The organism is Hungatella hathewayi WAL-18680, from assembly GCF_000235505.1.
GTDB classification, from domain to species: Bacteria; Bacillota; Clostridia; order Lachnospirales; family Lachnospiraceae; genus Hungatella_A; species Hungatella_A hathewayi_A.
The window spans coordinates 426,155-483,825 of the sequence record NZ_JH379029.1 but is presented as its reverse complement, the minus strand read 5'-3'; the positions used below and the strand labels follow the sequence as shown (position 1 = coordinate 483,825).

The following is a 57,671-nucleotide window of genomic DNA, read 5'->3' as shown; positions in this document are numbered from 1 at the left end:
TTAGGGAGAATGAGAGGCTGATTTATGATGGGGAGAATGCGCTGAAGAAGGATAGGGATGAGGCGATTCGACTGCAGGAAGAGTTGATTGTGAAGGAGAGGGAGCTGGAAGAGGAGTGGGCGGCTGAGTTGGAGGATGGAAGTCCGGGGGCTGGCAGGCCGGATGTGAGACTGGCGGGCCGGGTGGCTGCGGGGGAGATGGCAGGTGCTGGGAATGATGAGATGCTGACGGAGGATAAACGGGCAGGCGCCGGAAGCACGGGGGCTGTGGGAATGCTGGCGGTTGCGGCTGCGGCGGAAGAATCGCTGCGGGCGGAGCTTGAGAAGCGGAGCAACCCCAGATATGACCTTATGGGAAATGAGTATGGGGCGAAGCTGCAGAAGGCGATTGAGAAGAAGGATGAGGAGAAGCAGAAGCTGACGGATTTGCGTGGGGAGTATCTGCGGGTTTATCTGAATCGGAGTTTCTCACTCTCATCGGATGACAACAGTGAATATGAGAAGCTGTTGGAGAAGCTGAGTTGTGACAGACTGGAGGAGTATAGGAAGAGTGCGGCGGAGCAGGCCAGGTCGGCCGTGGAGCATTTTAAAGATGATTTCATGTACAAAATCCGCAGTGCCATCCGGGAAGCGCTGATCCGCAAGGATGAATTGAACCGGGTAATAAGCGGGCTGGATTTTGGTAAGGATAAGTATCAGTTCTATATCGGCAAGAACAAGGGGCCGGATGGACAGTATTACGATATGTTTATGGCGGATTCGCTGGAGATTAACCCGGCGCAGCTGGACGTGTCCATGGATAACCAGCTGGATTTCTTCACCATGGAGCATGAGAATCATTATGGGCAGATGGTGAATGATTTGATTAATGTCTTCATCCCGCCGGACAACGCGACGCCGGAGGAACTGGAGGAAGCGAAGCGGAATATGGATAAGTACGCAGACTACCGGACGTATCTGTCCTTTGATATGCAGCAGCTTGTCCAGAATGAGGATGAGACAATCAAGATTCGGCTGAGCAAGATGATAAAGAAGAATTCCGGCGGCGAGGGGCAGAACCCATTATATGTAGCGCTGCTGGCTAGCTTTGCGCAGGCGTACAGGATTAATTTAAAGCCGAAGGTGCAGCGGAACCCGACGATACGGCTGGTGGTGCTGGACGAGGCATTTTCGAAGATGGACGCGGAGAAGGTGGCCAGCTGTATCCAGCTGATACGAGGCCTCGGCTTCCAGGCGCTGATTTCAGCGACCAATGATAAGATTCAGAATTATGTGGAGACGGTAGATAAAATATTCGTGTTCGCCAACCCGAATAAGAAGTGCATCTCGATTCAGGAGTTTGAGCGGGAGGAGTTTGGGGAGTTAAAGGCGGATTTGGTGGATGGCGAGGGATGAGAAGACGGCAAAGTTTATCGGATAGAAAGGGAGTTAATAAATGAGAGAGATGGTGTTATATTACAATACGGTTCAGAATCCGAATGTAGCTAAATTGAAAGGGGTTCTGGTCCGCATGGGCGTCCGAATCAAAAACATCACCCCGGAGCAGGTGACACAGACGGTTGGGTATTTGGCTGGAATCGAAGGATATCCAGAGTCAGAAATACCGGAAGTACTGCCGGTGATTGAGGAGGAGATGCTGGTTATGAGAGGTTTTACCAGCAGGAGGATGGATGAACTGCTGATGAATCTGAGAAAAGCCGGGGTGCCGAAGATTGCGCTGAAGGCTGTGGTGACGGAGAGTAATTGCGGGTGGTCGTTTTATCATTTGTATGAAGAGATTAGGGAAGAGCATAAGAAGATGAGTTTATGATATGGGGATAAAAGTGGAGAATTGCTTTAACAGATACTCTTCATGGGAAATATTTAAATATAAATTTACCAGGCAGAAAAGTCTGGTAAAAGCTGAAAGACTGCATAAATGCTAGTTTCTGAAGGGAATTAGAAGAGATATAATAAAGTGCGGGGACAGCTTGGTAAAAAATTGAGTATATGTTGATATTACTGGGGGATATGGTATTATAAAGGGAAAAAATGCTTTAGATATGTTGGGTGAAGAAGAACAGTAGCTGTATTTAAATTTAAGAAATCGACAGTAACATTAAAATAGTCGGCTAGGTGAAGAAGAACAGAAGCTGTATTTAAATGGAGGTTGTATACCGCAATACAGGTGAGCGCCTTCCGGTGAAGAAGAACAGTAGCTGTATTTAAATGATATTGATTGATGATTACAAAGCGAAACAACTTGCAGTTGAAGAAGAACAGTAGCAGTATTTAAATGAAATGCTAAAAGCACCACCAGAACAATCAATCCGTTGAAGAAGAACAGTAGCTGTATTTAAATGCTGGTAAGGTGCAGATTGAGTATCACTCTGATGGGTTGAAGAAGAACAGTAGCTGTATTTAAATTCTGCTGTGGAGATGCCTGGGAAATAGGTTGTATGGTTGAAGAAGAATAGTAGCTGTATTTAAATACAACATGGACCCGGACAGTCCCATGGGCGTCGCGGTTGAAGAAGAACAGTAGCTGTATTTAAATTTCATGGCCCGTAGATGCCCGTTGACAGTGGATGTACGTTGAAGAAGAACAGAAGCTGTATTTAAATTATAGGCCCTGGAGGAGACAGGGCGGCCATCCGGAGGGTGAAGAAGAACAGAAGCTGTATTTAAATTAAATTTTTGCAAGATATACAAGGGCATGGACATTAGTGAAGAAGAACAGTAGCTGTATTTAAATCCTTTGGAATTGGTTATTGTTTCGGTGACCATTCTAGTTGAAAAAGAATAATATTGAATTGAAATAAATCACAGGTCTAGAGTATAATATAAATAGTGGACGAGGTGGTTTTGCCTTATTTAGGGAGGTTGGCTATGATTGAGAAATTGATTGCAGAAGCAACTGAGTGTGATTTCAAGGTTGCTCTTGAAACTAGAAGGCCTAAAAGCTGGTTGAAAAGTGTCAGCGCTTTTGCTAATGGTATTGGTGGAACCTTATTTTTTGGTATTGATAATGAGGGTAAAATTACAGGGATTGAGGATATTCAGTCTGACGCAGAAGCGATTAGTCGTTTTATTAAGGAACGTATAACGCCATTGCCTCAATTTGTTCTTACTCCTGTCAGGGAGGGTGATAAAGATATATTGTTGCTGTCAATTGCTGCCGGCCGAACAACGCCATATTATTATAAGGCGGATGGCATAATGGAAGCATATATTCGTGTTGGAAATGAAAGTGTGGTGGCACCGGATTATGTTGTTAATGAATTAATTTTAAAGGGGTCTAATCGCTCCTTTGATACATTACTTACAGATGCACGCAAGGAGGATTACAGCTTTACGCTTTTGGAAGCTACTTATCGAGAGCGCACAGGGGTTCGATTGGAAACATCCGATTACTTTTCTTTTGGCCTGACCAATAGGGAGGGCGTATTGACAAATGCCGGAAAGCTGCTTGCTGACCAATATATTGTGTACAATTCCAGAGTATTTTGTACTCGTTGGAATGGTCTTGAAAAAGGTTCTATTTTTGATGATGCATTGGATGATAAAGAATATGAAGGAAATTTGATTTATCTTTTGCAAAGTAGTTGTGATTTTGTTCGTAATAATTCTAAAGTACGTTTTGTAAAAGAAGCTCGTTATCGTATAGATAAACCTGATTATGCGGATAGAGCGGTGATGGAAGCACTTGTTAATGCCCTTATACATCGTGATTATATTGTGGCGGGTAGTGAGATTCATGTTGATATGTATGATGACCGACTGGAAATACAATCCCCTGGTGGTATGTTTGAAGGAAGACCTATTCAGGAATGTGATATCGATTCTATTGGCTCCGTGCGTCGGAATCCGGTTATTGCAGACTTGTTTCACCGGATGAAATATATGGAACGTCGTGGCAGTGGTTTGAAAAAGATTTTAAGTGAAACAAGAAAATTGCCAGGGTATACGGAACAGTTAAAACCAGAGTTTTTCTCTACACCGTCTGATTTTAGAGTGGTGTTGAAGAACATCAATTACAATATGGAAGAAGACACCATCCAAGACACCATCCAAGACACCATCCAAGACACCATCCAAGATAAAAGCAAACGGATGAAGGAGATTATTGCTTATTGTAAAGAAGCACGGACAAGGGAAGAAATTCAAAGTTACATTGGTATTGTAAATCGTGCTCATTTCAGAAGAGCATACCTAAAACCACTTTTAAAAACCGGAATGCTTGAAATGACGCTTCCGGAAAAACCTAGTAGTAGGAATCAAAAATATATTTCATCTCATAAATAAACTTGCAATAAAAATAGTATTTCTGTTTAATCCTTTGGAGATAAGGGGTATGTCAGATGATTTTATTTGTGTAAAAAAAGTAGATGTGGTATAATTAATCTTCGATGAATAGGAAAATGAGATTTTTTTAAATAATTACATTATTAATCATTTTAAGTAATGTTGAAGAAGAACAGATTGCTGTAATTGTTTTGTTTTTAAGGATGAATAAAATCAAATTAAATGATAAATCACAAAATATAAAAAACTATTTACAAGTGGAAAATTGTGAGTTAATATAAGTTTAATAGATAACGATTCATTTAGAAGTAATGTGTGTGTGACAATTAATTGAAATATAAGCAAAGGAGGATATATAAAAAATGCACTATGTTTTTGAAATTCGAATAAAGATATTTACATTACAAAGTATCAGTAAAGAAGATTCCTACGCTGCGGTTACCGATTTTATTGATGGAGTATTGATAGAAAATGAAGTATGGGAGCAGATGCATAATGAAAATTGTTATAAACAATATTGCTTTAATGGTTTGTATCCTATAGAAAAAGAAGGAATTTATAAACGGGAGCAGGTATATCAGTTTATTGTGCGGAGCACCAACAAAGATTTGATTGAATACCTATCCTACAACCTTCCAAAGCATGAAAATAATTTAATGAAAGGTTTAACCTGTGAAAATCGAATGATAAGTAAAAAACATATTACCTCCCTATATTCTATCACTCCGGTAATTGTGAAAGGTAAAAATAATGGATATTGGAGAGATGATATGACGTTCGAAGATTTTGAACAGCGATTGAAGGTAAATTTAATTAAGAAATATAATGAACTAGAACATACAAAACTGGATGAGAATTTTGAATTACATACACTTCTGGAATTTAAGAATTATGGGCCAATTCCAGTTCCTTACAAAAACGTAAAACTACTTGCAGATAAGATTGAGTTAAAGATAGCGGATAATGAGACGGCGCAGGCGCTGGCTTACATGGCCCTGGGAACTGGGATTTGTGAAATGAATTCGAGAGGGATGGGATTTGTAAATTGTCATTACGTGTAAGGGGGGATAGCGTTGATACAGGATTGTTTGGAAATATTTAAGTATAAATTGGATAAATATGATGATGAACGGTTAGTATTGGACAACTATGTTCCAAAAGATGGAACCTACATTTTGATAGAAATGTCCGAGCCACAGTGGAACGTAAAAGATACGGTTGCCATTCGATTTAATAAAAAAGATGGGAAGCTGGAGGGGAAGACGAGTTCAAACTATCGTTTAATCAGTACGTTAGATTATTACAGTAAGTTGATAGCTATGAATAAACCTGTGGACCCGCAGAAAGTGATTCACTCCAATAATTATTTGTCTTTTGCAGTGAAAAAAGAAAGTATCGCAACCGGAAAGTTATCTTCAGAAGTTTTGGACCTTTACTATGAGATACTTAAAAATCCTATTCAAAAATATTCGAAACCAAATGTTCGGAAACTTTATGAAGAGACGGAAAAAATGTGCGGGGAAGTTGACAGGATACTTGCTGAGCAGATTCACCAGTGGGTTCGGGAAAACTTGTCGAAGTTGGAAATTGACACAAGCAAAAAAGACTATTTGAAATTGTATTTTATATTTCCAGATGAGGCAAAGACAAAGGAACTATATCGAAAAGAAGGCAGCCGGTATACGATTCCCAATATTTATAATAATAATGACTTTAATTGTTTGATAAATGATGAAATATATGGCCTGCCAAATGATAATATGGGGATGAATTCTAAGAAGGTCTTTTTGGCAAACAAATCCAAAAGGGTTCAAGTCCCTTATCTTTTGAACCGAGAGCAGGTGATGTTACAAGCAAAGTTTTATGACTTTTTATATGGACAGGCATCAAAAGGAAATCTGAATATTTATTTTGATGAGAATAGGAAAGAGATTATTCCACTGAAAAATGGAGAAAGTCCAACGGCAGATATGAGTGGATATTTTATCCGTTTGAAAAAAGGCATGGAGGCTGAGATACATAATGTAGATGCTGTTCCCTGTTATAATCCCCATCTGCAGACCACATTTTTTTATCAACAGTACCTAGAAACAGACCAGAGTGACAACTATGGAATGATAACAGACCGGAAACGCTTAGAGTTATTGATAGATGATGTATTGTTTGGGAAAAGTCTTATTTCTAATTATTTTACGGATGTGGGAGATATAACAATTAAAGATGGAACGTTGGTTCAAAATCTGATTATGTCCAGAGAATTATTATTTTCCTGGTTCTATAAAAATGATGGAGTAAATCCGTGGCCGGTTCTTCAGAAATGCTCAAAAACGATGATTTATAATTCTATTAATAAAGGTTATTGGAAAAAGACACGTCATCAAATTAATTTACTTTGGTCATTAAAAGATTATTTTAAGAAGGAGGAAATTATGTACCCAGTTGTAGAAAGTTTACGAAAACATATTAATGAGAAAGATGATTGGATGTTTGACAACGATGAGGAGTATTATTTTGCGATTGGTCAGATGGTTTCTTATTTTATTAACAAGAGCAAAGCGGCAAAGAAACCATTATCATTTATTAATCCATTCCTTAATGCGAAGGACGATGATATGATTAAGAGTCATTTAGAGGTGTTATTTAAGAAATATGACTATGATATTATGTACATGGATTTGAGAGTGAAGCGCTTATTTAGTAATGTAATGATTCATAAACCAGTTGAGAAAATAGACACCACTATGATTGCCGCTGGTGTCGCAGCTAATAATTTGATTTTTGAAAAAAAGGAGGCAGAAAGAAATGATGAATAAAAGAGTGTATGGAGTATTAGGAATTTCTTCAATTATGGCAAATTGGAATGCAGATTTTTCAGGATATCCCAAAACAACCTCTGATGGTCAGACATATGGAAGCGATAAGGCTTTAAAATACCCGATGAAAAAAATGTGGGAAAATGAAGGAAAGCCGGTCATCTATATTAAGTCGATGTGTTTTGAGGAGGGAAAAAAGGGAGAAGTGAATCTTATCCCACGTACCTTGAAAGAAAGGTATGAACAGGTATTTGGTGTGGAACTGAAAAAGGGCGGGGATGTTAGAGAAGTTCTAAAGAAACTTTTCCAGGCCGTAGATATTAAGAATTTTGGCGCTACATTTGCGGAGGCAGGAAATAATATTTCTATTACGGGAGCTGTCCAGATTGGTCAGGGATTTAATAAATATGATGGCACAGAACCACAGGAGCAGCCAATTTTGTCCCCATTCCGAGACCCAAAGGCGAAGGAAAAAAGTAAAAAGTCTGAGGGAGATGAGGGAGAAGAAGCTAAAAATTCCACATTGGGAACAAAGATTGTAAGTAATGAAGCACATTACTTTTATCCATTTTCCATTAATCCATTGGCATATAAAGGGTATATGGAACTTGGCGTAACGGAAGGGTATCTTGAATCAGATTATGAAATGTTTAAAAAAGCGGCACTTACATCAGCAACATCGTTTGCCACGAATTCAAAAGCTGGCTGTGAAAATGAATTTGCGTTATTTGTGGAAACAAAAGAAGATTTTTATCTGCCAACATTGACGGAGTATATCGAGTTTGAAAAAGGGGATGTCAATACAATCACCATTACTTGCGCGGACCTCTTTGAACAGGTAAAGGATAAGATTCTTTCTGTTGAGATTTACTATAATCCATATACTACGAAAATTGACCCTGAAAAAATTAACGGAGCGAAATACTATAATATCCTCACACAGAAAGAGGTATAAAATGGAGATTTTAAAATTTACCTTGAAGGGGAAGAATGCCTTTTTTAAAATGCCTGAGGTAAATACTTATTATTACTTCACATATGGTAATATCCATAAAGTTGCACTGTTGGGGATTTTTGGGGCGATCTTGGGGTATAATGGATATGCTCAGATGACCGAAGAGGATCAATATCCCGAGTTTTATGAGAGATTGAAGGATATCAGTATTTCCATAGTGCCTCAAAAAGGGAGTAAGGGATATATACCGAAAAAAGTTCAAAGTTTTAATAATTCTGTGGGGTATGCATCTCAGGAACAAGGCGGAAATTTGATTGTGAAGCAGCAATGGCTGGAGAATCCATGCTGGGAAGTTTACGTGAAGATAGATAGCAGCGAAGCAGAGGCGATTAAGAAGGCGATTATGAATCATACTTGTGTTTATGTGCCATATCTGGGGTCTAATGATCATCCTGCTGACATTTGCGATGCGGAAGTTCTGACGGGTGAATTTATAAACGATGAAGAAATTGCATATATTGACAGTCTTTTTCCGGCAGCAAAGGTGGAGTTAGACTATGAAGATGATGACGTTACGCCGTATAAGTATTCAGAATATTTGCCGATTGCACTTGATGAACATTCGCTTATGTATTGCATGGAAAAATTTTATGTGACAAATATACCAGTGCTTTGTCACGAGTGTGATGTATGCCGGGTGGGTGGAAAAAATATTGTTTTTTATTGATGTAGGGGAAAGGAGGTCTGTGTGTTGCAGACTTCCTTTTGTTATTATTTATAGTAATTATAGGAGGAGAATTTCGTGCAGCTTAATGATGTTTTAAATTTTGAAGAACCGATTTATGCTCATATTTGTGAGGGGAAAAATGCGGAGACGTTGCAACAGCATACGAAGTTATGCCAGAAATATTATAAAAAATTAATGGATACAAAAATGTTGAAGTTGATTTTAGGCAGATTTCTTCAAAGGTATATGGAGAATTGTACAAAAGAAGCAGAGCTTTTTTTCTGGGAAATGCTGGAGGGGAGTATCATCTTCCATGATACTGGAAAAATAAATCCGGCATTTCAAAGAGAGCGGATGAAGAAACCATTTAAATATCAAAAAGATTTTCAAATATTAGAAGGTTCAAAGCACTCGCTTTTATCTTCTGTTATTTATTTGGATTATTGCTATTATTTGCTTGCTCAAATGACGATGAGCATAGATGAGAAAAGAAAGCTCAAAAGTCTGATTTATGTAAATGCATATATCATTTCCAGACATCATGATGACCTGGGGGCTATGAGGGAATATGGCGAAAAATTTTTGGAAGGTGGGCAGATTTATGAAATGATAAGCCGCTTGCCAAATGAAAAACAGACATTGTATAAAGGACCGTTTCATTTCAACCAGGAGAATATTGGTACGGTTTGCAAAGCCTTTCCGGGAGGCGGAAAAAAGAGGGAATCCCGGGAAGATGATAGAAAGGGGGGGATGGAACTATATATATACGCACGTTTGCTTTATTCGTTGCTGACTTCTGCTGATTATTATGCAACAACGGAATACATGAATGGATTTGCAATTAATCAGTTCGGTGAAGTGAATCAGGTGGATGAATTAAGAAGGGTTTATGAAGCGTGTGGTGTCTTGAAAAGTATTCGTGAATATGAAAAAACAAATGTGGGAACAAAATTTGTAGCGGAAAATGAGATAAATGCTCTAAGATGCCAATTATTTTTGGAGGCCGAAGCGGAATGGAAGGTTCATAAAGAAGAAAATGTGTTTTTTCTGGAGGCCCCGACTGGAAGCGGCAAAAGCAATACAGCTATGAATCTTAGTTTTCAAATGTTAAAAGCAGGGCAGACGAAGTTATGCTACGTGTATCCATTTAATACGTTGGTGGAGCAAAATTTGGATTCGATTAAGAGGATCTTTGGTGGGAATGAAGATATCATGTCAATGGTTACGGTTGTGAATTCTGTTACGCCCATTAAAATAGACGAAGATAAAAAGAAAGCGATGTCAGAGAATAATTCGGAGTTTTATCAGTCAGCACTTCTGGACAGACAGTTTTTAAACTATCCGTTTATATTGACGACGCATGTAGGGCTTTTTGAAACATTATTCAGCAATAAGAGGGAGGCACTGTTCGGCTTTTTACAGATGGCAGGAAGTGTTATTGTGTTAGATGAGATTCAAAGCTATAAGAATACTCTTTGGTCGGAGATTATTATTTTTCTAAAAGCATTTGCTGAATTTATGAATATGAAAGTTTTAATCATGTCTGCTACTTTGCCGGATTTGGAATATTTGACAGAAGAAAGCGGCCAGGTTGTTCGATTGATGAAAAGACGTGATCAATATTTTTTAAATCCGGTATTCCGGGAGAGGGTTCAGTTGTCTTATGAAATGTTGAAGGAAAAGACAGATTTCGAACAGCTGCATCACCATATTTGTGACCATGTGCAGCAGGAGAAGAAAGTGCTTGTGGAGTTTATAAAGAAAAAAAGTGCTTATGAATTTTATGAGTATGCATGTGAGTATGGAATTCTTGGAATGGAACTTCGACTGCTTACAGGAGATGACAACAGGCTGGATAGAGAAAAGATATTGAATGAAATACGTTGCTCTGATAAAGGAGTTATTTTGATTGCTACACAGGTCGTGGAGGCTGGTGTGGACATTGATATGGATATTGGATATAAGGATATTTCGAAACTTGACAGTGAAGAACAGTTTCTGGGGAGGATTAATCGTTCCTGTAAGAAGGGGGGAGTTACATATTTCTTTGACTTAGATAATGCGGGAGATATTTATAAAGATGATTTTCGGATAAATAGGGAGCTGACATTGGAGAACGAGGAAATGCGGGAGGCATTGAAGAATAAACAGTTTGCAGAATATTATCTTTCCGTGATTAATTTACTAAAAGAGTCGAGAAATAAATCAGCAAGTGAAGAGGGGTTAGAACATTTTTTTAAAGAAGTGAAACATGGTAATTTTAAAGAGATTGCTGCCCATATGCATTTAATTGAGGAGAATTCATGGACAATGTCGGTGTATCTTTCTCGCATGATTGAATTGCCAGATGGGACACAGCTGGATGGAGAGGTATGCTGGGAGGAGTATAAGAAACTACTTTTGAATCAGGAACTTCCCTATGCCAAAAAGCAGGTATTGTTATCAAAAGTTAGAAGTCAGATGAATTATTTTATTTATGAAATAAAAAAGAATTCCAATTTAGTATATTCAGACCGAATTGGTGAACTGTACATGATTCAAAATGGTGACCGGTATTTTGAGAATGGAAAATTGAATAAACAGGCGTTGGAAGAAGCGGGTGGAATGTTTATTGAGTTGTAAAAGGAGGATGAGGATGAGAGTTAATGGGACATTGATGAATTATTATTTCCATTGTAAACGGCAATGTTACCTACATGGACATCGTCTGAATTTGGAAGATAACAGTGAGATTGTACAGATTGGAAAAGCACTTCATGAGGAGAGTGGGCAGTACGAGATATATCATGTCGATGGGAGAACTAAGCAGGAAGGATAATTCTTTGTGTTTTCGAAAGGATGGAAAGAATGTGTATATACCGATTGAGAATACAAAGGAAATTTATTGCTTATCAGAGGTTTCATTTAATACTAAACTTTTGGATTTTCTGGCGAAGAACCATGTTGTAGTGCATTTTTTCAATTATTATGAGGGATACAGTGGAAGTTTTTATCCGCGAGACCAGTATAATAGTGGGAAATTAGTGATAAAGCAGGCAGAAACATTTCGCAATTCCAGAATGCAGGTGGCGAAAGCAATCGTGTTGGGAATTGGGCAGAATATGGATGAGGTTTTGCACCATTACTATAAACATGAGAAGAAGGAAGTTAAGGAAACCATTGACTGGTTGAGGAAAGAGTTTAAAGAACGGGTGCAGAAGGCGGAGCAGGTAAATGAGTTGATGTCCATAGAGGGGGAGGCTTGGATGCGGTTTTATGGTGATTTCAAATATTTTTTGCCAGAAGATTTTGTAATGAACAAGCGTGTGAAAAGGCCGCCGGATAATCCAATTAATGCAATGATTTCGTTTGGAAATACATTGTTATATGTGAAAACTATTTCTTCGATTTATAGAACACATTTAGACCAGAGGATTAGTTTTCTTCATGAGCCGTCAGAGGGGCGCTTTTCCTTAAGTTTGGATATGAGTGAGGTGTTTAAGCCGGTTATTGTTTATCGGACCATATTTGATTTAGTGAATAATAGGAAGATTCAGGTGGAGAAACATTTTGATAAGAAGGTCAATTATTGTTTGCTGAATGAAGAGGGGAGGAAGATATTTATTGAAGCATTTGAGGGAAGGATGGAATCAGTGTTTGTGCATGCGGGATTGAAGCGAAAGGTTAGTTATCGAACAGCGATTAAGCTGGATTGTTATAAGTTGATTAAAATGATTTTGGAAGGGAGAGAGTTTGTTCCATTTTCTCTGAAGGAGGGAAAGTAGATGGGGAAATCAATGAATTATAATTATGCATTTGTGTTTTATGATGTGGGAGAAAAGCGGGTGCAGAAGGTGTTTAAAATTTGTAAAAAATATTTATCGCATTTTCAGTATTCAGTTTTTAGAGGTGAGATGACTCCATCAAAATTGATTTCTTTAAGGAGCGATTTGAAGAAAGTAATAGATACGAAGGAGGATTTTGTTTGCATTATAAAGTTGATGAATGATAATGTTTTTGGTGAAGAAATATTAGGAGAGGCAAATGGGTTGACTGGGGAAGAGCTTATTCTTTAATGGATTTTACCAGATGGGGAGTTGGAAAGAATTGGCGGAAGCAGCATGGATACTGGTTAAAATGAGAAGATTGGGAGATGATTTGGAAGGAGGGGGAGTGGCTGGTAAAAAAGTTGAAAAGTGTTGATTTTATATAAGGATATGGTATTATTGAGGAATGAAGAATGTAGTAAATGCGTGGGTTGAAGAAGAACAGTAGCTGTATTTAAATTGTCCGGCAGCTCCCTGTTTGTCGCCATAATATCGTTGAAGAAGAACAGTAGCTGTATTTAAATTCAATATCATATGCGTATAAAGAATCCGGTTATAGCGTTGAAGAAGAACAGTAGCTGTATTTAAATACTCTTTTAGAGTTAAAGACCAAGATGGACAAACTGTTGAAGAAGAACAGTAGCTGTATTTAAATTAGGTCTGTCCTTCCTGATTGACACCGGTATACAGTTGAAGAAGAACAGTAGCTGTATTTAAATGCTATCGGATTGATTAAGAAGACAGACATGCAGTGTTGAAGAAGAACAGTAGCTGTATTTAAATCACGGAAGCCACCCTTCTAACCGCCATGGAGAATGCGTTGAAGAAGAACAGTAGCTGTATTTAAATACATAGCTGCACTCATACCCGCAGCTGATTTCCCTGTTGAAGAAGAACAGTAGCTGTATTTAAATAATTTCCTGTTTCGGCCAGTTATTTTACCTTGAGACGTTGAAGAAGAACAGTAGCTGTATTTAAATGAATCTCCTTCTCCATCGGCATCCCCTCCCTTCTTCGTAGAAGAAGAACAGTAGCTGTATTTAAATTTAAGGATATGACCGGTATAGGGGTACTGGTACCCGGTTGAAGAAGAACAGTAGCTGTATTTAAATTGCACTATATGGTAAGTTGGTCCGGTGGAAAAGATGTTGAAGAAGAACAGTAGCTGTATTTAAATGGTACCGGATGATGATTTTGTTCTGACCCAGGTCCTGTTGAAGAAGAACAGTAGCTGTATTTAAATACGAACGGTATTGCAACGCTGTCGGTTATCTTTATCGTTGAAGAAGAACAGTAGCTGTATTTAAATTCCATGGTAAAGTGCAGGTAAAGAAGTTTCTTAATTGTTGAAGAAGAACAGTAGCTGTATTTAAATGCAATATTGCGTCTGGAATCAACCAGATTTCAGCATGTTGAAGAAGAACAGTAGCTGTATTTAAATGAAAGAGTGTTTGTTGTTGCAGGAGTAAATGAAAAGTTGAAGAAGAACAGTAGCTGTATTTAAATTCCTTTCTGTTGCGATATCGCAATTTGAGTATAAGTTGAAGAAGAACAGTAGCTGTATTTAAATTGTAATTTTTTCCCATGATATAAGATGGGTCATCAGTTGAAGAAGAACAGTAGCTGTATTTAAATAACTACGCAAGATGGATGTGTGGAAACTTTGGAACGTTGAAGAAGAACAGTAGCTGTATTTAAATTCTTTGATAAGTTTTGTATTCCTTCGTCGAGGATGTGTTGAAGAAGAACAGTAGCTGTATTTAAATCCAGTCTCCTCATCGGCGCCGGTCTCCGTCTGTTCGTTGAAGAAGAACAGTAGCTGTATTTAAATCAACAGTCACTTGAGGAAACAGCGGTTTTCAAAGGTTGAAGAAGAACAGTAGCTGTATTTAAATAACGGTGCAGCCTCTACCGAGCCATTTGACCATGGTTGAAGAAGAACAGTAGCTGTATTTAAATTAATACCCCTCTTTATTTTTGTATTTCATATCCTGTTGAAGAAGAACAGTAGCTGTATTTAAATGTATAATTGCCAACCACCAAGCCGTCCCCATTTTTGTTGAAGAAGAACAGTAGCTGTATTTAAATTTGCATACAGAAAAATGGTTTCCAGGACCTTATGGGTTGAAGAAGAACAGTAGCTGTATTTAAATGGAGGTAGCAAAATGAGAACAAAAAGCGAGATATTGGTTGAAGAAGAACAGTAGCTGTATTTAAATCATTTGAGATGTATGCTGGACTTGGCAGCAATAAGTTGAAGAAGAACAGTAGCTGTATTTAAATGATAAGGTTTTTGGAGGCATTGTGAAAGGAGCAAGTTGAAGAAGAACAGTAGCTGTATTTAAATTAGATGCCGTATGGGTCTGCGTTGTCGACATGGGTTGAAGAAGAACAGTAGCTGTATTAAATAAGTATTTGTGAATGAAGATGACCTTGATAGGTTAAAAAAGTACTAGCATATTTAATTTCTCACAGTATATTATATTTTAGAGAGTTTTAACTGTATTGCTTAAAAGGTATCTCAAATCCTATAATAATTTGAGATACCTTTTATTCTTCTGTTATATCAGGTTCATATACTAGGATTTCTTCGATTCTGCAGTCAAGAATTTCACAAAGTTTGTTTAGGATGATTGTTTTTACGACTTCATTTTTTCTGAGGCGCTGGAGTTGGGCTTTATCGATGCCGTAATCTTTGATGAGTTTATATTGACTGATATTTCTTTTTTTCATGGTTTCCCAAAGGGGGTCATATTTTATCACGATATAAATTCTCCTTTATACTTGTATTTTATAGGTTGAAGCATTATAATAATATGGTGCGTGTACACACCATATTTAAGCGGATTTATATAAGAAAAAGAGAGGTATTTCATGGATAAGGTAAGAGTAGAGTCTAAAAATACAGATAGTTATAGATTTAAAGAACGAGTTTATCGGTTGATGAATGGTACATACGACTTAGATATATACTCAGTTGGGGAAATGAATACAGTAGAAACGGAATTTTCTGATGGTAAATACTGTGAGGAGCTGTATAAAGACATCTTTGAAGCTAATTGTCGTATTTGTGAGAGATTAGGGGAGGAAGAGGATAAAGATGTCGAAATTATTATTCATAATTATAATTTGATGACAGAATATTTGTGCATGAAAATGTTTGACTATGGTGTTCTTTTTTGCAAGAGGGAGATAGCAAAGACAGTTGTTGTGTGAAAAGTATAAATGTTAAATATTTCAAAATAGGAATGAGCATGTCAAGACAGTTACGTTTGACATGCTCAAAAAATGTTATGATATTTGGTTTACGATTTATTTGTACTGTGCATAAATATACTGGTCGGTGTCGTTGGTCCAGATTACGGTGTAGAGGCGATTGCCGAGAACGGTGGGGTCGCTCAGTTTGGCTTCTTGCCAATAATTAAATTTAAGACCATCTTTTTGTGGTGTTCTGGATTTAATTGTTTTAGCGAGAGTTGTTGTGTTGCCTCTGGAATTTTTCGCTACTTCAAATTGCTCAAATACCTCACCGGGGTCGGAGGGGGAGGAGCCGGTCATGAAATAGAGGGTGACTGTATTTCCGGTGTTATCTGATGTTGGTGGCTCTTCGATTTTTGTGTACTGTGCATAAATATACTGATCAGTATCGTTGGTCCAGATAACGGTGTTGATGCGATTGCCGAGAACGGTGGGGTCGCTCAGCTTGCCTTCCTGCCAATAATTGAATTTGTAACCGTCTTTTACCGGTGTTCTGGATTTAATTGTTTTGGCGAGAGTTGTTGTGTTGCCTCTGGAATTCTTTGCTACTTCAAACTGTTCAAATACCTCGCCGGGGTCAGCGGGGGAAGAGCCGGTCATAAAGTACAGAGTAACGGTATTTTTGGCAGCTTCAGTACTTTCGGTGTTTTCCGGGAGAGCCGGGGCATCCGGGGTATCCGGGGTTTCTGGAGCCACCGGGGTTTCGGCGGTACCATTTGGGGTCATTACAAAGTTGGCATCATCATAAACTCTATCAATTTTTTCAATTGTAATGGACTCCGGTGTAAAAGTATAGCCATCGAGATGAGGTGTGATGATTACCTTATTTCCAGCTAAACCATTGCAGAAGTAGTTTCCGCCACAAGCCTGAAGTTCCTTCTTAGTTGTAGTTGCCGGTACCTCAAAATCTACGATTGGGCAAAGATTGGAAGGTAATGCAGCTCCGTTCATGGTAATGGTGCCGCTTACGCCGTACGTGGTGGGGGAACCGTTTGCGACGAGTAATAAGTCCGCGGTGTTCTGTCCTGGATAAATATTCGACGATGGGGAATAATTGTCGTATCCTGGAAGCGACGGCGTCACGATGAGTGCAAGAAAGCCCATTGATGAAACCGTTGTTTCAATGGCATAGTGTCCATTTGCATCAGGATGACCGGTACCTACCACTGGCCCATCAGTCATATAACCGTGTTTGATTGTAATTAATACGTCTTCCATATTTCCGTTACCGCCGGAAAGAGTGACATTTCCTTCTACCACCAGCTTGCCTTCAGCCGCTTTTGCAGTCATAGGCTGCCAGATGCTGAGCAGCATACAGACTGCTGCCATCAGTGATACAATTTTTCTCAAGTTCTTCATTTCCTTTTCCATACCTCCTAAAATTTACAATTTGTTGTTTTATCATTATACAATTTGTAGTGTTACGGATTCGATATGGAAGTGTTACTTATTTATGTGGTCGAAGTATTTCTTTTTTCCAACTTCTTTTCTAATCTCATTAATTTTTCTTCTAATTCCTGGCATGCGTATTCGAGTACGCTTAAAGTTAACAGGCGCTCTTTCCATAATATATGTAAGAATATAGCAAGTAAATTAAGAATTAATAATAATTCAATGGTACACTTCTTCATAATTTTTCTCCACCAGATTTCTTTATAAATATGAGGGTCAATAAATAGACCCCTATTCCTATAAAAGAGTATACCAGGTTAGTCGTAGAATTTCAATGCCTATTGTATCTCTTCATAACAAAAAAGCCTAAACAACTCTCATTGAGTTGCTCAGGCTTTTTCCTCATCCGGACAGAATGTTAAAATATCTTCAACATTACAATTTAAAATACTGCACAAATTATTAATCGTATTTGTATTGATTCCCATATTATGATTCAATCGATTTATCATGGATTTACTTATTCCATAATCGTTGACTAATTTATATTTAGTGATTCCTTTCTTATCCATGGTTTCCCATAGCTTATCATATGTTATCATGATTCCACCTAATATTGTCTTTTCTTTTCATTATAGGTTTATTCTCATAACAGACACATCCTCTATTTATTGACCCCAATAGAACAGAAATCTTTCAAACACTAAACCTTCAAAAATCCTATTGCTGCTATTCCTCCCCCTTAATATGCGCAATCGCTGCCTTCAGCATTGAGACAACCAGCTCATACTGGCTGGGTTCGGCGGTTTCCCAGAGGGTTTCCAGTTCTTCGATATCGCTGATTTCGCTCACATCCAGTTCATCCTGTAAAAGATAGTTTGCGGAGACTTTTAAAGAATTGCAGATGGAAATAAATACGGGCAGGCTGGGTGTTTTTCCGCTGCCTTCGATTTGGCGGAGATAAGTTGCGTTTATGTTGCATAATTCGGACAATTTGTCGGCGGTGATGCCACGGTCCTTTCTTGTCTGATTAATACGTTTTCCGAGAGTCTTTCTTTCATTATCCATGGTCATAATATTCTCTTCTGGCTTAAGTTCTATACGCTGTGAGCTTTGTTGTTTTAATCATACAATAAAATAAGAAGTTGCAGAAGGTACGTAAAGCTTATATAATATTAGCTATAAGACTATAACTCGTAAGTGGGGTACCTATGAAAAAATTGTGGGATAATATACAGAAGGGATACGGGAATTTTTGGAGGGATGACAGGTGTGACTGGAATCAATCCCATCTAAGCCAGGCGGATAAACGCTCCCTCTGGTATGGGGCCGTTCTGCTGTGCGCGCTGACGGTTCTGTTTACGGAGCTTCTGTATTCCTATCATTTTGGTAAAATCGAGAGGCAGAATGAAAAGAATATCGAGATGGCCCTGAACAGGATAACCGCCTACGCGGCTTCCGCCACGGACGATGAGTATGAGGCCATAGCCAGAACGATCCGGCAGGATTTGATATACAGCGATTTCAGCCGTGACAAAGAAAACTATATCCGCTACATCCCAAACACAGCCCAGATATGCCGCCTGTACCCCCAGACATTTCCAAACCAGGTCTATCTGCTGTGCAATAACACCGGAATGCTCTACGGACTGGATATTTTTGAGGACGACGCGGCGGTCTCCGGCGCCACCCAGGCCTCCGGAGACACCCAAGTCTCCGCCGACACCCAGTTCTCCGGCGGTACCAAAGTCTCCGGCGGCTACGATGATATCAGTGAGGCCACCCTGTTAATCACAAAAATGCCGGGAAACAAAACAGGACACGCCCGCCTGGACCGGACTAGAGGCATTTTGAGCATACAGAAAATGAAATCACTTTTCTGCGATGACTGCATCAGAGATATCATGGCTGCGTTAGATGAATATGGCACGATGAATGAATTTGTGATTATGGACGGAAAGGAAAAGAAATTTTATCCCATCAAAGAAGGCGTCCTGGATATCGGAGATTATCATCTGGAGCTGACATACAAAGACAATGGCTATGATATTGCCATCCAATATTCCCCTGTCCAACAATCTCGATAAAATACGAAAAACAAATATCCCACCACCAAAATCCCACCAATATCCAACATTCCCCTGGAGCTGTCCCAAGCGCCAGGGGTTTTTGTTGCAAAACCAGAGTGTTTGTTTTATAATTATCTGGATAAGGTTCCAAGAATGATATTTTAATTATTGTGGTATTTAATCGTTTCGTACGTTTTCTATAAGAAACCGGCCTTGCGTTGAAAGGGGATATGTTATGACTCTGAAAGAAGCCTATGAAAAACTGGGTGGAGATTATGCGGACACAACCTGTCGAATCGGCGAAGATATGCTGCTACGTCTGATTGGAATCCTGCTGAAAGACTCCAACTATACGGATATTTGTACGTCGTTAAAACAGCAGGATTACGAGGCAGCCTTTCGCGCGGCCCACACGCTGAAGGGCGTGACCCTGAATCTGGGCCTGTCTTCATTGGCGGATAAGACTGCAAAACTCGTGGAAACTCTGCGCAGTGTGCAGGATACCAATGACATCCATCTGGCATTTACAGATTTTGATAGCGCCTACCGTGACATGGATACTGTTTTTTCCGAATTGCTGGCTTCCCTGGCCCTGGGAGGTGTGAAGCAGTGATGAAGAAAACCAAAATCCTCATTGCCGACGATTCGGAAATCAACCGCGCCATTCTATCCGATATTCTGGCGCCGGACTACGAGATTCTGGAGGCGTCTGACGGGGAGGAAGCATTAGCCTATTTAAACCGGTACCGCATGGAAATCGCCACGGTTCTGCTGGATATCATCATGCCCAAGCTGGACGGTTTTGAGGTGCTGACTATGATGAATCGTGACGGTCTGTTAAACGATATCCCGGTCATCATCGTCTCATCGGAAACCTCGGCCGCCTACATAGACCATGCCTACAATTTGGGCGCGGCAGAATACATCAACCGTCCCTTCCAAAAAATGATAGTCCGTCACCGGATTGAAAATACCATAAGACTCTATGCCAAGCAGAAGCATTTGGAACATATGGTCACGGAACAGATATTGGAAAAAGAAAAAAACAATGTGGTTATGGTAGACATTCTCAGCCACATCGTGGAGTTTCGCAACGGCGAAAGTGGTCTCCATGTACTCCACATCCGCACCATAACGGAGATATTGTTAAAGTAGCTTCAAAAGACCTGCAAGCAGTATCACTTAACCCCTGCCAGGATTGCCCTTATTACAAACGCGTCCTCCCTCCATGATATTGGAAAAATCTCAATACCCGAGGAAATCCTGAATAAGCCGGGGAAATTGACGCCGGAAGAGTTTGAGCTTATCAAAACCCACAGCCTGATTGGCGCCGAAATGCTGGAAGGACTGACCTATTATCAAAACGAGGAACTGGTACAGGTAGCGAGAGATATCTGCCGCTGGCATCATGAGCGGTATGACGGAAGTGGGTATCCGGACGGTCTGTCCGGCGAGCAAATCCCAATCGCGGCCCAGGTGGTTTCCCTGGCGGATGTCTATGACGCCCTGACCAGTGAACGTGTATACAAGAAGGCATATTCTCATGAGCAGGCCCTGAATATGATTTTTAACGGCGAGTGCGGCGCCTTCAATCCCGTTCTGCTGGACGCCCTGAAAGTCGTGGATTCCCACCTGGAAAATGAGGTCAAGGTCCGCTCGGCGGGAAAAATCACGCGGGATAATATTCACGCACTGGCCTACGATGTGCTTCACAGCCAGGGGGCTTCCGACAAAACGCTGGATTTGCTGGAACAGGAGCGGACAAAATATCAGTTTTACGCATCCCTGACCATGGAAATCCAGTTTGAATACAACTGCGAGTTTGACACGCTGATTCTTTCCGAGTGGGGAGCCGCCCAGGCAGGCATCCGGGAGAGTATTCTGCATCCCCAGAGCGACGAGGAACTGCTCTCCATATTTTCCGAGGAGGATTTCCGGGATTTGTATTCCCGTGTACAATGCGCCACCCCGGAAGAGCCGATTGTCAGCCAGGTATATCAACTGAACCTCAAAGGAGAGCGGCGTTGGTACAAGGTGGTGGCCCGCCCCGTCTGGGGATTGGATGAAAATGCCCGTCCGACCAAGGTTATCGGCAAATTTATTGACAACCAGGAGGAGCGGAATGCATTGGATAAACTGGCTGTGCAGGCCCAGCGTGATGATTTGACGGGGCTGTTTGCCAGAAATCATGCGTGCGAGGAAATTAAACGCCACCTATTAGCATTAGATAAGAAGAAAGCCGCGCTTCTTGTTTTAGATTTGGATACATTTAAAAAGATAAATGACAGCTACGGCCATCTTTACGGAGATAAAATGCTGAAGGCCGTTGCCGCCAGGCTGAAAAGCAGCGTGCGCAATTCCGATATTGTGGCCCGCATCGGCGGGGACGAATTTCTGGTCTATATGGAATATGAGGTGGATATCGAGCGGCTGGTCGAACGCATTTTCCACAAGGTGTCCGGGTCCTATGACGGGTTTGAGGTGTCAGTGAGCATCGGCGTCGCGCTGGCGTCCGGAAGTGATGTTACATATGAGGAGTTGTTTCTCCATGCGGACCAGGCGCTGTATGCAGGGAAACATGCCGGAAGGAATCAGTATCGCTTTTATGATGATTCCATGCAGTCTATTCTGTTGTCACAACCGGAATAGATAGCGGACAAACGAAAGGGGATGCGAAATGAGCCGCGGGTTAAAAAAATGTGTACGGTTGATACTGTATACAACTATGATGTCCTGTATTTTGACAGGCTGCGGGAAGCAGGCGCCAAAAGAAAAAATAGTGGTGGAAATTCTCTATAATAATCATTTTAAACAGGTGGAAAAGCTGGTGGAGTCCACGTATGATGATATCGATTTGAGGATTGAAATATCGCCCTATTCCAGCGAGGAACTGCGCCGATTGGAAAGAGGAGTAGGGCCGGAGCTGGTGATAGCAGCGCAGCCGGATTCTGATATGGTGCAGAAATATCTGCTGGATTTAAGTGATACCAGGGCCAGCTCGGCCTATGACGGTACCATCATGAGTGATTTGAAACAGGATGGGAAAACGTATCTGATTCCTCTTCCTGGCGTATACAGTGGATATGTCGTCAATGAAACGATGTTTGAGCAGGCAGGCATTTCTATGCCCACAAGTAATACGGAGCTGGTAGAGGCGCTGGCCAAATTGAAGGAAAAGGGGCTTGGTGTGGGAGAGGACCATACCAATTTTTCCATGCGCAGTGATTATAATGCGGAAGTTGGTATGTTTTATGTAGGCTGTATGATTCCTGATTTTCTGGGAACCGTGGAAGGGGTCCAATGGCTGGCGGATTTTAAGGAAAAGAAAGCGATGTTTACCGGTGTCTGGGAGGAGAGTTTTGTCCTGCCGGATGAACTGGTGAATGCCGGAATCATGGACCCGGCCGCTATTGCCCGCCAGCGGAACTCGATTCTCTGTGAGCAGAGATTGAGCAATGGCACTCTCGCTGCCGCCTTCGGGGATTCCTCGCTGTACTATGCGTGTGTGGAGCAGAACCAGAAAGAAGTTCTGAAAGGGACGGCCGAGGCCTATTCCTACCGGATGCTTCCGCTGCTTGGCAGTGAGGGAAATCATCCATGGTTTATGTTTGCCCCTTCGGCGCTGATGGGAGTGAATAATGCCATCAGTGAAGAAAAGCAGGAAGCCTGTAAACGGATTGTGGATTTGCTCTCCACCCCGGAAGGGCAGGCGGCCCTTATCCAGGATATGGGGCCTGGAATCTCCTGTCTGCTGGAGTATCAGCAGCAGGAAGACTGGATTCCTGCGGGTGTCGAGGAATATATAGAGTCAGGATATATATACAATGTGCTGTTTCCCAGCAAAACCATTGAATATTTAGGCGGCTGTGTCAGAGATGTGATGGCCGGTAAATGCACGGTGGAGGAGGCGCTTCAGGATATTGACAACTACTATTATGAAGGCACAGGAAAATCGGAGTATGATTTTACCGTCATTGGTGAGATGGCCCATGATTTGTTGATGGAAAATTTCAATACCCGAAGGGAAGAGACGGAAATCGGCAATTTTGTGGCGGACTGCGTCGCGGAGGTGTCGGGCGCTCCTATTGCTGTGGTCAATGGCGGCGGAATCCGGGCCAGCTTTTATCAGGGAGTGGTATACGGCGGTGATACTGCCGCAGTTTGTCCGTTTGACAACCGGATTATCGTGGTGGAGATGGACGGACAGACGGTATGGGATATGCTGGAAAATGGACTGAGCACCTGCACGGAGGAGTTCCCCGGAGGGCAGTTTCTGCAGATATCCGGCCTGCACTACACGTTTGACAGCAGCAAACCGGCCGGAAGCAGGCTGGTAAGTGTCACCTGGCCGGATGGCACTGTTCTGGAGCGGAGTGAGCGCTTCCAGGTGGCGGTCAACGATTATATGGCCGGAATCAACAGCTACGCCGAGGGAAATGGCGACGGATACACCATGTTGAACTGCTATGACGAGGAGACTCCCAAAGGCAGCGTAAGCCTGGTAAACGAGATGGAATATTATTACCGGGATGCCATGGCGCTCTATTTTGAGGAGCACAGAGACGAAGCGGTGGATGTTCAGCTGGAAGGACGAATCCGCGATTTGGCCAAGGAGCAGTAAACAGATTTACAGTATGAGAAGGAGGCAGTCATTGAACATAAAACAGAAAGAACAAAGAGAGTTCATTACCTTGAGGTTTGCTTCTGCGCTTATCTTGATGACCGCTATTCTCGGTGTGTTCGCATTTGTCGTGTATCAAAACGAAGCGGAGAAGACAGTAACAAATATCAGTTCCGTATATTTGGAGGAAATGACAACGCAGATCAGCAGCCATTTTCAGACGAATCTGGACAGCCAGTTTTCCCAGATTCGCACCATTGCAGGCGCGATTACGGAAGCTGATTTGGAACAGGAAGCCAGTCTGCAGGATTTTCTGGAGCAGGCGCAGGAAGATAATGGTTTCGCCCATATCGCCATGATCAGCGCCAAAGGGATTGCCTATTCTCCGGAAGGCACAACACCGGTCATGTCAAAGATATCGGTTCTTGATAAATTGTTAAGCGGCACGGAGGAACTGGTTTCTGTCAATGAAACTATCTGGGAGAGCAATATGATCCTGTTGGGCGTCCCCATTCCTCCGGTGTCATTTCAGGGAGAAAAGCTGACGGCTGTGATTATCGGGATACCCACGGCTGAGATTGGAGCGAAGCTGGGGATGGAGAGTGAGAAGGAAACAAACTCTTACACCAATATTGTGACCCGGGACGGGGATTTTGTAATCAAAAGCACCTTTTCCAATGATGGGTTATATGGCTCCAATCTGTTCTCCATCTATGAAAAGCAGGCGGTTTTTGACAAGGGCTATGATATGGAATCGTTTCATGCGGACATCCAGGCGGGGAAATGCGGAATGACGCTTTTGACAGTCGGCACGCATCACGAGTATCTCTATTACGTGCCGATTTCCGGAACAAACTGGTATATGGTGACCAGTATGGCATATGAGACGGTCAATGATAAAATATTATATTTGAGCCGATTTATGGTTCTGGTGGGGCTGGGGATATTTTCCGTGGTTCTCCTCATCATTATCTTATTCTTTTTGGCATTGCGGCGCATCGAAACGCGAAACCAAGAGCTGCTGCTGGTGGAGAAGGAGCGGGCGGAGGCGGCGAACCGGGCGAAAAGTGATTTCCTGTCACAGATGTCCCATGAGATACGAACGCCGCTCAACGGCATTATCGGCATGACCGAGGTGGGAAGACAGCACATCGGGGAACCGGACCGCATCAGTCACTGTTTTGACAAGATTATACTCTCTTCCCAGCATCTTTTGGCCCTCATCAATGATATTCTGGATATGGCCAAAATCGAGAGCGGAAAAATCGAGCTGCATCTGGAAAAATTCGATTTGGGACAGCTGCTGCAATCGCTGACCACCGTATTTTATGTGCAGGCGAAACATAAAAAAATTGATTATGAGATTTACCTGCGGGGAGAGCTGGAAGAGTTTCTGGTGGGCGACGCCCTCCGTCTTAACCAGATTCTGACCAATCTGCTATCCAATGCCATGAAATTTACGCCGGAAAAAGGGCGCGTGAGTCTGATGATCGAGGAGCTGCGGCGGGATGAAGAGACGATATGGCTCCGCTTTGAGGTCAGCGATACCGGCAGGGGCATTACTCCGGAAAATCTGGAGCGTGTCTTCGAGACATTCACCCAGGAAAACAGCGGAATTGCCCGCCAGTACGGAGGAACCGGGCTCGGTCTTCCCATCACCAAGAATTTTGTGGAAATGATGGGCGGAACCATCACTGTGACGAGCGAGGCCGGCAGCGGCAGCATTTTCCGGGTGGACCTGCCCTTTGGCCGTATTCAGGAGGGGGAAGAGGAAGCCTTCGGATACCATCAGAGTGTCCTTGTTGTCAATAAAGATGTGGAGCTGGAGACGCACCTTGCCAATGTGCTGAAGAGAGCTGGTTTCACCGTCTATACGGTGGAGACGGAAGGCGGAGAGCCGGACATGATACCGGAAAAGGTGAAGGGGAATGCCCCTTATGACCTGTGTTTCCTTGAGTGGGGCTGCTGTGATGATATCAAGCGATTGGCCGGGGTTATCCGACAGGAATCTCAGAATGAGGCGCTGCATATCATCATCACGGGATATGACCAGGACGAGCTGGACGATACGGCCAGTCTGTGCGGCGCGGATGGGACTCTCTGCCAGCCGGCATTTCTTGTGGACATCGTTCAGCTGATGAAACGGCTGGAGGGAGAGACGCAGACACCGGTGGAGACGGAAAACTCTGCCATCCTGCGGGATGCAAAGGTTCTGGTGGTGGAAGACAATGAGATTAACTTATACATAGCGGTTGAATTGCTGCAGCATACGGGAGCGGAGGTTTCAACGGCAAAGAACGGGCAGGAGGCGGTGGAAAAATTCGCCGCGTCGCCAGAAGGGTATTATGATTTAATTTTGATGGATGTACAGATGCCGGTGATGGACGGTTACCGGGCGACGAACACCATCCGTCAGCTTTCGAGAAAGGATGCCGGGAGCGTTATCATTATCGCCATGACGGCCAATTCGTTTTATGAAGATATAAGGAAATGCATGGACAGCGGTATGAATGCCCATATTGCAAAGCCATTCGTGATGGAAGACGTGATCAGTACTTACACAGATGTATTGACTGCTGAGGGGAAAGAAGGATATGATAGTACAAAAAACGAATGACGAGAGGCAAAGATAATCTTGAAGTATGATGGCATGATGTATGAGAGAGTGTTTCAAATTCTGAAGTATAAAATTGAGAGCGGTCTGCTGCCGGCAGGTACAAGTCTTCCGTCCCGGAGCGACTTGTGCCAGGAACTGGGGACCTCGGAGAAAACGGTCCGGCGTGCCCTGACGATGCTGGAGGAGGCGGGACTGATTGAGACCCGGCAGAGAAAGCGGCCTGTGGTGTGCGCAGGAAGGGATGAGGTGCATCTGACCACCAGACTGGCGCTGGAGAAAATTGATGCGGACATCACAAGCGATGTCCTGAAAACAGGCGTGCTGCTGTGTTATCCAATCATTAAGAATGGGATTGCGCTCTGTGAGCCGGAGGATTTGTACATTCCACGGAAAATTGTGGAGCACATGAATATCGAGGATGGCGAGGAGTTCTGGAAATTATCCAAACGGCTATGGAGATTTTTTGTGGCCCGCAATGAGAATGATTTGAGCCTTCAGGTGGTGGAGAGTCTGGGACTTTCCGACTTGAAGCCGCTGCAGGATGACAGGACCGTCAGAGCCAGGTTTTATGAGCAGCTGAAGGAATTTATGAGAGCGCTGGAACATGGGGAGGCGCCGGAGTCCGTTCATTTTGATGATATGTCCGGGATATACGGACTTGCGGAGGGAGAGCGGCCGGCCTTTCGTGCAGCTCCTGATTCGGCGGTGCTTCTTGGAAGAAAGCAGCTGGAAAAACTTTTGGCAGGCGCCGAGGTGAGATATTCGGCGGTGTATATGGATATTCTCGGCCTGATTGCTGCAGAGCGTTACCGGCCGGGAGATAAACTTCCTTCTCACAAGGAGCTTCAAACCATATATGGTGTGAGTGTGGATACCACCATTAAAGCAATACAGATTCTGCAGGACTGGGGCGTGGTAAGGACCGTTCGGGGCAATGGCATTTTCGTGGAGATGGATAGGGAGGAGTTGGAGAAAATCCAGGTTCCGGCCCACTTGATTGCGTACCATGTGCGGCGTTATTTAGACAGCCTGGAACTGCTGGCGTTGACCATTGAGGGGGCGGCCGCCTGTGCGGCGCCGCGGATTACGGAGCAGGCGATTCAGGAGGCGAAAGCGGAAATCATCCGTCAGTGGGAGGAAGAGTACCTGTATGAGCGGACCCCGGCCATCCTTCTGAAACTGATAACGGAGCATGTCGGAATAGACGCGTTGAATGCCATTTACATGCTGCTGCAAAGGAATTTTCGGATTGGACGCAGTATTCCGGGACTGTTAAATACCAGCAAAACGCCGGTGAACTGTGAGATTCATGAGAAATGTGTTGATGTGATAGAGTTACTCTCAGCGGGGAATCAGGAAGCATTTTCCGAAAAAGCGTCCCTGCTGTTTGAAGATATTTACCGTCTGGTCATTGAGGAATGTAAGCGGCTGGGCTTCTATGAGGCGGCGGTGGAAATATATGATGGAAGTGCGCTTTGGAAATAGAACTATAAATTGGGGCTTGGACAGAAAGAGGAGGCAGAATCGATGAGGAACTCGAATAGAAAGCGACGGCGCATGATATGGTGGATGGTAATCTATGTATGTCTGGTTGCTGTCACAATCACCTATGCAGTCTCCTATTTCATGGATAATTCTTCCGAGCGCGGGAAACTTGCGTTTGAGCGTTTTTCGGAGCAGATTACCTACCGTGTGGCGGACCATTTGAGTAAGTACACGGAACAGATGATTTTATTGAAAAGTGAATTGATTGAGCGGCAGATCACGGATTCGGATGAGCTTAGGAACACTTTGCAGCGGTATATGGACAACTCCGCCCTGGATGGAATGGGCTTTGTGCTGGAGGATGGCACGGCCCGCTCTTACATGGGCGGGGACGAGCAGTTTGACGAGCCCATTGACGTGATGGATGTCCATAATTACCCTTATACGGTTACATTGTCTCAAAATGCCATGGCTGGGGAGGGGAAGTTATTGTTTCGCATCCTGTGGGACGGGCAGATTGACGGCGAGAATGTGATTGCGATTTACAGCTATCTGCCCCTCAGCATGATTTCGGATTTGCTGAATAATACGACCTATGGAAATGCGGGAGCTTTTATCTCCATTGTCGACCATGAAGGCAATCATCTCTGGAACAGTTCCGAAACGCTGGAGGATAAGTCAGGACATAATCTTATCAGGGATTTGGAGGCTTACCAGCTGAATGACGGGGCCACGGCGGAGGAGGTTGCCACAAGATTGTCGCTGCAGCTTTCAGGACTGGTAACCTACACGGCGTATGGGGATGAGCGGGTACTGTTCTATGAGCCGCTGGGCTATAACTACTGGACACTTTTGATTATCACGCCCCGCGACTCGGTGATGAATACGGAAAATGAGGTCCAGATGATTCTGGTGCTTGTGGTTGGCATTCTGGCCATTGTGGTGGTGGCGGCCTGGCTCTTTCACAAAAACCGGCAGACGGAGATGGCGCTGGCTATCGCGCAGAGAGAAAGTGTTTTTAAGGGGAAATTCCTCTCGAATGTATCCCATGAGATACGAACGCCGCTGAATGGCATTTCCGGAATGCTTCATTTGCTGCGGGAGGGAAATGTGGACGAGGAGCAGCAGGCGGAGTATTTAAAGCATATGGAGGATTCGGTGGCGCAGCTGACCGATATTGTGAACGATGTGCTGGATATGGCCAAGATTGAAAGCGGTAGTGTGGAAATCCGCTCTGATCGCTTTGATTTACAGGAACTGAGCCAGAAGACACTGCATATTTTTGATGCGTCCGTGCTGGAAAAGGGGATTGAACTGCGCATCGACATTTCCGGATTGAAGAACCGGTTTTATGTGGGGGATGCGAAGAAGATTCAGCAGATTATGACCAACCTGCTGTCGAATGCGGTGAAGTTTACGGAGTCTGGGTCTGTCACGCTTGTTCTTTCGGAGGATTCGTTGCCGGAGGGAGACGAAGATGTGTGTGGAACCGTGCGGATTGACGTCACGGATACGGGCTGTGGCATGGATGAGGAATTCCAGAGAATTATTTTCCAGCCATTTACCCAGGAGGATACGACTTATGGCAGGACACAGACCGGTACGGGGCTTGGGATGTCCATTGTCTGGGAGCTGGTGAAGCTGCTGCGGGGAAATATTTCAGTGCGGAGCGTGCTGGATAAGGGGACAACCTTTACCGTCATACTTCCGCTGCCGGCAGATAAGGAGCAGAATCCTCCTGAGGAGGAGAAGACCTCGGAGGTCTCGCTGAGCGGGATTCGTATCCTGATGGCGGAGGACAATCCAATCAATGCAATGATTGCAGAGGAACTGCTGGCCCATGCGGGAGCGGAGGTAAGGACGGTGGAGAATGGCCGGCAGGCTGTGGATGATTTCCTGAATCCGGATTCGGAGCCGGTTGATTTGATTCTGATGGATATCCGGATGCCAGTGATGGATGGGCTGGAGGCGGCCCGCCGGATCCGTGCTTCCAATCATCCCCGGGCAAAGGAGATACCTATCCTGGCGCTGACGGCCAACGGGCTGGAGGAAGATAACAGAGAGATTCTGGAGGCCGGGATGAACAGGCGGCTTTCCAAGCCACTGTCCGTTTCCGCGTTGTATGAGAGTATTCAATATTATGTAAAGGGGAAGGAAGCATGAGAAGAAAGATAAGCCGAATTTGCTGTGCCGGTGTAGCAGTTTGTCTCATACTGGGGCTTGTGATGTCGTTTGCACGGTATAGCCGGATGGTGGCGCAGTCCAGCTGCATTGGCGCGCAGGGGCCGATTCAAAAGAGTCTGGAATCCACGTTGAATCTGCTTGAGGAGATATCACAGGAGCCATGGATGGCGCCGGGAGTGATACCCTACCAGGAAAAGGCCGACCGGCTGGACCACTATAATGAGATATGGGGGTACCGGATGATACGTGCCGTGGATACCTCCGGGGGCGTGTACCGCGCGGACAGTGAGAAGGCGGTATCCAATTTGAACAGCCGGGAGTATATCCAGACGCTGTGGCTGACCAATGAGCCGCAGATTACGGATGCATTTCTGGCGGGGGCCGACGGAACCACGCTGAATTACACGGTTGCGGTGGCAGTGGCCGGAAATGCCCAGGAAAACGGCGCGGCCTTTGCGGCTATTGACGACATGGAGATACGTGAGATTCTGGGCGCCCAGCCGATGCACACGATTCTGCTGGGGAAAAAGCAGCAGTGTATGTCGGGGGACGAGGGGCCGCTCATTGGTGTCACCCTGGAAACCATGCTGGCCAGCGCCAGATTAATCGGCGGAAGTCTGGAGAACACGCTGCTTCAGGTCAGGAACGAGGAGAGCGGGACGTTCTGGTGCCTTGACGGCTGGATGCCAGTTTGTTACGCATTTCACAATGTGGGGATGGGGAGCGGATGGACGGTTCTGACTTCCGTGTCCTTTGCCGATGTGGCAGGAGCGCTGCTTCCGGCAGTGATAGTGACTGTGGCCGGGCTTGTGCTTGCCGTGGCGGCTTTTGGATTACTGCTTGAAAAAAAGGAGCAGGTGAGTTAAAATGAACGTATCAAATAACATAAGGCAAGGATTAAAACACAGTCCCGGTTGGTAGTCCGGGCGCAGCTTCAAAATCTGTCAGTAACCTGCCTCCTCGGTTGTCCGGTCTTTGCTGTCGAAAGTGAGGAGAGCTTGTGATGCAAAAAAATAAGCTGACAGTATTTTTTGACGGCATTTTCTGGGTCGGGATTTATGAGCGGATTCAGGGAAATCAGCTGGAGGTCTGCAAAATTACATTTGGGGCAGAGCCAAAGGATTATGAGGTGTATGAGTTTCTGCTGCAAAACTGGGACCGCCTGCGGTTCAGCCCGCCGGTGAAGGCGGACGGCCGGGCGGATGTAAGGATAAATCCGAAGCGGATGCAGCGGGATATCAAAAAGCAGCTGGAAACCACCGGCCCCGGAACAAAGTCCCAGCAGGCCCTGAAATTACAGCAGGAGCAGTGCAAACTGCAGCGAAAGACCGTGAGCCGGGAGCGGAAGGAAGCGGAGAAGGAGCGGCAGTTTGAGTTGAAACAGCAGAAGAGAAAAGACAAGCACAAAGGCAGGTGAAAACCTGCCTTTTGTGCTTTTATTGTGAGTTCGATCTGGGATATTTTAATTTATATGCTGCTTAACGGAGCGACCGTATCTACAATAATGCCCGCACTTCGAATGTCCTCGAGAATGTCCGCACCGGCGCCCGTATCGGTAATGAGACGGTTGATATCTCCGATTTTACCGCTGAAAAAATTGTGCTCAACACCTATTTTCGTGCTGTCGGCGACTACGATTTTCGAGCCGCTGCAGCGGTTCAGCATCATTTGGTTGATGGCTGTTTCCTGTATGATCCGGCTGGTGATGCCGCCTTTTACGCTGATGCCGCTTACGCCTAAGATACATTTGGTGGCAGTGATGCGGGCCAGGGTATCCAGTGCAAACTGCCCGACTAACGACTGCTTGTTTCCGTAAACCTCTCCACCGGTCAAAACAAGTTCCACCCCGCTGGCGCGCTGTGCTAAAAGGCTTCGGCCGTTATTCGTCACAATCATAATGGATTTTGCCTGTATATATGGGTAAATGAGAAGAGCGGTAGAACTGGAATTGATAAATACAATATCTCCGTCCTCCAGCAATTGGGCGGCCCGCTGAGCGATAGCGCGTTTCTGCTCAAGGTGCCTGGTCGTCGTCTCAAGATACGCCGGTTCATCCTCGTCTTCCTCAACCTGAAGGTACCTTGCACCGCCAAAATAGCGGGTGACAAGGGAACGGCTGGCAAGCTCATCTAAATCCCGTCGAATTGTGATTGGAGAAACGCCCAGCAGCTCGGACATCTGCGCCACATCACCGGAGCCGTTTTCTTTCAGATAATGCAGTAACTGCATCTGCCGCTTTTGAATAGCGCCTCTGTTATTTTTCATGTGTTTTTCTCCCTGCAACAATTATAATCGTAACTTCATCAATTGACCAATGAGGTTATGGTTTGGCAGAGATTGTACTAACTGTTTACGCACCGCATTGAGTTCTCCGTATAGCTGAACCTCTGCCGGTATTGGCTCAAAATGAAGCACATTTTCTGCATCGCTATACAGCTCTTTGTAAGCCTCCTCTGCGGAAGCAAACCACCCGAGCGCCTGCGTGGCAACGAGGAAAGCGCCGATAGCAGTTGTTTCTTCTATTATACATCTTTCCACTGGAAATTCAATCATATCGGTGAGCATTTGGTTAAATTTGGTAATATTTGCTAGTCCGCCTGTGGACCTTATTTTGTCCGTTTTAGGCGAAATCGAACATAAAACTTTATGGCATTCTGCGATTTCATAAGCGATTCCTTCCAGCACGGCCCTGGCACAGTCTCCCCGGGTTGTGGAAAGGCTTAAATTGTAAAACAGGCCGCGCGCCCAGTCGTCCCAATCAGGACATCCTCTGCCTGCCAAATCTGGCAGCATTAATACCCCTCCCGCACCTGGCATACTCTCCGAAACCTCACGGTTTATCTGCTCCGTGGGATAACGCTGTCCCGGCTCATAGCAGAACAGACGGTTAAACCAGTCATAGGCGGAGCCGGCAGACATGGTACTGGCTTCCAGTATCCACTGGCCGGCGGTTACGGCCGTGCTTACATTTACCCGGCGGAGGGAATCAAAGACCGGCGTGTCGCAAACCATGGAAAGATATGCCCCCGTTCCGGTGGTTACCCCTGTCTCACCAGGGTGAAATAAACCCTGGCCCAGCACGGAACACTGCTGGTCTCCCCCTGCTGAAATGACCGGAGTGCCAGCGGGAAGTCCGGTGGCGCCGGCAAAGCCGGATGTTAATGTGCCGGCGGTAGAGCCGGGAGGGAGCAGTTCACAGAGTTTCTCCCGGTCCACCCCGAAGAGCTCCAACAGGCGAGAGGACCAGCAGAGCTTGCGGATATCCATGAAGCAGGTGCGGCTGCCTAATGTGACATCCGTGACAAGCCGCCCCGTGCACAGGAATATCAGATAGTCGTGAATTCCGACAATCTTGTCCGCTTTTTCATAGATATGAGGGCGATTCCTTTTCAGCCACGTTATTTTGGGGGCGGACAGGACCGGAGTCGGCCTCACGCCGGAGATATCATAAATTTCATTCCCGTACTTCTCCTGAATTTCCTGGCAGATATCGGCCGATCGCTTATCATACCAGGTGATTACATTGCCCATGGGCTTTCGGTCTTTTGTCAGCGGTAGAATGGAAGAGCGCTGGGAGGTGAAAGCCAGCGCGGCGATAGTCTCCTTTTCCCGGGCGGCAAATGACTGGCAGGCCGTGCAGATATCTGTCAAGCATCCTGCAAAATCGGCAGGGTTTTGCTCGGCGGCCCCATTCTCATTTACTGTCATAAAGTATTTACGGCGTTCGTTAAGCAGGATGTTACCGGATTCATGAAACAATATTCCGCGCATGCTGGACGTTCCCGTGTCTATTACAAGGATGGATGACATAATAAAACCTCCTTTTATGAATGTAATCCCATGATAGCACAGTGGATGTTGAAAAACAATCATAAAAAGAACATAAAAGATTCTTTTGTTAACTTTGCACAAAGTTTTAAGTTGAAATTATGATATATTTCAGGTTGAATTTAGAAATAAAAGAATATATACTGAAGGCATAAGAGAAAATGAGCAATAAAAAGTTCACAAAACAATCATAAAAGGGGATTATAAGAATGAGTAAGGTGGAGGAAATTACAAGAGAGTCATGGATATTGAACACATTTCCGGAATGGGGCTCCTGGCTGAATGAGGAAATTGAGAACACGAAGGTGGAAACCGGGACCTTCGCCATGTGGTGGCTGGGCTGTACCGGCCTTTGGATTAAGACGGAGGGGGATACCAACCTTTGTGTTGACTTCTGGTGTGGAACGGGGAAGAGTACGCATAAGAATCCATACATGGCGCCGGGGCACCAGATGGCCAGGATGTGTGGAGGGAAAAAACTGCAGCCGAATTTACGGGTATCTCCCTTTGTGATGGACCCTTTTGCAATCCGTGACATCAATGCGGTGGTGTCCACTCATTATCACAATGACCATATCGATATCAATGTGGCGGCAGCCGTACTTCAAAATTGCAGCTCGGAGGTTCCATTTATTGGACCGGAGTATTGTACGGACCGATGGATCGAGTGGGGGGTGCCGAAAGAGCGATGCATTACCGTCAGGCCGGGAGATTCGGTGCAGATAGGGGATGTTGAACTTTTGGCGCTGGAATCTTTTGACCGCACGGCTCTTATTACTGCTGGCAGTCCGGATGATGTGTTTGAGGGGCGCCTGCCGGACGACATGGACAGGAAGGCGGTAAACTATCTGATTAAGACGCCGGGAGGAAGCATCTATCATTCCGGAGACAGCCATTATTCAAACTATTACGCGAAGCATGGCAATGAGCATAAGATAGATGTGGCCCTTGGCTCTTACGGTGAAAATCCGCGGGGTATTACGGATAAGATGACGGCTTCTGATATTCTGAGAATGGGTGAGGCCTTGAAGGCACAGGTGGTGATTCCGTTCCACCATGATATCTGGTCTAATTTTCAGGCGGATCCTTCTGAAATCATGATGCTCTACAAGTATCGCAGGGAGCGCATGGAATATACGTTTAAGCCCTATATCTGGCAGGTGGGCGGGAAGTTTACATTCCCGGATGATAAAGAGCGGCTGTACTATCACTATCCACGGGGGTTCGATGACTGTTTTACACAGCCTACCGATTTACCATTCCCCGCCTTCCTTTGATAAGAGGTGTCTGATATGGAATTTACGAAACGGGTTTTGGAGCAGCAGGACCACTGTTATGCGGTAAATGTGATGGAGGCGGATGGAGAACCATATGTTTTTTTCGCGGCGGAAAATCATGGCAGTTGTTTTGCCTGGGATTGTGAGACGTTTACGAAACGCAAATCCGTATGGGAACAGCCTGGCGGGACGATGAGTATGGTACCTGTACCCGGAAGGGATGGGGAGTTCCTGGCGGTGCAGAAGTTCTTCCGGCTTTATGATTGGGAGGAGGCGTGCCTGGTCTGGGTGCGGCTGGATGGACAGGACAGCTATGGGGTAAAGGAACTGTTCACGCTCCCATATCTGCACCGGTTTGATCTGCTTGAGAGGAACGGAATTGTCTGGCTTATCTGCTGTACGCTTGCCGCACATAAGCAGACGCGGGAGGACTGGAGCCAGCCGGGCGGCGTCTATGCGGCGGTTCTGCCAGCCGATGAGAAACAGCCGGTTGAACTTACGGCGCTGCGGGAGGATTTTTATCAAAATCACGGTTATGCCCGGGTGAGACAGGAAGGCTATGATGCAGGTCTTGTGACCTGTGAGCAGGGAATCTTTCTCTTTACTCCGCCGGAAGATATCGATGGGGAATGGTCGGTGGAGCAGGTGATGAACCAGCCGACCGGCGATGCCGACCTGATAGATATTGACGGGGACGGGGAGATGGAGATTGCGGCCATAGAGGCTTTTCACGGAAGGTATTTCCGTATTTATAAATGCGTGGAAGGCCAGTGGATACAAGTTTTTGAACATCCTGAGACATCGGAGTTTTACCATGTGGTCAGGGCGGGGATTCTTGGCGGCCAGCCTGTGTTTGTGGGGGGATGCCGCAGGGGAAAACAACAGCTGTTTGTGGTGCGGTACAACAGGGAACAACAGGAATTTGAAATTATTACGGTGGATGAAGGTGTGGGACCCAGCAATGCTGTCATTTATAACGGCTCGCAGCAGGACTGTATTTTGGCAGCGAACCGGGAGGCGGCACAGGCGGCGGTTTATGTGGTAAAGGAGCGGCCATGGAATACGAAGCGTTAAGAAAACGGGTGTGCAGCGCAAATCAAATGCTTGTGAAGTACGACCTTGTAACACTCACATGGGGAAATGTGTCGGAGGCCGACCGTGAGGCGGGCGTGTTTGCCATAAAGCCTTCGGGGGTTGCGTATGATGATTTACGGCCTGAGGATATGGTTGTGTTGAATTTTGAAGGGGAAATCGTCTCCGGGGCATTAAATCCCTCGTCCGATACGAAAACCCATTTGGAGCTTTATAAGGCGTTTCCTGCGGTGAATGGGATTGTACATACCCACAGTCCATATGCGGTGGCCTGGGCGCAGACAGGGCTGGATATTCCCTGCTATGGGACAACTCATGCCGATTATTTCTATGGCGCGATTCCATGTGCCAGAGGGCTTACACAGGCTGAGATAGATGGGGATTATGAAAAAAATACGGGGGTCGTAATTATAGAGACCTTTCGCGGCCGGAACCTTGATTCCGGGCAGATGCCAGGGGTTATATGCCAAAGCCATGGACCCTTTGCCTGGGGGAAGGATGCGGCGGACGCGGTATATCACGCGGTGGTAATGGAGGAAGTGGCAAAGATGGCTGTTCTGACACGGGAGATTCACCACAGTGCGCAGCCGGCTTCGCAGTGGATACAGGACAAGCATTATCAGCGCAAGCATGGTTCTTCGGCCTACTATGGGCAGAGGGGGTGAGTGATATCGATGACAGATACTTACCGTTTGGGATTATATGAAAAAAGTATGCCAAACCGTTTGACGTTGAGAGAAAAACTGGCGGTGACGAGACAGACGGGATTTGATTATATGGAGCTGTCGGTTGATGAGAGCGATGAAAAACTGGCACGCCTTGACTGGACGCCGGGGGAAGTGAAACAGCTGGCGGATGCGGTGTATGAGCTGGGCGTTCCGATTCACTCCATCTGTCTTTCAGGACACCGCAGATTTCCCATGGGTCATCCCGATGAGGAAATCCGCCGCCAAAGCATGGAGATTATGGAAAAGGCGGTCATACTGGCAAGCCGTCTGTCCGTCAGGGTCATACAGCTTGCGGGATATGATGTTTACTATGAACCGGGCGATGAGAATACAAGGCGGTGGTTTGAGAGCAATTTGGAAAAAGCAGTATTAATGGCTGCGAAATACGGCGTGACGCTGGCATTTGAAACCATGGAAACGCCGTTTATGAACACGGTTGGGAAAGCGATGAGAGAGGTGACGTATATCAATAATCCCTGGCTTCAGATTTATCCGGATATCGGAAATCTGACCTGCGCCGCCAAGGCCCAGGATGGCAGTGTGGAAGCTGACATGAAACTGGGATACGGTCATCTGTCGGCGGTACATCTCAAGGAAACCCGCCCAGGAGAATTCAGGGAGGTCCCTTATGGATGCGGCCATGTGGATTTTACAGGCTGTGCCTGTGCCGCGATGAGGCTGGGAGTGCGGGCCTTCGTGGGGGAGTTCTGGTATACCGGAGGCGCTGCATGGCAGAGCGATATATCCGATGCAAATGTATTTTTAAGAAAAAAGCTGGATGAAGCTGCGAAACTCTGTAACACATGAAACCTGTGATATACGGCGGGTGAAAATCGCCGGAATGATAAGAGCAAAAGAGGAGGAGAAAGAATGAGAAGGTTATTAGCATTGATGTTGGTGGGGACGATGGCAATTTCTATGACTGCATGTGGCAGCGCCGCAGGCGAATCCAAGGTCAGCAAGGAGGAAGTATCTTCCGGTTCTGCGGATGTCACATCGGCAGAGGCATTATCGGAAGACAAGGATTCACCGGATTACTATGTGCAGATGGCGGCGGACGAGGTGATTTCATGGACGCCAAAGAATGAGAAGGTCAATAAGGTAGGGCTGATTGTGCCTGATACGACCAGTGAGTTTTATAACGGTATCATCAAGGATGCCAAGGCGATATTTGAGGATGCGGGTTATGAATTTGTCTCGGATGGAGTGAACAGCGATGCTACCAGAGGAATTACCGCAATTGAGAGCTGGGTGGCCGGCGGGATCGACGCTATCGTGATTATGGCCCAGGACCAGACCTGTGACCTGGCATTGAAGAAGGCCATGGAGCAGGGAGTGCTTGTGGTTTCGGCTTCGGCGGAGATTAAGTATTACCATCACTGGCTGATGCAGGACAATTACGATGTGGGGTATCAGACTGCCAAGATGGCGGCCGAATGGATGGGAGAGCATTATGACGGAAAAGGGCAGTATATCTGCATTTCCAACAACACGACACCTGCAACTGCCGATAAGTCAAGAGGTGTGGTGGAAGGCATGGCAAAGCTTCTGCCGGAGGGCGAATGTGTAGGGGAAGTCATTTTGAGTTCTACCGACCAGGTGCGGGCTGACGTGGATACGCTGCTGATGCAGTATCCGGATGTGCACTGTATTGTGGCTATGCACAATGCATTCTCACTTATCGGTCTGGAGTCTGCGAAGGCGGCGGGCAAGGCGGTGTATGGAGAGTTTGCGGTGTTTGGCTCAGCGCTTTCGGAGCAGGTATTGAGCGAACTCAACAAGGCGGACAGCTGCTATGAGGGCGAGATATGGATGGGCGACCAGGGAAGAAACCTTGCGGAGCACACCATTGGCCTGCTTGAGGGCGAAAGCTATCCCCATGACTGGGCGGCCCTGAATTACCCGGTTTCGCGAGAGAACCTGACTACCTATTATGATGATTATTATAAGGAGCTTGCAAAGGTGAATACGGAGAAATAGGAGAGGGATTGTGACAGATAAGAGCATATTGAAAATCAAGACGCTTTCCAAATTTTATCCCGGGGTCAAGGCGATTAACCGCCTCTCGATGGAATTTAGGGAGGGAGAAGTGCATGCGCTGCTGGGGGAAAATGGAGCGGGGAAATCCACTCTGATTAAATGCATTGCCGGTGCAATCCGGCCTGATGAAGGGGTTATTGAGATTGACGGGGAGGAATTTACCAGTCTCACACCCCAGCTTGCAAAAGATAAAGGTGTGGAGGTTATCTATCAGGAGTTCAATCTTATCCCCCAGATGACCTGTGCGGAAAATGTCTATCTGAACGAGCATACCAGTGGTTTGGTTGTCAATACGAAAGAGCGTGCGAAACGGGCCAAGGAAATCTTTGACGATCTAGGTGTGGATGTCAATCCGAACCGTCCGGTGGGCAGTTATACGCCGGCTTATATGCAGATTGTGGAGATAGCAAAGGCGGTCAGCCGGAATGTGCGTATCCTGATTATGGACGAACCCACCGCTCCGCTTACGGTGAACGAGGTGGAGCTGCTGTTTAAAATTGTCAGACGGCTGAAAGAGCGCGGTGTCACGATTCTCTACATTTCACATCGGATTGAAGAACTGTTTGAGATAGGGGACCGGGTCTCCATCATGCGCGACGGGGAATACATAAAAACGCTGGATATAGCGGAGACGGACCGGCAGGAGCTTGTCAATTTAATGGTCGGGCGCAAGCTGACAGAAAGCTATCCTGGCAGGAAGGCGGAAATCGGTGAGGAAGTGCTGCGAGTCGAGAATCTGACAGGAAATGGTGTCCGGGATATTAATTTCGCTCTTCATAAAGGAGAAATACTGGGTTTTGGAGGGCTTGTCGGAGCGGGGCGTACTGAACTTATGAATGTGATATACGGTGCGAACCGACTGGAGGGCGGACAAATATACCTGGATGGAAAACCGGTGCGTGTGAAGGATACCTGCGACGCGCTGAAAAAGGGGATAGGACTGATTCCGGAAGACCGCAAACGCACCGGGCTGTTTCTCAAGATGAGCATCCGCTGGAACTGTGTGATCTCCACGCTCAAAAGCATCAGCCATTTGGGCGTTGTAGATCAGAAGAAAGAGAAAGAAATTGCGAATGACTATATTGAGCGCCTTAATATACGCACCCATTCGCCCAATCAGCTTGCGGGCAATCTTTCGGGCGGGAACCAGCAGAAGGTAGTTCTGGCAAAAACAATGGCTGCGAATACGCGTATCCTGATTTTTGACGAGCCGACAAGGGGAGTCGATGTGGGCGCCAAGCAGGAAATATATCAGCTTATGAATCAGCTGGTGGAGGAAGGGCATTCGATTATGATGGTTTCCTCCGATATGCCGGAATTATTGGGCATGTCTGACAGAATCGTTGTAATCAGCGAGGGCAGACAGGCAGGAATTATACTTAGAGAAGAGTTTAGTCAGGCGCACGTGCTGAATTTGGCGTCAGGCAATAATTAGAATGGGGTAAACATAATGGGAGAAAAATTCTGGAGCTTTTATCGAAAATTTGGCGCCTATACAATACTCGCTGCCGTATTTCTGTTTTTTGCAATCACACAGAGGGTGTTTCTGTCACCAGCTAACCTTATGAATGTGCTGCAACAGGTGGCAATCTACGGTATTGTGGTGACCGGTGTATCCTTTGTCATGATTTCGGGCGGCGCTGACCTTTCCGTGGGGGGACAGGTGGCCTGCAACGGCTTGCTGATGGCGGCCATGATGGTCTATGCCAAGGTCCCGGTTCCGGTGGCAATCCTTCTTGGGATGCTGGTCGGCATTCTGCTGGGATGCATCAACGGGGCGATTGCGGCGGCGCTGAAGGTAACGCCGTTTGTGATCACACTCTGTACCATGCTGATTCTGAACGGGCTGGCCCTGGTGGTCACCAACGGTTATCCGATTTATGATATGCCTGCCAGCTTTCTCTGGTTTGGGCAGGGCAGAATCGGGCAGATTCCTGTTTCGGTTATTATCCTGATTCTTGTCTGTATTGCGGGATGGTTTTTGCTTTCTAAAACTTATTTTGGCCGAGAGGTCTATGCGCTGGGAGGAAACCAGGAGGCGGCCCGTCTCGCCGGCATTAACATTATCCGGGTGCGGATTATCATCTACGGACTGTGTGGGTTCTTTACCAGCATCGGTACGATTGTCATGCTGGCCAGAACCAACAGCGCGACAGCTACCGCCGGGTCCAACTACCAGTTTGACTGTATGACAGCCGCCTGTCTGGGAGGTATCACGTTTGGCGGTGGTAACGGCAGTATGATAAATTCGTTTATCGGTGTATTGATTATCGGTATTCTTGCCAACGGATTGATACTGATGGGGGTTAACTCTAATATGCAGCAGGTGATAAAGGGAGCGCTGCTTTTGTTTGCGATTTCCATGGATGCAATTCAAAAAAGACGTACTGACGGAACCTGATTACAACGGGACTTTGCCTATGGAAAGGAGAATATTATGGCATTATTTGATATCAAACTGTTTTCTACTTCATTGCTTACCAATACGGATATCAGGGTGGTAATACCTACGCCTGATGAGCCTTTTTTGCCGGACTCCACACCCTATTATCAGAAAGATAAGCGGTATCAGGTGCTTTACCTGCTTCATGGCGCTTTTGGGGATGCCACCGTGTGGACGAGGAACAGCGGTATTGAGCGGTTTGCACAGAAATATAAACTGGCGGTGGTCTGCGCTTCCGTGACCAACAGCTGTTATGTAGATATGGCTCATGGAGCGAAATTTCTTACCTATATGACAAAAGAACTTCCGGCATTTATCAATGCCATGTTTCCGGTTTCGATACGCAGGGAGGACACGTTTATTGCGGGAATGTCGATGGGGGGTTACGGTTCCTACCGCGTTGCGCTTGAAACGCCTCAGAGATTTGCCTGCGCGGCCAGTCTGTCGGGGGCGGTGGATATCGCGGCATTATATAACGAAACGGTTGACGGCGCACCATCGGCCATGAATATGAAGGATGTCTTTGGCGATAAGCCGGTAGAGGGAACGGATAACGATATTTTTGCGCTCATCAGGAAACGACAGAAGGAGGGAGTACAGCTTCCGAGATTCTATCAGTGTTGCGGAACGGAGGATTTCCTCTATTCCCTTAATTGTTCGGCGCGTGAGCGGCTGGAAGAGTTAAAGGTTGATTTGACTTATGATGAGAGTCCCGGCATTCATAACTGGGATTATTGGGATGAGCAGATAAAAAAGGTATTACAGTGGCTTCCACTGAAAGGAACGCTGGTACAGGAATGATGGAAGATCGCACGGAATGGGGCAGGTGAAAACCTGCCTTTTGTGCTGTGTTGAATTAGTGGCGGCGTGGGGGAAATGGGGATTTTAGTTGATGTGGAGGGGGAAGTGTATTAGAATAGAGGGGAGTAATATTGTTACGGATAAGTTACGGATAAGGAGGCGGCCATGGACTGGGATACGTTGTTGTGTGAGGATAGAATCAGGAGTTTTGTGAGGAAGGCGGGGGCTTCGGATTTGAGGTCGGAGTTTGAGAAGGATTATCACCGGATTATCGGGAGCGCTTCGTTTCGGAGGCTTCAGGATAAGACCCAGGTGTTTCCTCTGGACAGAAGTGATTTTATCAGAACGCGGCTGACCCATTCCCTGGAGGTGTCGTCGTTTGCCAAGTCGCTGGGCCAGAATATTTCGGAGAGTATTCGGAAAAATGTGAAGGACGAAACGTTTACGCTGGAACATAAGGCGGCGATTTGTGATATTTTGCAGTGTGCGGGATTGATTCATGATATTGGGAACCCGCCGTTTGGTCACTTTGGGGAGACGGCTATTCAGGAGTGGTTTAAGAAAAATTTAGACAGGCTTGAGTTCGAGGGGACGCCGGTTGTGGAGCTGTTGAATGAGCAGATGGTGCAGGATTTCTACCATTTTGAGGGAAATACACAGGCGTTCAGGGTGGTGACGAAGCTGCATTTTCTGGTGGACGAGCATGGGATGAATCTGACGAAGGGGCTTTTGGGGGCCATTATCAAATATCCGGGGTCTTCACTGGAGATGAATCCGAAAAGCGGGAATATCAAGGATAAAAAGATGGGATATTTCTATGCGGACAGAGAGAATTTTCAGGATGTGGAAATGTCGACGGGGGCCAATGGAATGCGGCATCCGCTGGCGTTTATTCTGGAGGCGGCGGATGATATCGCTTACCGCACGGCAGATATTGAGGACGCGGTGAAGAAGGGATGCATCACCTATGAGCAGCTGGTTGCGGAACTCAAAGGTTATCGGCCGGAGAAGCAGAGCGAGAAATATAAAGCGGTGGTCAGCTGGCTGGAGGAGCGGTATCAGAAGGCGCTGGACAAGAAGTATTCCAGGCCGGATTTGTATGCGGTGCAAAACTGGGTGGTCAGTGTCCAGGGACAGGCCATCGGTGGGGCGACGTATGGATTTACCAGCCATTACGGCGAGATCATGAACGGGACCTATGGGGCGGAGCTGCTGGAAGGGACCGATGTGAATCTGCTGATGAAGGCGCTGGGGGATATCGCTTACCGGTATGCGTTTATCTCGAAGCCGATTCTGAAGCTGGAGATTGCGGCGGAGACGATATTTAATTTTCTGCTGGACAAGTTTGTGGATGCGGCGGTTTATTATGACACGGATACCAGGTTAAAGGCGGTTCAGGAGAAAATGATGTCGCTGATTTCGGATAATTATAAAAAGGTTTATAAGATTTATTCAGAGGGGAAGTCAAAGGAGGAGAAGCTGTATCTCAGGCTGCTGCTGGTGACGGACTATATCTGCGGAATGACGGACAGCTATGCAAAGTCGCTGTATCAGGAGCTGAACGGGATTGTATAGAAGGATGCAGGGAATCACAGATTGGCGGTTAATCTGGTGGACGAACAGGGGGATTTATATTAAAATAGAATCAGGATTCATTATCTTACAAAAGAGAGGATATTCTTATGAGCAATAAGGTATTTATCAGTCATGCGGCGAAGGACGCGGAGTTAATTGACGCATTTTATAATTTTCTGCACGATGGAATGGGAATCAGTGATATTTTCTGTTCTTCGAAAAAGGGAAGTCTTGGTATTGGCGAGGATTTTATCAATAGAATACGCGAGGAGCTTCGGGGATGTGAAGCCGTTATTTTTCTCATTACGCCGGAATATTTAAAAAGTCCGTTCTGCCTGATTGAGATGGGGGCTGCCTGGGCTTTGGGGAAATATGTGAAACCTGTTTTGGTTCCGCCATTGACGTTTGGAGATTTATGTAAACCATTGGAAAGAACTCAGGCGGTTATGATAAATGATTTAGAAGGTCTGGATACGCTGTATAAGGAACTTGGAAAATTGAATATTACAACGGCAAGCAGTCTGCATTTTGTGGATGCCCTTAAAAGGTTCCTGCCAAGCTGTGGAATACTGACACCGGATGAAAAGGGGGTATATCGGGCTGTTATTACTGAGATATACAGGGTTCCCAAAGGCGACGCTTATTATTATAAAATAAAAGGGAAAATATCGGTAGAGGACTTAAAGAAGGGGCGAAATACAGAAAAACTTGACCGGTGGGATGTAGAGCAGCAGTGGATTTCTGCCCGGTTTGTAAAAGTAGAGAATTTACGGGTAGGTGATATTCTTGAATTTGAACTGGATGGCGGCGATTTTATGGAGGGAGTGAAGCATGGCGGCAAGTTATTGACGGATGTACGTAACCTGTATTATAAAAATCCCCGCATTTTAATGTGACAAAAATGACAGGAGGTCATGTATGAAATCAATGAATATGGCAATTTTAGGCGCCGGCAGAATTGCAGGCACCATGGCGGAAACAATCAGGGAGATGAAGTGGGTGAACAGTTATGCCGTTGCCTCCCGCTCGAAGGAAAAGGCGGAGAGTTTTGCCGGAGAGTACGGGTTTGAGAAGGCTTACGGCTCCTATGAGGAGATGGTGCAAGACCCGGAGGTGGACCTTGTCTATGTGGCGTCGCCTCATTCCCATCATTATGAGCATATCAAGCTGTGTCTGGAGCACGGGAAGCATGTGCTGTGTGAGAAGGCATTTACGGTAAATGAAGCCCAGGCGCGGGAAGTGTTTGCCATGGCGAAGGAGCGGAATCTGCTGGTGACGGAGGCCATGTGGGTGCGCTATATGCCGATGGTGAGGACGCTTCAGGACGTGATAAAATCAGGGGTGATTGGCAAGGTTTCCACGGTGACGGCCAATCTGTATTATCTGATTGACGGTGTGGAGCGGATTCAGAGTCCGGCGCTGGCTGGCGGCGCGCTTCTGGATGTGGGCGTGTATACCCTGACATTTGCGTCGGTTGTTATGGGGGATGAGATTGACAGGATACAGGCCGGCTGTGTGAAGACGGAACAGGGTGTGGATGCCCAGAACAGCATTACCATTTTTTATAAGGACGGCAGAATGGCACAGCTGTGCAGCGGTATCATGTCGCTTAGCGACAGAAAGGGAATGATCTACGGTTCCAAGGGTTATATCATCGTGGAGAATATCAACAATTTTGAGAGTATCCAGGTATATAATGTAGATCGGAAGATGGTTGCCGAGTACCCGTGTCCGCCACAGATATCCGGGTATGAGTACGAGGTGATGGCCTGCGTGGAGGCTGTCAGAAATGGCTGGACGGAATGTCCGCAGATGCCTCATGAGCAGACGCTGGAAATTATGAGACAGATGGATGAGGTCCGCAGACAGCTGGGCGTATCCTATCCGTTTGAGACGGAAAACTAAAAAGGAGCCGGGACAATCATGTTTTTTATATGCGGAATTGATACCAGAACGAAGGAAATTCCATATTCCAAGACGGTTATCTGTGCCCAATGCGGGGGCTATGGGCGGTATCAGGTGTTTATGACATACTCCTGCCTGAGTTTGTTTTTCATTCCTATATTCAAATGGAACCGCCATTATTACGTCAGAATGTCCTGCTGTGACACCCTGTATGAGATGTCCCAGGAGCTGGGAAAGAGGATTGCCGGCGGAGATTTGGTGGACATCACAGAGAGCAGCCTGACGCTGGTACAATCCGGCCGCAGGAAGGAAAATGGATGGACGGAGAAAAAATGCTGCGGTAACTGTGGCTACGAGACGACGGAAGATTTTGAGTACTGTCCGAAATGCGGGCAGAAATTTTAAAGAGGAACGATGACGGCCAGTCAGAGAAGGGAGAGAACCATATGCTGAAAGAACTTGTGTATTCCTGCCGTACATACCGGCGGTTTGATGAGGATGTGAGGATGACGGAGGAGGAGCTGAGAGAGCTGGTGGATTTGGGGAGAATGACCGCCTTCAGCGCCAATTCCCAGTCTTTAAAGTTTGCCATCTACCACACCAGAGAGGACGCCGCCAGGATCTATCCCAGCCTGATTTGGGCGGCCGCCTTGAAAGACTGGGACGGCCCGGTGGAGGGGGAGCGGCCTGCCGCTTATATTGTGATACTCAGCGATTTAACCATGGGACCGAAGCGGGCCATTGAGTCGGGAATCACCGCCCAGACCATGATGCTGGGCGCTGTGGAAAAGGGCTATGGCGGCTGCATGCTTGGAAGTGTGCAGAGAGCTAAACTGGCGGAGACGCTGGGCATCGACCAGGAGCGCTATTCTATCGAGCTGGTGCTGGCCCTCGGCAAGCCGAAGGAAGAGGTAAAAGTGGTTCCGGTAGGGGAAAATGGGGACACCACCTACTACCGCGATGAGAACCAGGTGCACTATGTGCCGAAGAGAAGCCTGGAGGATGTGTTGTATTCATAAAAAGAGTCAGAAATTGGCAGTAAATGATAACAATAAAACTTTCTTACATCTTACTTTTTATGGTAAGATGTAAGTAAGGTTTTTTTGTTTAGTATGAAAGTATTATGAGGAGACAGGATGGCGGATTTTACATCGACATACTTTTTATACCGCCGCGTGGACGGCGGAGTGAAGATACTGCGGTGCAGAAGTCTGGATTCGGTGGCTGTGATACCGGAGACGATTGACGGAATGCCGGTGGTGGAACTGGGGGCTTATATCTTTTCGGCAAATGCAAGGCAGCTGGAGGACGGAGTCTGGAGCGGACAGGAGGAAGCGTGGACGGAGAGCCCGGAAGTTTCAGGGGAACGGGTGAGAGAGGTACACCTGCCTGACGGGCTTGTGAAGATTGGGGCCTATGCATTTTATAACTGCTGGAATCTGGAGAAGCTGTCGTTTAGCAGCCGGACTCTGGACTGGGGAGCGGGGACGCTGACCGGGTGTATCGGAGTGCGGTATCTGGATGTGAGAGTGGAGGAGGGGGAGAAATCCTGCTTAAAAGAGGTGCTGGCGGAGCTTCGGCAGACGTTGTTTGTGGATTATCACGGGAAGCAGGAGGCCAGACTGGTGTTTCCGGAATTTTTTGAGGAGTCGGTGGAGAATACGCCGGCCAGAATTCTGGAGACCCATATGCACGGGTGCGGGCATCAGTACCGGTACTGTTTCCGGCAGTCGGAATTTCAGTTTCTGTGGTATGACAGTCTGTTCCCAAATGTCCAGGTACAGGAGGATGAGGAGCTGGTGATACGGCTGGCTTTGGGGCGGCTTCGTTTCCCCTATGGGCTGGCGGAGGAACACCGGACGGCTTACCGGGAGTATCTGGAGGCACACCGGGAAGAGGCGGCGGCCGGGGCGATGAGACGGGAGAGCATGGAGGAGCTGCGCTGGGTGACGGAGCAGCTGGCCTATGACAGAGGTGAATTGGCGCAGATGATTGCCACGGCCGGGAAACTGGGAGACGGGGCGATGCTCAGCTATCTGATGGATTTCCGGCATAAGAAGTTTGACGGCGCCGGGGAAGATGGGCACGAGACGGAGCGGCCGGTTGGAAAGCGGCGGTTTGAGTTGTAGAAATAGAGAGAACAGGAGGTGGGTGGATGATTGACCCGAAAAGACATCAACAGCTGATGGAATTGGATACGGTAGAATTGTGTACCCAGATTCTGTATGATGCGAGAAATGAGCTTTATCTGAATATGCATTTTCTGGATATCTCCTTAAGCAGTCTGGGCTTTGAGGCGGCGGCAACGCCAGGGATTGGGACGGATGGGTTTGTGATATATTATAACCCGGATTATCTGTTTCGGCTTTACCGGCAGGGTAGAAGTTATGTAAACCGAGCCTATCTCCATATGGTATTTCACTGTCTGTTCTGCCACATGGATACCAGAGGAGAGCGGGAGAAGGAGTACTGGGATTTGGCCTGTGACATCGCCATGGAGTCCGTGCTTGACGGTCTTTATAAAAAATGTATTCACCGGCCCCAGTCCGCATTTCGCAGGGAGACTTATCTGCGTTTGGGAAAAGAGATGAAAGTGCTGACCGCGGAAGGTATTTATGCGGCTCTTAAGAAGATGAATCTGACGGAGAAGCAGTATAACCGGCTGACGGCGGAGTTCTATGTGGACAATCATGCCCGCTGGTATGAGGATGATACAAGAAAGCAGGCGCAGCCGAGACAGAACAAATGGAATGACAACCGGGAGAAGATGCAGACGCAGATCGAGAGCATGGCCAGCGAGTCGGCGGAGAATGCGGATAGTCTCATGGAGCAGGTGCGGATTGAGAACCGGGAGCGGTACGATTATAAGAAGTTCCTGCGCAAATTTTCGGTACTCCGGGAGGAGCTTCAGGTGGATGAGGACTCCTTTGATTATATTTATTATACCTACGGGTTGTCTATGTACGGCAATATGCCGCTGATTGAGCCGCTGGAGACGAAGGAGATATACCGGATTGAGGATTTTGTGATTGTGATTGACACGTCCATGTCCTGTTCCGGGGAGTTGGTGAAGCGGTTTCTGGAGGAGACCTATACGGTGCTCTGTGAATCGGAGACCTATTTTAAGAAGATCAATATTCATATCATCCAGTGCGACGACAAGATACAGTCGGACAAGGTGATTACCAGCCAGGATGAGATGGATGCATATATGAGGGATTTTACGATTATCGGAAAAGGTGGGACGGATTTTCGACCTGCTTTTGAGTATGTGAACCGGCTGCGGGAGCAGGGAGCGTTTCGAAAACTGCGGGGGCTGTTGTATTTCACGGATGGAGAGGGAATTTATCCGGTGAGAAGACCGGTGTATGATACGGCATTTGTGTTTATGAAGGAGCAATATACGGACGTATCAGTGCCGCCATGGGCCATCAAACTGATATTGGAGCCGGAGGAGATAGAAAGTCCCCCTCACGCAGGTTCGGAGGAAAGTATGGTGAGTCCCACTCACGTGGGACCAGCGGAAAGTATAGAAATGGAGAATAGCGATGAACATTAAACGGGCAAAGGAAGAGATTAAGAATACGATCGAAGCGTACTTAACCAGGGATGAGTATGGCGCTTATGCCATTCCGGTTATCCGGCAGAGGCCGGTGCTTCTGATTGGGCCGCCAGGTGTGGGGAAGACCCAGATTATGGAGCAGATATCCCAGGAGTGCCAGATTGGGCTGGTGTCCTACACCATCACCCATCACACCAGGCAGAGCGCCATCGGCCTGCCATATATCGAGGAGAAGATATATGACAGCAAACGGTATTCGGTGACGGAATATACCATGAGCGAGATTGTGGGGGCCATCTATGAGAAGATGGAGCAGACCGGGCTTCACGAGGGGATTCTGTTTATCGATGAGATAAACTGCGTGTCGGAGACATTGGCGCCCACCATGCTTCAGTTTTTGCAGTGCAAGACCTTCGGAAACCACAGCATTCCTGAGGGCTGGGTGATTGTAGCGGCGGGGAATCCGCCGGAATATAATAAATCGGTGCGGGAGTTTGACATTGTGACCCTGGACAGAATCAAGCTGATTTATGTGGAGCCTGATTTTGCGGTGTGGAGGGAATATGCCAGCCAGGTGAATATCCATCCGGCTATCCTCTCCTATCTGGAGGTGAAGAAACAGTATTTCTGCCAGATTGAGACCACGGTGGATGGCAAGCTGTTTGCGACGCCACGTGGGTGGGAGGATTTGTCGAGACTCATGGAGGTCTATGAGAAGCTGGAGAAGACGGTGGACCGGGATGTGATTTTCCAGTATATCCAGCACGCCAAGATTGCCAAGGATTTCGCCAATTATCTGGAACTGTATTATAAATATGAGGATGATTACCGGCTGGAGGAGATACTGTCGGGCGTCATCCGGGAATCTACCTGCGACAAACTTTCCAGTGCGCCGTTTGACGAGAAGGTCAGCGTCATCAGCCTTCTGCAGGCCAAGCTGGATTCCGTGTTCAAAGCTCTGGTGGAGAAGGAGGCTCTGCTGGAAATGCTGAAGGGCGTGCTCCAGCAGATGGACCCGGAGAAGAACCGGGCGGAGCATGGACCGGAGGAGCTGCGTGTCAGAACGATGAAGGATATGACATCGCCGGATGTCAAGCGGGGGATTGTACCCCTTACGGATGCCCAGGAGAAGCTGGAATCGCTGCTGTCCGGCGTGGTGGTAGAGCGGGACTACAAGAAAGAGTCGAAACTGTTAAACCGGGCGGAGGACCGCAGATATCAGAAGTTAATCAGAATACTGGAGAAATACCTCCAGACCCTGAAGACCGAGCATCTCGTGAGAGAGGGGGAGGTCTGGCAGCGTCTGAAAGTGCTGTTCGGGGAGGAGAGCGACCGCTACGAGACTGCCTTCAATCTGGCCGGGAAAATGCTGGAGCATGGGTTTGATTTCATGGAAGCCGCCTTCGGCGACAGCCAGGAGATGGTGGTGTTCATCACCGGGTTAAATACCAGCTATGCCAGTGTGCATTATCTCCAGAATTACTCCTGCGAGCGGTATTTCCAGTACAATAAAAAACTCCTGTTTGACAGCCATGAGCAGGAGATATTATCGAAAATCCAGGAATGAAAAAATATTGTATATTTTCCCAAATCTATGTCCATACTATGGTTAGAAAAGGAGGTAGAGCCATGGGAAATAAAGCATTAGACTGCACAGCTCTGACCATCAGCATCATCGGTGCGATAAACTGGGGGCTGATTGGATTTTTCGATTTTAATTTGGTAGCATTTCTTTTTGGAAGCATGACATGGTTATCCAGAATTGTCTATGCCATTGTCGGCTTATGTGGACTGTACTTAGTGACATTCTACGCCCGTACGGGACGTGTGGAGATGAACAGCTAAGTGGGTGAACAGAAGATTAAATAAGTAACTTGGAAGAGGGCGGACTTTTTAGCAGAAAAGGTTCGCTCTTTTTTGGATTGTACAGAAGAATCAAAAATGATATGATGAAACTATGTTTTGTCAAAAAATGTCGAATCCCTGTGTCTGGGGAGGAGAAAAGGGGACGAGTGAAGATGTATGAGTTACTGCTTGTAGACGATGAAGAAATGTCAAGGAACAGCCTGGCGACTTATTTTCCGTGGGGGGATTATGGGTTTCATATCTGCGGCCAGGTTTCCAACGGGAAAGAGGCTCTTGATTTTATGGACAGCCATATTGTCCATGTGGTGCTGACGGATATCAGCATGCCGATCATGGACGGTGTTCAGCTGGCGGAGCGGCTGAGGGCGAGGGAGGAGGAGCCGCCCTGTGTGGTCTTTTTGAGCGCGTACAATGATTTCCAGTATGCCCAGAATGCCATCCGTTACGGCGTCCGGTTCTATATTTTGAAGCCTTCGGATTTCGGTGAGATCAAGGAGACATTTTCAAAAATCAGGGAGGAGTTGGATGAGAAGTATCATATTGAGGAGCCGCTGGCGCCGGTGAATGATGAGGATGAGATTATCTGTCAGGTTCTTGAATATATCCGGACGGATTATCGGTTTGGAACCCTGGGGGAGCTTTCGAAAAAGAGTCATTTGAATGCCTCGTATTTGAGCCAGCTGATTAAGCTGAAGACAGGAAAGAATTTTGTGGATTTGCTGTTTGAAATGAGAATGAAGCAGGCATGTATTCTTTTGCAGGACCCGGAGGTGAAGATTTACCAGATCAGCAGTCTGGTGGGGTATACCAATCCCAATAATTTCACCCGGGCGTTTCGGGCGTATTACAATCAGTCGCCGAAGGAATACAGACTCTCACACAAAGGAAGTGGAAGCCGATGAGACGGATACATACCATGAGGCAGCGGTTCTTTTTCAAGAGCTTTTTTCAGAATCTGCTGTTGCTGCTGGCGCCCATTTTACTCATAGGTCCGTTCAGCATCTGGGAATTGAATATGGAGAGCCGCAGCGCGCTGAAAAAGAGCAGCTATAATGTGCTGTATCAGGTGGATGAGACCATGAACACGCTTCTGTCGGAGTTGGACAACGTTTACTACTATATCCGCTCCAATCCGTCGATTACCACCAGTTTGAAGGCGGCTTATAGTGAGCCGGAGATTACGCTGAACAGTCTGCGCAGCATTAACAATATCAGCTCCCTGCTGCGCTACTATATGTATACCAGCGAGTACATACAGTCCATCTACGTGTATTACTATAATGACAGGGACCGTCTGCTTGTGCCGGAAAAGGGAATGGTTTCTCTCCAGGCACACAGCGCCAACGGATGGATAGAGTCTTCCCGGGAGATGGAGGAGGACATCTGGCTGGACACGGCCGAGGTTGCGCCGGATAAATATTCGGAGGCGAAACCGGTGATCTATTACTGCCGCAAGCTTTACTCGACAATCGACCCGTCAAATGCCATTGGCGTGATTGCGGTTCAGTATGATGCGGACGCCCTGATTCGGTATATCAATTCTCTTGGGCTGTACAGCGAGCAGTCTATCACGGTTTTGAATAAGAAAAACCAGATACTCTTTCAGAATATGCCGGTGGATGCGCTGGACTTTCTGGACAGTGAGACAGAGCTGCAGCTGGGCGGGTTTGAGTACTCGGATATCAGGATGGATAAGGAAAAGTATACGGTGTCCCAGATGCATTCCAACTATGTGAAGGACTTAGATTACGTCTCCGTGGTCCCGACCAAAAATATCCTGCGCTCCTCCAGCTGGTTTGCCACGGTTTTCTGTATTCTGGTGGGCGGAGCTATCGTGATATCCATGATTCTGGCGGTGTTTAAGACGCAGAAGGATTATAAAAGGCTGGAGGAGATTCTGGACCTTTTGAGCCATCCGGAGCTGGCCACATCGGACAGGCAGGAGAAGACGGGTGCATTTTTAGACCCCTATAACTATATTACATACAATATCCTACATCTGTTTTTGCAGCAGAACTACCTGAAGGTCCAGACGTCGGAGCAGAAATACAGGCTGAAAACCATGGAGCTGATGGCGTTGCAGCAGCAGATTAATCCGCATTTTCTGCACAATACCCTCAACACGATATACTGGGAGGCGATTGCGCTGACCAAGGGGCCCAACACCTGCGCGGATATGCTGACGAAGCTGGCGGCGATAATGCGGTATTCTCTGGGAAATCCGGATGAAAGCGTCACGGTCAGGGAGGAATTGGGATATCTCAAAAACTATGTTTTTATCCAGGCCAGGAGATATCAGAATAAATTTCAGGTGGAGTATGATATTGACGAGAAGGCGCTGGATTATCCGATTCGAAAGATTCTGCTCCAGCCGCTGGTGGAAAATGCGATTAATCATGGCATCAAGGAGCTGGAACGGGAAGGCATTATCCGGATGAAGGTGCATGATTGTGGAACTCATATTTATATCAGTGTGCTGGATACCGGAGTTGGGATGGACAGGGAGACATTGTTAAAATTGCGACAATCTCTTCTCGTCACGGAGGAATACAGCCCCCATATCGGTCTGTTAAATTCCCACAGAAGGCTGGTTCTGACTTATGGGCCGGATGCCGGCATTCATATCCAGTCCCACAAAAACAGGGGCACCTGCATATTCTTCCGACTGCCGTTGGAGGACGTGAGATAGAGGGCATAAAAAGAGCAAAGGGAGCGGCTGCAAAAGCAGAAGAATTATCTGCCGGACGGCCGCTCCTTTTTGTAACCTAAAATAAAGATAGTTTTTTAAATATTGATAGAAAATCAGGATATGCAAATAAAAATCAGCGTCGTATTAAAAATCAGGAAGGTTTGATATAGTAAAGACAGCAAAAAATCTTGATTTTTGAGAAGGGAGTCAGAAGATGAAAAAAAGTGTGAAAACATGGACGGCTTTGGCAGTGGCAGGATGCATGGTGGGAACGATGCTTGCGGGATGCGGAGCGAAGGAGCAGAAGACAGCAACGGAGGCCGGAGCGGACAATACGACCGGGGCGGCCACATCCGATGCAGGCGCGTCCGGGGATGCGGCTGCGGCAGGCGATAAGGTGACGCTGCGCTGTTCCTGGTGGGGTGGTGATACGAGACATCAGGCAATGTTAGATGTGATTAAACTGTACGAAGAGAAAAATCCAAACGTGACAATCGAGGGAGAGTATCAGGGCTACGACGGCTATTATGAGAAAATGATGACGACACTCTCCAGCGGCACGGCGCCGGATTTAATGCTGTTTAAGCGGGAGTGGCTGGCGGATGTGCAGGGGGCCAAGCATTATTTGAGCGACTTATCCAAGCTCCCGGTAGACACCTCCACCCTGGCGGAGGGACTGTTAGAGAAATCCGGAATGTATGCCGGGGAGCCGATATTATTTCCATGCACCGTGACCGGGCAGGTAATGTATGCCAACACGGAGTTTGCCTCCGCTTTCGGCGTGGACCTGGATCAGATTTACAGCTGGGAAGAGTTTATGCAGCTGGGCCAGAAGGTCCATGAGCAGGATGGCGACACCTATCTGATGACAGCGGATATTGACGTGTTAAACCGGTTGATTATTCCGGCATACATCGGCCAGACGACAGGCGGAAGTCTTGTCAACGAGGAGAGTTACGAGTTGAATTTCACGGAAGAGCAGATGAAGGATGCCCTCCAGCTGGTTCTTGACCTCTATGACACTAACACGGTGGAGCCGTTTGGAGAGGGTGCGGTGTTTGTGGGACAGATGGACCAGAACCCTAAGTGGGTAAACGGAAAAATTGGTCTGCTGCTGGATATCACAGGCGGTCTGGCGAAATACAAGGCTTCCGTGTCAGCGCCTCTCGATGTGATGGCCATTCCGAGAAACAGTGATGCCAAATGCAGCGGCGTTGATTTTGCAGGAAATACGGGAATGTGCATCAACGATAATTCCCAGAACCGGGAAGAAGCGGCCAAATTCCTGGACTTTTTGTTAAATGATGGGGAAGCGGCCCTGATTATCAAGGACGCCTACGGTTACAATTCCACTTCGACAGCCATTGAAGCGCTGGAGGGACAGGGGCTTGTGGACGAAACACTCAAGAAGGCCATCGATACTGCACAGAAGGATTCCATGACAATCAATGCCATCAGTTCCAACACGGAGCTGGAAACTGTCAGAAAAGACATTTTACAGGAAGTGATTTACCGTGATATCACTCCGGAGGATGCGGCAAAGGAAATTGTGAGCCAGTATCAGGAGCTGCTCTCCGAGTTGAAAGAAAAATAAGGATATTGCCGGTCAGGAGATGGATAGGAAAATGAAACATAAAGCGAATAACGGATTAGCCGGGGCGCGCCGATATCCCCGGAACTGGAAGTGGGGAGTTCTGTTTATCTGCCCATGGATTATCGGATTTTTAACTTTACAGCTTTACCCGCTGTTACAGTCTCTGTTTTTCTCATTTACCGATTTTTCGATTTTGTCGGACGGAAAATGGATTGGTATAAAGAATTATGTGGATTTGTTCCGCAAGGACCGGTATTTTGGAAAATCCTTTTTGCTGACGGTGAAGTATGCGCTGATGACAGTACCCATGAAGCTGGTGTTCGCTTTGTTTATCGCCATGCTTTTGAACATGAAGATTAAGGGAATCAATCTGTTTCGAACGGTGTATTATCTGCCCAGTATCATGGGAGGCAGCGTCGCAGTGTCGATTCTCTGGAAATTCATGTTTATGAAGGAGGGCATTATCAACAATGTCCTCTCCAAGGTTGGCATTCCCGCCGTAAACTGGCTGGGAATGCCGGACACGGCGCTGGTGACTATCAGTCTTTTAGTGGTGTGGCAGTTTGGTTCCTCCATGGTGCTGTTTTTAGCCGGGCTTAAAAATGTTCCCCAGGATTTGTATGAGGCGGCGTCCGTGGATGGGGCTTCCAAGGTGAGACAGTTTTTCTCCATCACGCTGCCCATGATATCGCCGATTATATTCTTTAATTTTATGATGCAGACGATCAATGCGCTTCAGGAATTTACCGCGGTTTCCGTCATCACCAACGGCGGACCGAACCATGGCACCTATCTGATGGGACTTAAGATATATGAGGATGCATTTTCCTCTCTGAAGATGGGGTATGCTTCCGCCACGTCCTGGATTTTGTTCCTGGTGGTGCTGGTGGTGACATCCCTCTTATTCCGGACTTCGGATGCATGGGTATTTTATAATGACGGAGGTGCGGACTGATGAGCAAAACATGGAAAAAAGGACTTGCCTATGTGATTTTGCTGGGCGTGGGGTTCTTGATGATTTATCCGTTAATCTGGCTGTTTTTTGCAACGTTTAAGACGAATCAGGAGCTGTTTGGGAAATTGTCCCTGTGGCCGGAAAAATTTTCGCTGGACGGCATTATCAACGGATGGAAGGGAAGCGGGCAGTTTACCTATACCACGTTTTATAAGAACACGTTTTTGATGGTGATTCCTACGGTGATTTTTACGGTGCTGTCCACGGGAATCGTGGCATACGGGTTCGCCAGATTCAGTTTTCCGTGCAAAAAGATATTGTTTTTGCTGATGATTTCAACGCTGATGCTGCCGGACTCGGTTATCATTATTCCGAGATATGTGCTGTTTCATAAGTTTGGATGGGTGGATACCTATATGCCATTCTGGATGCCGGGACTGCTGGCCTGCTATCCGTTCTTTATCTTTATGCAGGTGCAGTTTTTGAGGGGGATTCCGAGAGAGTTGGATGAATCTGCCTGTGTGGACGGATGTAACCCGTTCATGACCTACGTCAAGATTTTGTTTCCGCTGATGAAGCCGGCAGTCTTCTCCGTGATTATTTTCCAGTTTTTGTGGAGATGGAATGACTATTTTAACAATCTGATTTATATCAGCAGTGTGAAAAAATATACACTGTCTCTGGCCCTCAAGATGTCCATTGATGGAACCGGAGCGGTAACCCAGTGGAACCAGGTGCTCAGCATGTCCTTCCTGTCCATGATACCGCCTACGCTGTTGTATTTCTTTGCACAGGATTATTTTGTGGAGGGAATTACGGCCGGAGGTGTGAAAGGATGATTGTGCGCAGACAATTCCTGGGGCGGTGGAAGAAGGATATTTTGTTAGAAGGGGATGTCAAAGCTGCGGTGGAAGCCGCCAGAATGCAGGCGGTGGAACGGATCGAAAAGGGAAGCCTGCTTCTGGCGGCCCTTTTCTATTGTGGGGAGATGTGTTATCTTTATTATGAAGTGGTTGACAGGGAAATGGAGCCGGAAGAATTTTTGGAGCCGCTGGAGCCATTTCTGGAATCTGTGCCGGGCGGGACGGGAAAGTTGTGGACGCCGA

At 46.3% G+C, this 57,671-nt stretch carries 51 protein-coding genes, 1 pseudogene and 2 CRISPR repeat arrays (2 of these 54 running past the window's edge); of the genes and pseudogenes, 46 read left to right on the top strand and 6 right to left on the bottom strand.

Annotated elements, in window-relative coordinates:
• The 11 genes from HMPREF9473_RS28295 to cas2 form a co-directional block, all read left to right on the top strand.
• On the top strand, nucleotides 1–1,394 hold the end of the coding sequence (locus HMPREF9473_RS28295; RefSeq protein WP_006782624.1) for an ATP-binding protein. 2,155 nt of this gene lie to the left of the window's left edge; the window shows 1,394 of its 3,549 coding nt (coding positions 2,156–3,549); its start codon lies beyond the left edge, outside the window; the stop codon is at nucleotides 1,392–1,394.
• 40 nt (nucleotides 1,395–1,434) lie between these two features.
• Nucleotides 1,435–1,809, top strand: a complete 375-nt coding sequence (locus HMPREF9473_RS22975; RefSeq protein WP_006782623.1) for a DUF3783 domain-containing protein — start codon at nucleotides 1,435–1,437, stop codon at nucleotides 1,807–1,809.
• Between the two features lie 238 nt (nucleotides 1,810–2,047).
• Nucleotides 2,048–2,733: a CRISPR direct-repeat array (repeat unit 30 nt; unit sequence GTTGAAGAAGAACAGTAGCTGTATTTAAAT).
• A 134-nt stretch (nucleotides 2,734–2,867) separates the two neighbouring features.
• Nucleotides 2,868–4,283 carry an ATP-binding protein gene (locus tag HMPREF9473_RS22970; protein ID WP_006782622.1) on the top strand — a complete coding sequence of 472 codons (1,416 nt, stop codon included), beginning with the start codon at nucleotides 2,868–2,870 and terminating at the stop codon, nucleotides 4,281–4,283.
• A gap of 362 nt (nucleotides 4,284–4,645) precedes the next feature.
• Nucleotides 4,646–5,344, top strand: a complete 699-nt coding sequence (cas6, locus tag HMPREF9473_RS22965) for a CRISPR-associated endoribonuclease Cas6 (RefSeq protein WP_006782621.1) — start codon at nucleotides 4,646–4,648, stop codon at nucleotides 5,342–5,344.
• Between the two features lie 12 nt (nucleotides 5,345–5,356).
• Nucleotides 5,357–7,096 (top strand): hypothetical protein, encoded by a 1,740-nt coding sequence (locus HMPREF9473_RS22960; RefSeq protein ID WP_006782620.1) that lies wholly within the window; start codon nucleotides 5,357–5,359, stop codon nucleotides 7,094–7,096.
• Nucleotides 7,086–8,051, top strand: coding sequence for a type I CRISPR-associated protein Cas7 (locus tag HMPREF9473_RS22955; RefSeq protein ID WP_006782619.1), 966 nt, complete (start codon nucleotides 7,086–7,088; stop codon nucleotides 8,049–8,051). The genes HMPREF9473_RS22960 and HMPREF9473_RS22955 overlap by 11 nt, the downstream gene beginning before the upstream one ends.
• Nucleotide 8,052: 1 nt before the next feature.
• A complete protein-coding gene (gene cas5b, locus HMPREF9473_RS22950) occupies nucleotides 8,053–8,778 on the top strand; it encodes a type I-B CRISPR-associated protein Cas5b (RefSeq protein ID WP_006782618.1) in 726 nt (241 codons plus the stop codon).
• A 75-nt stretch (nucleotides 8,779–8,853) separates the two neighbouring features.
• A complete protein-coding gene (locus HMPREF9473_RS22945) occupies nucleotides 8,854–11,400 on the top strand; it encodes a CRISPR-associated helicase/endonuclease Cas3 (protein ID WP_006782617.1) in 2,547 nt (848 codons plus the stop codon).
• 13 nt (nucleotides 11,401–11,413) lie between these two features.
• Nucleotides 11,414–11,596, top strand: a complete 183-nt coding sequence (locus HMPREF9473_RS27060; RefSeq protein WP_006782616.1) for a Dna2/Cas4 domain-containing protein — start codon at nucleotides 11,414–11,416, stop codon at nucleotides 11,594–11,596.
• On the top strand, nucleotides 11,535–12,542 hold the full coding sequence (gene cas1b / locus HMPREF9473_RS22940; protein ID WP_006782615.1) for a type I-B CRISPR-associated endonuclease Cas1b: 1,008 nt from the start codon (nucleotides 11,535–11,537) through the stop codon (nucleotides 12,540–12,542). Before HMPREF9473_RS27060 ends, cas1b begins: the two co-directional genes overlap by 62 nt.
• Nucleotides 12,543–12,833: a CRISPR-associated endonuclease Cas2 gene (cas2, locus tag HMPREF9473_RS22935; protein WP_006782614.1), complete on the top strand. Its 291-nt coding sequence runs from the start codon at nucleotides 12,543–12,545 to the stop codon at nucleotides 12,831–12,833.
• Between the two features lie 181 nt (nucleotides 12,834–13,014).
• A CRISPR array of direct repeats spans nucleotides 13,015–14,994; the repeat unit is 30 nt; unit sequence GTTGAAGAAGAACAGTAGCTGTATTTAAAT.
• A gap of 140 nt (nucleotides 14,995–15,134) precedes the next feature.
• On the opposite strand, the gene HMPREF9473_RS22930 is transcribed toward cas2, so the two are convergent.
• A complete protein-coding gene (locus tag HMPREF9473_RS22930; protein WP_006782613.1) occupies nucleotides 15,135–15,347 on the bottom strand; it encodes a helix-turn-helix domain-containing protein in 213 nt (70 codons plus the stop codon).
• 111 nt (nucleotides 15,348–15,458) lie between these two features.
• On the opposite strand from HMPREF9473_RS22930, the gene HMPREF9473_RS22925 reads away from it, so the two are divergent.
• The gene (locus tag HMPREF9473_RS22925; RefSeq protein WP_006782612.1) at nucleotides 15,459–15,800 is read left to right on the top strand and encodes a hypothetical protein; all 342 of its coding nucleotides are present in this window, start codon (nucleotides 15,459–15,461) and stop codon (nucleotides 15,798–15,800) included.
• Nucleotides 15,801–15,896: 96 nt separating this feature from the next.
• Here HMPREF9473_RS22925 and HMPREF9473_RS22920 read toward each other — a convergent pair whose 3' ends face one another.
• The 3 genes from HMPREF9473_RS22920 to HMPREF9473_RS22905 all read right to left on the bottom strand — a co-directional run bounded on the left by HMPREF9473_RS22920 (nucleotide 15,897) and on the right by HMPREF9473_RS22905 (nucleotide 18,302).
• Nucleotides 15,897–17,213 (bottom strand): hypothetical protein, encoded by a 1,317-nt coding sequence (locus HMPREF9473_RS22920; protein WP_034859973.1) that lies wholly within the window; start codon nucleotides 17,211–17,213, stop codon nucleotides 15,897–15,899.
• A 410-nt stretch (nucleotides 17,214–17,623) separates the two neighbouring features.
• Entirely contained in the window at nucleotides 17,624–17,836 is a 213-nt protein-coding gene (locus HMPREF9473_RS22910) for a helix-turn-helix domain-containing protein (protein ID WP_006782609.1), read from the bottom strand.
• Nucleotides 17,837–17,963: 127 nt separating this feature from the next.
• Nucleotides 17,964–18,302 (bottom strand): helix-turn-helix domain-containing protein, encoded by a 339-nt coding sequence (locus HMPREF9473_RS22905; protein WP_034860053.1) that lies wholly within the window; start codon nucleotides 18,300–18,302, stop codon nucleotides 17,964–17,966.
• Between the two features lie 143 nt (nucleotides 18,303–18,445).
• Here HMPREF9473_RS22905 and HMPREF9473_RS22900 point away from each other — a divergent pair, with 143 nt between their 5' ends.
• The 11 genes and pseudogenes from HMPREF9473_RS22900 (at nucleotide 18,446) to HMPREF9473_RS22860 (ending at nucleotide 31,627) form a co-directional block, all read left to right on the top strand.
• Nucleotides 18,446–19,321, top strand: a complete 876-nt coding sequence (locus HMPREF9473_RS22900; RefSeq protein ID WP_006782607.1) for a hypothetical protein — start codon at nucleotides 18,446–18,448, stop codon at nucleotides 19,319–19,321.
• A 217-nt stretch (nucleotides 19,322–19,538) separates the two neighbouring features.
• The gene (locus HMPREF9473_RS22895; protein ID WP_006782606.1) at nucleotides 19,539–19,916 is read left to right on the top strand and encodes an Hpt domain-containing protein; all 378 of its coding nucleotides are present in this window, start codon (nucleotides 19,539–19,541) and stop codon (nucleotides 19,914–19,916) included.
• The gene (locus HMPREF9473_RS28290) at nucleotides 19,916–20,458 is read left to right on the top strand and encodes a response regulator (RefSeq protein WP_006782605.1); all 543 of its coding nucleotides are present in this window, start codon (nucleotides 19,916–19,918) and stop codon (nucleotides 20,456–20,458) included. The genes HMPREF9473_RS22895 and HMPREF9473_RS28290 overlap by 1 nt, the downstream gene beginning before the upstream one ends.
• Before the next feature lie 24 nt (nucleotides 20,459–20,482).
• Nucleotides 20,483–20,857 (top strand): annotated as a pseudogene (locus HMPREF9473_RS28820) (HD-GYP domain-containing protein); the annotation flags it as partial.
• 6 nt (nucleotides 20,858–20,863) lie between these two features.
• The gene (locus HMPREF9473_RS22890; RefSeq protein WP_434059284.1) at nucleotides 20,864–21,952 is read left to right on the top strand and encodes a diguanylate cyclase; all 1,089 of its coding nucleotides are present in this window, start codon (nucleotides 20,864–20,866) and stop codon (nucleotides 21,950–21,952) included.
• A 28-nt stretch (nucleotides 21,953–21,980) separates the two neighbouring features.
• A complete protein-coding gene (locus HMPREF9473_RS22885; RefSeq protein WP_006782603.1) occupies nucleotides 21,981–23,924 on the top strand; it encodes an extracellular solute-binding protein in 1,944 nt (647 codons plus the stop codon).
• Between the two features lie 31 nt (nucleotides 23,925–23,955).
• Nucleotides 23,956–26,541 (top strand): hybrid sensor histidine kinase/response regulator, encoded by a 2,586-nt coding sequence (locus HMPREF9473_RS22880; RefSeq protein WP_006782602.1) that lies wholly within the window; start codon nucleotides 23,956–23,958, stop codon nucleotides 26,539–26,541.
• A gap of 33 nt (nucleotides 26,542–26,574) precedes the next feature.
• On the top strand, nucleotides 26,575–28,026 hold the full coding sequence (locus HMPREF9473_RS22875; RefSeq protein ID WP_080568933.1) for a GntR family transcriptional regulator: 1,452 nt from the start codon (nucleotides 26,575–26,577) through the stop codon (nucleotides 28,024–28,026).
• A 42-nt stretch (nucleotides 28,027–28,068) separates the two neighbouring features.
• The gene (locus HMPREF9473_RS22870; protein WP_006782600.1) at nucleotides 28,069–30,189 is read left to right on the top strand and encodes an ATP-binding protein; all 2,121 of its coding nucleotides are present in this window, start codon (nucleotides 28,069–28,071) and stop codon (nucleotides 30,187–30,189) included.
• Nucleotides 30,186–31,076: a hypothetical protein gene (locus HMPREF9473_RS22865; RefSeq protein WP_006782599.1), complete on the top strand. Its 891-nt coding sequence runs from the start codon at nucleotides 30,186–30,188 to the stop codon at nucleotides 31,074–31,076. The genes HMPREF9473_RS22870 and HMPREF9473_RS22865 overlap by 4 nt, the downstream gene beginning before the upstream one ends.
• A 137-nt stretch (nucleotides 31,077–31,213) precedes the next feature.
• Complete coding sequence (locus tag HMPREF9473_RS22860; protein ID WP_006782598.1) at nucleotides 31,214–31,627, top strand: YjdF family protein; 414 nt, start codon at nucleotides 31,214–31,216, stop codon at nucleotides 31,625–31,627.
• Between the two features lie 50 nt (nucleotides 31,628–31,677).
• On the opposite strand, the gene HMPREF9473_RS22855 is transcribed toward HMPREF9473_RS22860, so the two are convergent.
• Nucleotides 31,678–32,475 (bottom strand): DeoR/GlpR family DNA-binding transcription regulator, encoded by a 798-nt coding sequence (locus HMPREF9473_RS22855; RefSeq protein WP_006782597.1) that lies wholly within the window; start codon nucleotides 32,473–32,475, stop codon nucleotides 31,678–31,680.
• Between the two features lie 21 nt (nucleotides 32,476–32,496).
• Nucleotides 32,497–34,020: an FGGY-family carbohydrate kinase gene (locus tag HMPREF9473_RS22850; protein WP_006782596.1), complete on the bottom strand. Its 1,524-nt coding sequence runs from the start codon at nucleotides 34,018–34,020 to the stop codon at nucleotides 32,497–32,499.
• Between the two features lie 227 nt (nucleotides 34,021–34,247).
• On the opposite strand from HMPREF9473_RS22850, the gene ulaG reads away from it, so the two are divergent.
• The 23 genes from ulaG to HMPREF9473_RS22735 all read left to right on the top strand — a co-directional run.
• Nucleotides 34,248–35,315: an L-ascorbate 6-phosphate lactonase gene (ulaG, locus tag HMPREF9473_RS22845; protein WP_006782595.1), complete on the top strand. Its 1,068-nt coding sequence runs from the start codon at nucleotides 34,248–34,250 to the stop codon at nucleotides 35,313–35,315.
• Between the two features lie 15 nt (nucleotides 35,316–35,330).
• Nucleotides 35,331–36,389 carry a hypothetical protein gene (locus HMPREF9473_RS22840; RefSeq protein ID WP_006782594.1) on the top strand — a complete coding sequence of 353 codons (1,059 nt, stop codon included), beginning with the start codon at nucleotides 35,331–35,333 and terminating at the stop codon, nucleotides 36,387–36,389.
• Nucleotides 36,371–37,072, top strand: a complete 702-nt coding sequence (locus tag HMPREF9473_RS22835) for an L-ribulose-5-phosphate 4-epimerase (RefSeq protein WP_006782593.1) — start codon at nucleotides 36,371–36,373, stop codon at nucleotides 37,070–37,072. Before HMPREF9473_RS22840 ends, HMPREF9473_RS22835 begins: the two co-directional genes overlap by 19 nt.
• Nucleotides 37,073–37,081: 9 nt before the next feature.
• Entirely contained in the window at nucleotides 37,082–37,942 is an 861-nt protein-coding gene (locus HMPREF9473_RS22830; protein ID WP_006782592.1) for an L-ribulose-5-phosphate 3-epimerase, read from the top strand.
• 63 nt (nucleotides 37,943–38,005) lie between these two features.
• A complete protein-coding gene (locus tag HMPREF9473_RS22825; RefSeq protein WP_006782591.1) occupies nucleotides 38,006–39,115 on the top strand; it encodes a sugar ABC transporter substrate-binding protein in 1,110 nt (369 codons plus the stop codon).
• Between the two features lie 10 nt (nucleotides 39,116–39,125).
• Entirely contained in the window at nucleotides 39,126–40,610 is a 1,485-nt protein-coding gene (locus HMPREF9473_RS22820) for a sugar ABC transporter ATP-binding protein (protein ID WP_006782590.1), read from the top strand.
• 129 nt (nucleotides 40,611–40,739) lie between these two features.
• On the top strand, nucleotides 40,740–41,576 hold the full coding sequence (locus HMPREF9473_RS22815; protein WP_242830883.1) for an ABC transporter permease: 837 nt from the start codon (nucleotides 40,740–40,742) through the stop codon (nucleotides 41,574–41,576).
• A gap of 36 nt (nucleotides 41,577–41,612) precedes the next feature.
• Nucleotides 41,613–42,419, top strand: a complete 807-nt coding sequence (locus HMPREF9473_RS22810; protein WP_006782588.1) for an alpha/beta hydrolase — start codon at nucleotides 41,613–41,615, stop codon at nucleotides 42,417–42,419.
• A gap of 165 nt (nucleotides 42,420–42,584) precedes the next feature.
• Nucleotides 42,585–43,994, top strand: coding sequence for a deoxyguanosinetriphosphate triphosphohydrolase (locus HMPREF9473_RS22805; RefSeq protein ID WP_006782587.1), 1,410 nt, complete (start codon nucleotides 42,585–42,587; stop codon nucleotides 43,992–43,994).
• 107 nt (nucleotides 43,995–44,101) lie between these two features.
• Entirely contained in the window at nucleotides 44,102–44,890 is a 789-nt protein-coding gene (locus HMPREF9473_RS26580; RefSeq protein ID WP_006782586.1) for a toll/interleukin-1 receptor domain-containing protein, read from the top strand.
• 31 nt (nucleotides 44,891–44,921) lie between these two features.
• Nucleotides 44,922–45,899 (top strand): Gfo/Idh/MocA family protein, encoded by a 978-nt coding sequence (locus HMPREF9473_RS22795; RefSeq protein ID WP_080568932.1) that lies wholly within the window; start codon nucleotides 44,922–44,924, stop codon nucleotides 45,897–45,899.
• Nucleotides 45,900–45,917: 18 nt separating this feature from the next.
• Nucleotides 45,918–46,304 (top strand): zinc ribbon domain-containing protein, encoded by a 387-nt coding sequence (locus HMPREF9473_RS22790; RefSeq protein WP_006782584.1) that lies wholly within the window; start codon nucleotides 45,918–45,920, stop codon nucleotides 46,302–46,304.
• Between the two features lie 41 nt (nucleotides 46,305–46,345).
• Nucleotides 46,346–46,918 (top strand): nitroreductase family protein, encoded by a 573-nt coding sequence (locus HMPREF9473_RS22785; RefSeq protein WP_006782583.1) that lies wholly within the window; start codon nucleotides 46,346–46,348, stop codon nucleotides 46,916–46,918.
• A 117-nt stretch (nucleotides 46,919–47,035) separates the two neighbouring features.
• Nucleotides 47,036–48,028: a hypothetical protein gene (locus HMPREF9473_RS22780; RefSeq protein WP_006782582.1), complete on the top strand. Its 993-nt coding sequence runs from the start codon at nucleotides 47,036–47,038 to the stop codon at nucleotides 48,026–48,028.
• A 26-nt stretch (nucleotides 48,029–48,054) separates the two neighbouring features.
• Complete coding sequence (locus HMPREF9473_RS22775) at nucleotides 48,055–49,458, top strand: vWA domain-containing protein (RefSeq protein ID WP_006782581.1); 1,404 nt, start codon at nucleotides 48,055–48,057, stop codon at nucleotides 49,456–49,458.
• Nucleotides 49,448–51,028 carry an AAA family ATPase gene (locus tag HMPREF9473_RS22770; RefSeq protein WP_006782580.1) on the top strand — a complete coding sequence of 527 codons (1,581 nt, stop codon included), beginning with the start codon at nucleotides 49,448–49,450 and terminating at the stop codon, nucleotides 51,026–51,028. The genes HMPREF9473_RS22775 and HMPREF9473_RS22770 overlap by 11 nt, the downstream gene beginning before the upstream one ends.
• Nucleotides 51,029–51,090: 62 nt before the next feature.
• Nucleotides 51,091–51,306, top strand: a complete 216-nt coding sequence (locus HMPREF9473_RS22765; RefSeq protein ID WP_006782579.1) for a DUF378 domain-containing protein — start codon at nucleotides 51,091–51,093, stop codon at nucleotides 51,304–51,306.
• A 173-nt stretch (nucleotides 51,307–51,479) separates the two neighbouring features.
• Complete coding sequence (locus HMPREF9473_RS22760; protein ID WP_006782578.1) at nucleotides 51,480–52,229, top strand: response regulator transcription factor; 750 nt, start codon at nucleotides 51,480–51,482, stop codon at nucleotides 52,227–52,229.
• Entirely contained in the window at nucleotides 52,226–54,016 is a 1,791-nt protein-coding gene (locus tag HMPREF9473_RS22755; protein ID WP_006782577.1) for a cache domain-containing sensor histidine kinase, read from the top strand. The genes HMPREF9473_RS22760 and HMPREF9473_RS22755 overlap by 4 nt, the downstream gene beginning before the upstream one ends.
• Before the next feature lie 214 nt (nucleotides 54,017–54,230).
• Entirely contained in the window at nucleotides 54,231–55,610 is a 1,380-nt protein-coding gene (locus tag HMPREF9473_RS22750; protein ID WP_006782576.1) for an ABC transporter substrate-binding protein, read from the top strand.
• A gap of 31 nt (nucleotides 55,611–55,641) precedes the next feature.
• Nucleotides 55,642–56,565: a carbohydrate ABC transporter permease gene (locus HMPREF9473_RS22745; protein WP_006782575.1), complete on the top strand. Its 924-nt coding sequence runs from the start codon at nucleotides 55,642–55,644 to the stop codon at nucleotides 56,563–56,565.
• Nucleotides 56,562–57,404 carry a carbohydrate ABC transporter permease gene (locus HMPREF9473_RS22740; RefSeq protein WP_434059283.1) on the top strand — a complete coding sequence of 281 codons (843 nt, stop codon included), beginning with the start codon at nucleotides 56,562–56,564 and terminating at the stop codon, nucleotides 57,402–57,404. The genes HMPREF9473_RS22745 and HMPREF9473_RS22740 overlap by 4 nt, the downstream gene beginning before the upstream one ends.
• A protein-coding gene (locus HMPREF9473_RS22735) for a hypothetical protein (protein ID WP_006782573.1) crosses the window boundary here: on the top strand, nucleotides 57,401–57,671 show its 5' portion. 386 nt of this gene lie beyond the right edge of the window; 271 of the gene's 657 nt are visible here — the first part of the coding sequence; the start codon lies at nucleotides 57,401–57,403; the stop codon falls past the right edge of the window. The genes HMPREF9473_RS22740 and HMPREF9473_RS22735 overlap by 4 nt, the downstream gene beginning before the upstream one ends.

What these genes read in the sequence shown, in the direction of transcription:
- HMPREF9473_RS22975 (WP_006782623.1), top strand. Translation starts at nt 1,435, where the DNA reads ATGAGAGAGATGGTGTTATATTACAATACGGTTCAGAATCCGAATGTA.
- HMPREF9473_RS22970 (WP_006782622.1), top strand. Translation starts at nt 2,868, where the DNA reads ATGATTGAGAAATTGATTGCAGAAGCAACTGAGTGTGATTTCAAGGTT.
- cas6 (WP_006782621.1), top strand. Translation starts at nt 4,646, where the DNA reads ATGCACTATGTTTTTGAAATTCGAATAAAGATATTTACATTACAAAGT.
- HMPREF9473_RS22955 (WP_006782619.1), top strand. Translation starts at nt 7,086, where the DNA reads ATGATGAATAAAAGAGTGTATGGAGTATTAGGAATTTCTTCAATTATG.
- cas5b (WP_006782618.1), top strand. Translation starts at nt 8,053, where the DNA reads ATGGAGATTTTAAAATTTACCTTGAAGGGGAAGAATGCCTTTTTTAAA.
- HMPREF9473_RS27060 (WP_006782616.1), top strand. Translation starts at nt 11,414, where the DNA reads ATGAGAGTTAATGGGACATTGATGAATTATTATTTCCATTGTAAACGG.
- cas1b (WP_006782615.1), top strand. Translation starts at nt 11,535, where the DNA reads ATGAGGAGAGTGGGCAGTACGAGATATATCATGTCGATGGGAGAACTA.
- cas2 (WP_006782614.1), top strand. Translation starts at nt 12,543, where the DNA reads ATGGGGAAATCAATGAATTATAATTATGCATTTGTGTTTTATGATGTG.
- HMPREF9473_RS22925 (WP_006782612.1), top strand. Translation starts at nt 15,459, where the DNA reads ATGGATAAGGTAAGAGTAGAGTCTAAAAATACAGATAGTTATAGATTT.
- HMPREF9473_RS22920 (WP_034859973.1), bottom strand. Translation starts at nt 17,213, where the DNA reads ATGGAAAAGGAAATGAAGAACTTGAGAAAAATTGTATCACTGATGGCA.
- HMPREF9473_RS22910 (WP_006782609.1), bottom strand. Translation starts at nt 17,836, where the DNA reads ATGATAACATATGATAAGCTATGGGAAACCATGGATAAGAAAGGAATC.
- HMPREF9473_RS22905 (WP_034860053.1), bottom strand. Translation starts at nt 18,302, where the DNA reads ATGGATAATGAAAGAAAGACTCTCGGAAAACGTATTAATCAGACAAGA.
- HMPREF9473_RS22900 (WP_006782607.1), top strand. Translation starts at nt 18,446, where the DNA reads ATGAAAAAATTGTGGGATAATATACAGAAGGGATACGGGAATTTTTGG.
- HMPREF9473_RS22895 (WP_006782606.1), top strand. Translation starts at nt 19,539, where the DNA reads ATGACTCTGAAAGAAGCCTATGAAAAACTGGGTGGAGATTATGCGGAC.
- HMPREF9473_RS28290 (WP_006782605.1), top strand. Translation starts at nt 19,916, where the DNA reads ATGAAGAAAACCAAAATCCTCATTGCCGACGATTCGGAAATCAACCGC.
- HMPREF9473_RS22890 (WP_434059284.1), top strand. Translation starts at nt 20,864, where the DNA reads ATGATTTTTAACGGCGAGTGCGGCGCCTTCAATCCCGTTCTGCTGGAC.
- HMPREF9473_RS22885 (WP_006782603.1), top strand. Translation starts at nt 21,981, where the DNA reads ATGAGCCGCGGGTTAAAAAAATGTGTACGGTTGATACTGTATACAACT.
- HMPREF9473_RS22875 (WP_080568933.1), top strand. Translation starts at nt 26,575, where the DNA reads ATGATGTATGAGAGAGTGTTTCAAATTCTGAAGTATAAAATTGAGAGC.
- HMPREF9473_RS22870 (WP_006782600.1), top strand. Translation starts at nt 28,069, where the DNA reads ATGAGGAACTCGAATAGAAAGCGACGGCGCATGATATGGTGGATGGTA.
- HMPREF9473_RS22865 (WP_006782599.1), top strand. Translation starts at nt 30,186, where the DNA reads ATGAGAAGAAAGATAAGCCGAATTTGCTGTGCCGGTGTAGCAGTTTGT.
- HMPREF9473_RS22860 (WP_006782598.1), top strand. Translation starts at nt 31,214, where the DNA reads ATGCAAAAAAATAAGCTGACAGTATTTTTTGACGGCATTTTCTGGGTC.
- HMPREF9473_RS22855 (WP_006782597.1), bottom strand. Translation starts at nt 32,475, where the DNA reads ATGAAAAATAACAGAGGCGCTATTCAAAAGCGGCAGATGCAGTTACTG.
- HMPREF9473_RS22850 (WP_006782596.1), bottom strand. Translation starts at nt 34,020, where the DNA reads ATGTCATCCATCCTTGTAATAGACACGGGAACGTCCAGCATGCGCGGA.
- ulaG (WP_006782595.1), top strand. Translation starts at nt 34,248, where the DNA reads ATGAGTAAGGTGGAGGAAATTACAAGAGAGTCATGGATATTGAACACA.
- HMPREF9473_RS22840 (WP_006782594.1), top strand. Translation starts at nt 35,331, where the DNA reads ATGGAATTTACGAAACGGGTTTTGGAGCAGCAGGACCACTGTTATGCG.
- HMPREF9473_RS22835 (WP_006782593.1), top strand. Translation starts at nt 36,371, where the DNA reads ATGGAATACGAAGCGTTAAGAAAACGGGTGTGCAGCGCAAATCAAATG.
- HMPREF9473_RS22830 (WP_006782592.1), top strand. Translation starts at nt 37,082, where the DNA reads ATGACAGATACTTACCGTTTGGGATTATATGAAAAAAGTATGCCAAAC.
- HMPREF9473_RS22825 (WP_006782591.1), top strand. Translation starts at nt 38,006, where the DNA reads ATGAGAAGGTTATTAGCATTGATGTTGGTGGGGACGATGGCAATTTCT.
- HMPREF9473_RS22815 (WP_242830883.1), top strand. Translation starts at nt 40,740, where the DNA reads ATGAATGTGCTGCAACAGGTGGCAATCTACGGTATTGTGGTGACCGGT.
- HMPREF9473_RS22810 (WP_006782588.1), top strand. Translation starts at nt 41,613, where the DNA reads ATGGCATTATTTGATATCAAACTGTTTTCTACTTCATTGCTTACCAAT.
- HMPREF9473_RS22805 (WP_006782587.1), top strand. Translation starts at nt 42,585, where the DNA reads ATGGACTGGGATACGTTGTTGTGTGAGGATAGAATCAGGAGTTTTGTG.
- HMPREF9473_RS26580 (WP_006782586.1), top strand. Translation starts at nt 44,102, where the DNA reads ATGAGCAATAAGGTATTTATCAGTCATGCGGCGAAGGACGCGGAGTTA.
- HMPREF9473_RS22795 (WP_080568932.1), top strand. Translation starts at nt 44,922, where the DNA reads ATGAATATGGCAATTTTAGGCGCCGGCAGAATTGCAGGCACCATGGCG.
- HMPREF9473_RS22790 (WP_006782584.1), top strand. Translation starts at nt 45,918, where the DNA reads ATGTTTTTTATATGCGGAATTGATACCAGAACGAAGGAAATTCCATAT.
- HMPREF9473_RS22785 (WP_006782583.1), top strand. Translation starts at nt 46,346, where the DNA reads ATGCTGAAAGAACTTGTGTATTCCTGCCGTACATACCGGCGGTTTGAT.
- HMPREF9473_RS22780 (WP_006782582.1), top strand. Translation starts at nt 47,036, where the DNA reads ATGGCGGATTTTACATCGACATACTTTTTATACCGCCGCGTGGACGGC.
- HMPREF9473_RS22775 (WP_006782581.1), top strand. Translation starts at nt 48,055, where the DNA reads ATGATTGACCCGAAAAGACATCAACAGCTGATGGAATTGGATACGGTA.
- HMPREF9473_RS22770 (WP_006782580.1), top strand. Translation starts at nt 49,448, where the DNA reads ATGAACATTAAACGGGCAAAGGAAGAGATTAAGAATACGATCGAAGCG.
- HMPREF9473_RS22765 (WP_006782579.1), top strand. Translation starts at nt 51,091, where the DNA reads ATGGGAAATAAAGCATTAGACTGCACAGCTCTGACCATCAGCATCATC.
- HMPREF9473_RS22760 (WP_006782578.1), top strand. Translation starts at nt 51,480, where the DNA reads ATGTATGAGTTACTGCTTGTAGACGATGAAGAAATGTCAAGGAACAGC.
- HMPREF9473_RS22755 (WP_006782577.1), top strand. Translation starts at nt 52,226, where the DNA reads ATGAGACGGATACATACCATGAGGCAGCGGTTCTTTTTCAAGAGCTTT.
- HMPREF9473_RS22750 (WP_006782576.1), top strand. Translation starts at nt 54,231, where the DNA reads ATGAAAAAAAGTGTGAAAACATGGACGGCTTTGGCAGTGGCAGGATGC.
- HMPREF9473_RS22745 (WP_006782575.1), top strand. Translation starts at nt 55,642, where the DNA reads ATGAAACATAAAGCGAATAACGGATTAGCCGGGGCGCGCCGATATCCC.